Genomic DNA, 55959 nt, shown 5'->3' with positions numbered 1-55959 from the left:
CCTCGCGGGCATGCAGGACCAGGACCGGCATGCGCAAGGCGGGCAGGCGCGGTTTCAGGTCCCGGATGAGATAAAGAAGCTGGGCAAGGCTGCGGCCGGGCATATAGAGCAGGCCCGCCTCTTCGCTGCGGCCGGACTCCATGGCGGCCTGCACCCTGGCCCGCAGCCTGTCGTCCTTGATGCCGTAGGGAAAATTCTCGCGGAAGCGGAAGAAGCGCCCGAGCCCGAGCAGGATGGCCCCATGCAAAAGCACACTGCCGCGCGGCACGCTCCAGCCGTCATAGAACATAGTCGGCGAATAGAGCAGGCAGCCGGCCACCCGGTCGGACCGGTGGGATGCCACCAGTAGGGCTAGCAGCGCGCCCATCGACAAGCCGCCGACGAACACGGCGTCGTGGTCCTGGCGGATCCGGTCGAAGGCTTCGAGCGCGCTGGCGAGCCAGTCCTTCCAGCCGGTCGCGGTGAGGTCGGCCTCGCTGCCGCAATGGCCCGCAAGCTGCACGCCATAGACCGAATAGCCGGCCCTCACGAGACCCTTGGCGACCAGCTTCAACTCGGCCGGCGTGCCGGTGAGCCCATGGATCAACAGGATGGCAGTCGGGCCGCCGGCATAGTGAAAGGCATGGGGCTGGGCGGGAGCCGGCGAGCTTTCGGCCTCGGACTTGCCGATAGGGGTATGGACGTTCATGTCGAGGTCCCCACAATGGCGACGCCTACGGCGATGAGAGCGGTTCCAAGCCAGCGCCGGCGCGATACCGGTTCCTTGAGAATGAAGCGGCTGGCGAGCGCGATGCCGCAATAGGAGAGGCTCGCCAGCGGGAAGGCCACGCTCAGCGGCATACGCGACAGCACGAACAGCCAGGCGCCGATCTCGATGGCGTAGGTCGCCACGCCCAGCCAGATCAACGGCGTCGTCGTGACCTTGAGCCAGACCGGCCGCGAGGAATCCCCGCCCGTGACGCCATCGAGGCCCGCCTTGAAGCAGAGCTGGCCGACGACGTCGCACAGGATCGTGCCGAAGAGGACCAGAAGGGCGAAACCGTTCATAGGGCAGCCTCGAAGGCGGCGATCAGCCGCTCGTTGGTATGGGCATTGACGGAGAGATCGGGTTCGGCGTCGGAACGCGGCTGGTCGAGCCGGGCCTCGATGAGCTTGAAGGGATTGCGGTGGCGGATCGGCGCGTATTCGCCGCAGATATCGGCACCGACCACGCTGAAATTGGCTGCCAGGCGCCTGATGGCTTCGATCAGGCGTTGCAGCGGCAGTCCACCCTGGTCCCAATTGGTCACGGCTTCCGTCGGCGGCAGTACGTCCTTGTCGATGGTGATCCAGATCCGCTCGGTCGGCACACGCTCCATCAGGGCGCAAAGGAAGTCGCCCCAGTCCTGGTCCACCAGATTGTGCCAGCGGATCAGCCCGTCGGCGGCGACATGCCCGGCGCCGCTGCGGACGGCCTTGCGTGTTTCCGAGGGACCATGCCACCAGGGGAAGAGTTCCAGCCGTCCGTTCGATAGAGCCTCCAGATTGGCGCCCTTGCGATCTGGACGCACGAGATCGTCGCTGCAGGGGCCGATGGTGACGACGCGCTGGACATGCGGCAGGGCGAGCGCCTCGTTGACCCAGGATCCGCAATGGCGGCGGGGCATGGTCCAGCACCAGTCGGGGTGATTGTCGAAATGGAGCACGGTCAATGGCCCCGGAGCGGAGGCGATGAAACTGGCGGTAAGGTGATGGAAATCGCCGGAACCGACCAGCGTCAGCGCCGGTCTCGACGAGGCCGGCAGGCTGGCCCAGAAGCTCTCGAAGGCGGCATAGGCCTGGCGGCGTGCCCATAGACGCAAGGCCGGCCCAAGCGAGCGCAGGTCATGCAGGACAGCCTGGCCGGACTGCAGGCGCCGGGCGACCGGCCCCTGGCCGGGCAGGCTGCCGTCGAGATCCAGGACCCGGATCGGCATCATGGCAGCACCCTGCCGGGGATGCCGGCTTCCAGCAGGGCGGCTTGCTTTTCCTGTCCGAGAAAGGCGCCGCTGGGTGCGTGTGTGGGCAGGTCGGCCAAGCCGGCGGCGCCGAGGTTTGGCAGCCGCTCGGCCAGGAGCCGGGTGACCTCGGCAAAATCCGCATAGGGCAGGTGCACGATGCCGTTGGCCTGGCAGTGCTCCCGCAGGCCTGCCTTGGCAAAGACGAGATCGACGACCCCGGCCGCGCAGTAGTCGGAACGTCCGTCGCCGATCAGGATGGCGGTGTGCGCCTCCGCGGTGCCGGCCGAACGCACGGCTTCGCATTTGCAGGTTCCGGCCGCCGAATGACAGGCCGAGGAGGCATGCGGGCTGAGCATGGCATGACGATCCTCGGCCAGGAACATCAGGCGATTGGCGATAACCGGCAGGTCGCCCAGGCCGACGCGCGACAGGATGCGCCGGATGGCGTAATCGAGGCCGTCGCTGACGATGATCGGCTCGATGTCATGGTCTCGGCAGAAGGCGACGAAATCGACGAAACCAGGATCGATGTCGACGGCGTCGAGCAGATGATCGAGGGCAGGGCGGCTGCAATGCAGCAGCGCCACCTGGCGGGCCATGCAAACGGCGGAGCCGATCAGGCCCGCCTGCCATTGGGCTTCGATGTCGCGCCAGCCAGGTGTCGCAAAGGCTTCCAGCAGCACGTCGGTCACGTCGCTTGTCGCAATCGTTCCATCAAAGTCGCAATATATCCGATACGCCATTTCACGATCCGCCGGCAGAAGGTTTTGCCCCCTTCATCGCAAGATGCATGCCAGTCGGCTTTCTTGGGATCGCAGGCGTCCTCGTCCGCTTTTCTCTCGCTTCTCAAAGCAGTTGTTACGGCTTGTGGCGGCGAATGAGCGCAGGCGAGGGCACGGATCACCGGCCTTCCTCCAAATTGCGAGCTACAAGTTTTGTAGCTCGCGTCAGGAAATGTCGCGGCGCTGGCCGCCCTCCCATTCGCTGCTATGGCGCGCAACACGTCGAAAGTCGTGGCGGAATGCGGGCATTCGAGGCTTTGGCGATCTTGGCACGTTCCTTGCGGTTGGTGTGGCAGCCGCTCTGTGGGTCGCCGCAACCAGGCGACCGAACCAGGAACGTTCAAGATGCGCATTCTGCACTATTCAAAATGGGACTGGGTACCCGTCGTACTCGGGACCGCTCATTTCCTCGCCGTGATCGGGTTGTTCGTCGCCTTCCCGCATTTGTCCTGGTGGAGCTTCATCTGCCTGGCGCTGATCTATTCGCTATCGATATCCTGGAATATCAATAGTATATCCCACAACTTCATTCATAATCCGTTCTTCGCCAGTCAGACCCTGAACGTCGTCTTCAGCTTCATACTGTCGATCACGCTCGGCTTTTCGCAGGCCATGTACAACTTCGTCCATATGCGCCATCACAGCGGCAATATGGACAGGCCCGATGAAGCCGGAAAAACCATCGATTACCTGTCGATCTACAAGCATGGCCATGACGGCAAGCCCGAAAATGTCTGGGCCTATACTTTCCTCAGCTATTTTCGCGATGACCCGGCCGAGATCCTCCGGGCCATGGCGCTCAGGCGCCCGGGGGAAGCCCGACAGGCCAAGTTGGAACTTGTTGTGATGATCGGCTTTTATGTGGTGCTGGCGCTGCTCGACTGGCGCTTCATCGTCTGCATGCTGCCCTTCAACTATCTGGGCCAGTGCCTGTCATCCCTCAACGGCTATTACGAGCATTTCGGCGGCGACCCGGAAAAGCCGCTGGCCTGGGGCGTGAGCACCTATGAAAAGGTCTACAACTGGACCTGGATGAACAATGGCTATCACGCCGAGCATCATTACAGGCCCAAGGTCCATTGGACCAAGATGCCCGAGCTCCACCGCACCATTGCCTCGGAGCAGGAGCAGGCTGGCACGCGGGTGATCCGCCCGCCCCATCCCCTTGGCTTCCTCGACGCCGATCTGGCCCAGCACTGACGCACGCCCGTCGGCTCCCACGTGACGCGCCCGCCAAAACCCTCCTCAATCGAGACAATCCCGTGAATTACATCAGCCCCTCCCTCACGCGTACCACCACCAGCGCCTCCCTGTTCGAGACGGCGCGCCATGTCATTCCCGGTGGCGTGAACTCGACCGCCCGGGCCCAATGGTCAGGCTGGCTGCCTTATCCCCTGTTCGTCGAGAAGGGGGAGGGATCGCGGCTCGTCGATGTCGACGGCAATCACTACATCGACTATCTCCTCGGGCTCGGCCCGATGATCCTCGGGCATCGCCCGCCCCAGGTGACCCGGGCGGTCGTCGACTTCATCGAGCAGCGCGGCACCGTCTTCGCCTTGCCGACGGCCGACGAGGCGGTCCTGGCCGAAAAGATCGTGGCCGCGGTCCCCGGCGTCGAGCAGGTTCGCCTGTGCAATACCGGCACCGAGGCCGTGCTCTATGCCACCCGCCTGGCGCGGGCCTTCACCAAAAAGCGCAAGATCATCCGCTTCGAGGGCATGTATCATGGCTTTTCGGATGGGGTGTATTGGAGCAAGCATCCCCCCATCGACAAGGCCGGGCCCGATCATAGCCCCAAAGCGGTGGCCCAGGGTCCCGGCATGCCGCGCGGCGTGGAAGAGAACCTGATCATCCTGCCGTGGAACGATGCGCAGGTGCTGGCCGACGTTCTGGCCAAACACGGCGAGGAGATCGCCGGCATCATCACCGAGCCGGTGATGTGCAATACCGGCTGCATCCTGCCCAGGCCCGGCTACCTGGAAGCGATGCGCGATCTCGCCACCCGGCATGACGTCGTGCTGATCTTCGACGAGGTCATCACCGGTTTCCGGCTCGGCCTCGGCGGCGCCCAGGCGCGGTTCGGCATCCGGCCTGATTTGTCGGTGTTCGCCAAGGGGCTCGGCGGCGGCTTCCCGGTGGCGGCACTCGGGGGCAGGAAGGAGATCATGAGCCTGGTCGCCGACGGCACCGTGTCGATGGCCGGCACCTACACGGCCAATGGCATTGCGGTCGCTGCCGCCAATGCGGCTCTGGACGAGCTCGGCCAAAGCGGGGTCTATGAGCGACTGGATGCCGTCTCGGATGAACTGAGGACGGGGCTCGACCTCGTCCTGAAGCAAGCAGGGTTGCCTGCCTACACGGTCGGTCTCGGCCCCTTGATGCAGGTGTGGTTCGCCGACAAGCCGATCCACAATTATCGCGACGCCGAACGTTACGCCGACCAGGGCCTGTTCCGGCGCTGGTTCGAGGGCATGCTGGAGCGCGGCGTGCTCTTCCATCCCGGCGCTTACGAGAACCTGTTCGTATCGACGGCCCATAGCCGCGAGGACGTCGCGGTCACGCTGGCGGCCGCCAGGGATGTCGCCAGCGGCCTCGCGCGGACGATGTGATCGGTCGGGCCATCCGGTGGCTTGCACCTGGCGGCCGGCCGCTTCCGGCCTGCTGCCACGTGCGATGGATTAGCCTTGCATCGCGCCCTCGAACACGAGGGAGCGATGGGCGGATACGCCGGCCATTACGCCGGCAGCCGAAGCCATCGTGGCATTCGCCATCATGCTGGTGACGTCGCCGGCGGCAAAGACACCCTCGACGCTGGTACGCTTCTGGTCATCGACGCTGACGAGAGGCCCGAGGGGACCGTCCTCGATCCGGCAGCCGAGCTGTTCTGCCAGCGGTGACGTCAAGCAGGTTCGCGGCGCAGTGAAGATGGCCCCGACCGGCACCGTCAGGCCATTGGTGCATCGGACGGCCTCGATGGCCGTGCCGGTGCCGATGATCTCGACGGCCGGGCTCTGCTCGACCTTGATGTTGCGAGCGCGGAACAGCGGTAGGAGGTCCTCATCGGGCTCGAACCGCCCTTGGGTGAAATAGACCGTCGGGCCCCAATCCGACACCAGCACGGCCTGATGCGCCGACATCGGATGGTTGGCGATGACGCCGAGGCGGCGATCCGCGACTTCATAGCCATGGCAATAGGGGCAGCTGAAGATGGAAAGGCCCCAGCGCTCGCGCATGCCGGCGATCTCGGGCAATTCGTCCCCGACGCCGGTCGCCAGGATCAGCCGCCGCCCAAGGGCGATGCCCTTTTGCCCGAGGTCGACCTCGAAGACCGCTCCTTTCCGGCGTGCCTGTCGGGCTTGGCCGGCAAGGAAACCGAAAGTCGGATAGGCGGAGAGCTGAGCAAGAGCGGTGCCGATGATCTCGCGCGGCGGGCGTCCATCCTGGCCGAGAAAGCCATGGGCGCTCTCCACGAAGCGGTTTCGCGGCAGGCCGGCATCGATGAGCAGCACCCGGCGTCGAGCGCGGGCGAGCTGCATCGCCGCGGAAACGCCGGCAAAACTGCCGCCGATAATGATGACGTCGTGAGGGGAATGGTCGGCACGGTCGAGAGGCGACACAGTCATTGAAGTACCTTGAGTCCGGTGTTGAGAAACCTTTGCTGGCACGCCTGCCATATACGTATCATTGAAAGTTACATGATAGTTCGGCCGGCGAAGAACGCAACTTTTATTGTTACGAGATTCAATTCCGGTTATCACGGATAGCGGCAACCCATCATCGCCACGGTCCAGCGGCCGGTCGGAGATGCTGAAAGGAAAGGGGACCGAATGGCTCGCGATAGCCGGCTGTCACGCATGCTCCATGTGCTGCTTCATATCGATCAGGCCGAACGCGGGCTGACCTCGGACGAGATCGGCCGGATGCTCGACACCAATCCCGTGGTGATCCGCCGCACCATGGCAGGGCTGCGGGAGCAGGGCTATGTGACCTCGGAGAAGGGCCATGGCGGCGGCTGGAAACTGGCGCGGCCTCTCGGTGAATTCACCTTGCTCGATGTCTATGCCGCCATCGGCGAACCGCCCATATTCGCCCTGGGTCTCGCCGAGGACCACGCGCAATGCCTGGTCGAACAGGCGGTGAATGCCCGCCTCGACGATGCGCTCGGCCAGGCGCGCCAATTGTTGCTCGATCAGTTTGCCAAGGTAACGCTGGCGGATCTCTCCGCCGATTTCCACGTACGCCTGGCCGCTCATGGCGAGCGTCGGTGCAACGCGCATCGGGAGGAACGCTAGAAAGGCCTATTGCGCGAGAGGAGGGGTCAGCCCGCCTTCTCTGCATCCATCCGTCCCGGTGGGCTTCGGACGAATGTGTCCTGTGCGCCCAGCACGCGTCCGTCCTGGGCGCGAAGTTCGAGCCTGCGCACGGGGAGGGCGGTCTTCTTGTCCACCAGCAGTACATGCGCTTCGTCAGGCTCGAAGAAGAAATCCTCCCCCCATTGCCGCAGGGCGACCAGAACCAGGAACAGGCCGCGGCCCTTCTCGGTCAGAACATATTCGTGATGGGGGCCGCCATCGCTGGCAGGCACCAGATCCATGATGCCATGGCTCACCAGATTGCGCAGCCGCGCCGACAGAATGTTCTTGGCCAAGCCTAGATTCTTCTGAAACTCGCCGAACCGGCGCAGGCCATCGATGGCGTCACGCACGATCAGCAGCGACCACCAATCGCCGATCGCATCCAGCGGCCGGGCGACGCCGCACAGGGATTCCTGGTGGCTTATCCTCTTGGCCATGACATTCGTCCACCATTCTCGTCCGCGCTCTCGTTTCGGAATATAGAGGTTGCAAATTAAAACCGCAAGGTTTATCGAATCCATGGTTTCAATCTAAAACCATGGATATGGACATTCTCATGATCGAGGCAGAGGCCACCTTCGATAGGACCTTTCCGTTCGCCCCGCACTTCACTGACGTGGCTGGCTTTCGAATGCATTATGTCGATGAAGGACCCGGCGATGGCGAGCCCATCTTGTGCCTGCATGGCGAGCCGACCTGGGGCTATCTTTTCCGCAATCTGATTCCTGTGCTGAGCCGGACGCATCGCGTGGTCGTTCCCGATCACATGGGTTTCGGCAAGAGCGAGACGCCGCAAGGGCGCAGCTATTGGCTGCAGGATCACATCGACAATCTCGAGCGCTTCGTCCTTGCCCTCGATCTCGGCAACATCACCCTCGTCATGCATGATTTCGGCGGCCCCGTCGGCATGGGACTTGCTGCGAGGCAACCGCAACGGATCCGGCGGATCATCTCGGCCAATGGGCCGACGCCCTTCGGGCAGGCCGATCTGGTCGAACGCCTCACGGCCAATGCGCAGGTGTCGCCCTGGTTCCAGTGGATTGCTCGAGCCCATGCCGGGGGTGTGCTGACAGGGGTGCTTGGCCAGCTCGGCTTCAACATTTTGAGCACGTTGAAGCTGAACGGCTTCGAGAACAATGCCATTGTCACCGACGCTTGGCTCTCAGCCTATGGTGCTCCTTTTTCGGAGCCGGCCGAATGCCTGGGTGCAATCGGCTGGGCCGAGGGCTTTGCCCTGGGTATCCACCGCTTCGAGCAGCCCAGCCCGGCTGCCATCGAGATCATTCGCGACAAGCCTGCTTTGGCGATCTGGGGGGAGGCGGACCGCACGCTCCAGGCCGGGCATTTCCTGCCCTTGTTCTCCGAGCTTTTCCCTCGGGCGCCCATCGAGCGGCTGAAGGGAGTGGGACACTACTGCTTCGAAGATGCGCCGGACACCCTTGCCGATCTGATCGGCAATTTCATTTGCCGGTCGTGAGATCGCGTAGCAGTCGCGCGGTGACCACCCTGCAGTCCTATGGCTTAGCCGAGTGCGTAGGGTCTCCGCCGCGCGGGTGAGTGTCCACGCATGCGGGATGATCGGCTTGCCATATCAAGGTCATGCCTCCAGGCTAGAACGTCAGGATAGTTCCTTGATCCTTAGAATAAAAAATCCATGTAATGTATTGAGATATATGAATTAATGTGTGCTTCCTGCTGGATTGCGTTGGTGGTGAGACGGCCGACCCTCAATCCGGCAAGACAGCATCCGATCGTTTTTTCAACGATCCGATACCCGCCATGAGGAATTCGTCATGCCTGTCGGCCAGTATAAACTCCTCCTGCCATTCCTACCCCTTGCCATGCTTGCTCTGGCGGCTTGCGCCTCCAATGCCGCACGGCCGGGACAGCCTCCAGCCTGCGTGGCGGAGGCGGCGCAACGCCTGGTGGGTCAGCCCAAGCCAACCGATGATGTGGCCAGGAAACTGACCGGTGCCCAGATCGTGCGCCAGATCAAGCCAGGCCAGGCCGTCACCTTCGATTTTCGTCCGGACCGGGTCACCATCACCACCAACCCGGCGACCGGGCGGGTGGTCAGCGCCGGTTGCGGTTGATTGAAGGTCGCCCTTCCATCCTCTCGGAAGGGCACCGAGGCGATGGGCCGGTTACATCCAGCTCCGGCCGTCGCCGCTGGAGCAGCCATAAGGCGGCAAGCGGTCGCCGAAACGCTTTTGCAGCTGATAGCACCCCCATTTGCGCAGGGCCATCGGCATGCGGCTGTTGAGCTCGATGCCGACTTCGTCGAGCGGGTCCTTGGCGGCCGTCACATAGTCGTACCAGCGATAGCCGGCCGTGCCGACGATGGCGATGACGGCCACCACCACGATCATGATGAGTTTTCGCAAGATCAGCATATTGAATACCTATGGCCTAATGACATCGAAGGAGGGCTGGCTCAGTTTCCCGTGCCGAGCATGGAAGAACGGAATTTCTGTTGGAGGGCCATCACGGCCTGCCCCTTGGCGTTGAAATCGTTGAGCAGAGGCTGCAGGGACGCCAGGGTCTTCTGATCCTTGGCAGTGATCATCATGCCGGTGACTTCGAGCTTGTCCTTGTGGCTTGCGATGAAATCGGAGAGCTGCAACGCGGCGGCAATCATGTCCTGGACCGGCGGCAGCATCTGCTTGACGCTGCTGGCCACGTTCGTCACGTCCCGCTCATAAGCCTTGTCGAAAACGGCCTTGAGATCTTCGGGCTGCTTGAGCTGCGCCTTGGCGTCATTGGCCTTGGCAAGGGCCTGGTCGATGGCACCACCAAGCTCGCCGATGAGATTTTGTACGGCGACCAGATCCTCGCGTCGCGACGCCAGATCGCTCATCGAACGGATGGAGCCCTTCGCCATGATGGCGCTGAAGCGCTGCTGCAGATTGCCTGGCTCACCGGTCGGGCCTGCCGCAAAGTCGGTGATGATGGCATAGTCCTTGACGTAGGGGCCGAAGGCGTCCTTCTGATTGCCGCTCAATTGCGGCACATGAGCGCCCGGCTTGTCGAGGATGCGGGTCTGCAGGAATTCGATGAATTCCTTGCGCTGGCTGGGTTCCTGGTCACCGCAGGCCGAAAGGGCAAGGCAGAGCAGAATCCCCAGAAAGGCCAAGGGGCGGGCAAACGAGTTCATACTGTCGATTCCAGGCAATTCGAATTGAGTGATTTGAAGAGAAATTCCAGAAAGAACATTGAAATTATAGCAATTTCACCCTCTGGAGGCGGCGCGGACACGGTCGAGGGGGAGGAGGCAGGGCAAGCGTACCTAGCATGCCATGTCATTCATTCAAGCTTTGTGCGCTACCGGTTCCGCTTTCAGGTTTCAGCACCGGGCGACGCCTGAGCCCTGACGTCTGCTGAGTTGTTCATCGAACAAGAGCATATTGAGGCCTCCATGCACGACGACATCGCCGCGACATCGCTTTCCTCGACGGTTTCCGCTCCTGCGGCATGTTTCCTCAGCGAAATCTGGCGCGCGGTCGGCGGGGATCCGGCACATCTCCGCCATCTGGCGATAAACGGTACCGGCGCTCTGCCCTCGATATTCCACGTCACCGATCTCGCCAGCGCTGCCGTGGCGGCCGCTGGCCTCGCCGTCGCCGAGTTGGTATCGCTGCAACTGGGCAGATTCCCTGCCGTGCAGGTCGATCGACGGCTGGCCTCATTCTGGTTCCTTACCTCGTTACGGCCCCAGGGCTGGTCGATGCCGCCGCAATGGGATGCCTTAGCCGGCGATTATCAGGCGGCGGATGGCTGGATCCGGCTGCATACGAACGCCCCGCATCACCGTGATGCGGCCCTCGCCGTCCTGAAGACGCCAGCGGATCGCGAGGCGGTGGCTGCCGTGGTGAAGCAATGGCCGGCCGTGGCCCTGGAGACAGCCATCGTCGCCGGGAATGGCTGCGCCGCCGCCATGTACACGCTCGAACAATGGGTCGATCACCCACAGGGAAGGGCCGTCAATGCGGAGCCGCTGCTGCATCGTAGCAGCAGCATCGGCGGCAACCGACTGCGTGCGACATTGTCGGCTGGCCGGCCCTTGCAGGGTATCCGCGTGCTGGACTTGACGCGCATTCTTGCCGGGCCCGTCGCGACACGCTTCCTCGCCGGCTTTGGGGCCGAGGTCCTGCGCATCGATCCGCCTGGATGGGAAGAGCCGGTCACCGTACCGGAGGTGGTGCTCGGCAAACGCTGTGCCCGGCTCGACCTGAAAAACCCGGATGATCTGCATGCGCTGGAACGGTTGCTCACGCGAGCGGACATACTCGTTCACGGCTATCGGCCCGATGCCCTTGCCCGCCTCGGGCTTGGTTCTGCGCGCCGGCGCCAGCTCAATCCCGGGCTAATCGACGTCTGCCTGGACGCCTATGGCTGGAGCGGGCCGTGGCAGGGTCGCCGGGGCTATGACAGCCTGATCCAGATGAGCACGGGGATTGCCGACGCAGGCAGGCGGGCAGCAGGGCGCGATCGTCCGACACCACTGCCGGGACAGGCGCTCGACCATGCCACGGGCTATATCCTGGCGGCAGCGGCCATCCGCGGCCTGGTGGAGCGACTGCAGACGGGGCAGGGATGCGAGGTGCGGGGATCGCTGGCTCGGACCGCACGCCTCGTGGTTTCAAATGGAAACCAGTCAGTCGCTATGGAAGCGCCGGCATCCGAGCAACCCTCCGACTGGTCCGACATTGTCGAGCAGACAGGCTGGGGGCCGGCCCGGCGCATCCGCCCGCCGGTCGTGATCGCGGATAATCCCATGGCTTGGGACTTACCCGCATCGAAGCTGGGATCGTCTGTGGCGGCTTGGCTCGCCGACAAAGCCTGACGCATCAGCAGCACTGCGTTCGTGCCCGAACCCATGGCGCCGAAGATCCTGTTTCTAAAGCGTTTTGCGATTTGGTGGAATCACCAAGAATCGCAAAGGCGCCTTAGCCAATCCTTTGGATCGGCCTTGGGAACAAGGAGTTAGAGCAAATAGGCGTTCACACTTGATCGCGCTTTGCTCTAAGGCCGGGCCAGCGAGGCGCGCTTGTGCGCCGGATGATTCCAATAGGTCGTCTGGCCCTGATAGGCCGAGACGCCGGCAATGGCCGTGGTCACCATGGCCACCGCGAGTGTCGCGACGATGCAGGCGGCGAAACAGTACTGGCGACGGGCAATCCTCCGGCCAGCCTTCCCGGCCTGGGATTGTCCCTCGATAAGGTCCAGCAACGTTTCTTTCCGCACCAAGATCTCGCCCTCGAACTGTCGACATGACGTAACGACAAGGCAGAACGCGACAGGGCTCGTCAGTGCGATTTCGCACATTGCGATCATCACCCGATCACAACGGCTGGAAAAGCAGCCGGGACCCAGTCTGCGGGCGACGTTTTGGCACGGCACTACCGCGGACCCGCAGAGGCGCGAGTTCCCCTGGTAGCCTATCCTGGCCGCGATATCACGGCCCTTAAAAGCCCATGCCACCGCCGCCCGGCATGGCCGGTGGCGCCTCCTTGCCGGGCAGTTCAGCCACAAGCGCCTCGGTGGTGATCAGCAAGGCAGCGATCGACGCTGCACCCTGCAGGGCCGTCCGCACCACTTTGGCTGGATCGATCACCCCGGCCCGGACGAGATCCTGATATTCGCCCGTATAGGCATTGTAGCCCCAATTATAGCTGTCCTTTTCCAGAAGCTTGCCGATGATGATGCTGGCGTCGGCACCGGCATTCGCCGCGATTTGCCGGGCTGGCACTTCGATTGCACGTCTGACGATGTCGACACCGGTTTTTTGGTCGCTATTGCCCGGTTTCAAGCTGCCCAGGGCGCCGAGCGAGCGCAGCAGGGCCACGCCACCGCCGGGCAGGATGCCTTCCTCCACGGCCGCGCGGGTTGCGTGAAGCGCATCGTCGACCCGGTCCTTGCGCTCCTTGACCTCGACTTCGGTGGCGCCCCCCACCCGGATCACCGCCACGCCGCCCGCCAACTTGGCCAGGCGCTCCTGCAGCTTCTCCCGGTCGTAGTCGGAGCTGGTCTCCTCGATCTGGGCGCGGATCTGGCCGAGGCGGGCCTGGATCTCCGCTTTCTTGCCGGCGCCGTCGACGATGGTGGTACTTTCCTTCTCGATCACCACCTTCTTGGCCTGCCCGAGCATTGGCAGCCCGACATTCTCCAGCTTGATGCCGAGATCCTCGCTGACGACCTCCCCGCCGGTGAGAATGGCAATGTCCTCGAGCATGGCCTTGCGGCGGTCGCCGAAGCCGGGTGCCTTGACGGCGGCGATCTTCAGCCCGCCGCGCAGCTTGTTGACCACCAGGGTGGCGAGGGCCTCGCCTTCCACATCCTCGGCGATGATCAGCAAGGGGCGGCCGCTTTGCACGACGGCTTCGAGCAAGGGGAGCAATGCTTGAAGACTGGAGAGCTTCTTTTCATGGATCAGGATATAGGGGTCTTCGAGGTCGGCTCGCATCTTCTCGGCATTGGTGACGAAATAGGGCGAGATGTAGCCCCGATCGAATTGCATGCCCTCCACCACCTCGAGTTCGGTAGCCAGCGCGGTTGCTTCCTCGACGGTGATCACGCCCTCATTGCCGACCTTCTTCATCGCCTTGGCGAGGAATTCGCCGATCTCCGCGTCCCCGTTGGCCGAAATCGTGCCGACCTGGGCGATCTCGTCGTTCTTGGTGACCTTGCGGGCATGCGTTTTGAGATCGGCGACCACCGCGTCCACCGCCATGTCGATGCCCCGCTTGAGATCCATCGGGTTCATGCCGGCCGCCACCGCCTTGGCGCCTTCGCGGACGATGGCCTGGGCGAGAACCGTGGCGGTGGTAGTACCGTCACCGGCCGCGTCGGACGTCTTGGCGGCGACCTCGCGGACCAGTTGCGCGCCCATATTCTCGAACTTGTCGGCGAGTTCGATTTCCTTGGCGACGGTGACGCCGTCCTTGGTGATGCGGGGGGCACCGAAGCTCTTTTCGATGACGACATTGCGCCCCTTGGGACCGAGCGTCACCTTGACCGCATCTGCAAGCAGGTCGACGCCCTTCAACATCTTCTCGCGCGCTTCGGATGAGAACTTCACGTCCTTGGCAGCCATGACAATCCCTCCCTGGAATGGCTCGACCTTCGGCAAGACTGCGCTTTTTTGCGCTAACTTGTTGCTTTGACGCGGTTTTGCGACTTGGGAAATATCTTCATCGCATCGCGACATGCCCGAGCATGTTGCGATTTCTCCGAATCGATCTTTTCCACATTCCCTGTTTCGACGTGTCTTGTTGATGGAGAAGTCTATCAACTTTTTGGGGGAAACGCTTCAGTCTGGATATTGTTCTCGTTCAGTCGTTCCGTGGCGACCTTGTCTGTTCTGGCTCTCGAATTCCTGGTGGCGGAGGAGCAGGGGAGCGGGATCGTCCTCAACTGCCGGAAGGCAAAGCCGAAGGTGCAATGATCCTGCAAGGAACGCGGTATGACGATCTGTCGACGGGGAGAAGGCGGGATATTTCGCATTTCAACCGATCTGGCGGTTTGCCAAGCACGATCGAGGGTGTAATGCTGCCCGCATTCCACGACTCGCAAGCAACATACATTCCCGAATGAAACCCCCGTCCAAGCCTTTCTTCGTCGAGGTCAGGCGTTCGCGATCGATTCCGGCCCAGGCCTCTCCACCCGCGCGACCGACGTCGTCTTGGGAGGACGCGCCCGAGCCTGCCGGTGCGCGATCCAAGGCCTGGCAACATGCCGAGCAGTTCTTTCAGCCTCGAGCCACCGAGCCCGGGCCGTCAGAGCAGGAGCCCCTCGCTCCTGTTGAGCCTGTGCCCATTCCGGCCCAGGCCGTGGTCGAGCCCAAGGACGAGACTGCCCATGTCGAGGCGCGCGACGGGAAGGGCGATAAGAACACCGTCAAACGCAGTCGCAAAATGGCGAAAGCCCCGGTGCTGCCGCCGGAGGAAGCAAGGGTTATTCCGGTAAGGAAGGCACGCAGGAGCAAGGCATCGCAGGAAGAGCATCCCCCGGTGCATTCCCAGCTGGCTCCTGATGTGGCCCCCGGGAACGATCAGGAACCGCCATCTTCCAATCTGCCGGAAGAAGTCAAGACTGCTCCGCGCAAGAAAGCTCCCGCCTCGGAAACACCGCTGGATGAGGTTTCCTCCGAGGATGCGGCCGAAGCGGGTGCGCGCAGGCCTTTGTCGGCTCGCGCCGCTCGCTCCGCTGCCAAACCCGCGGAACGCTGGACCTGCCGGTTGCGGCATGTCCGCCGGAATCTGGGCTCTGGCCGCATCGGGCAACTGCGTCCGTAGCCCCGAAGGGGCATCGCCTTTTGACCGGGATGGCTGATACGAGTTATCGGCCTGGCAGGTCGCGCCGACCTGTGCCGATGCCGACATGGCTTGGCGGTGTACTAGGTCTTGGCCGTTCGGCAGCGCGGGGTGATGGTGCATACGGAACAAGGCATTCTCAAAGTCTCGATCGCCGTCACCATTTTCGTAGCCGGGTTCGGCGTGGTGTTCGGCCTGCTTTCTGGTTCCTTCTCCATCGTCTTCGACGGCGTCTATATGCTGGTCGACGCCAGCATGAGCGGCCTGGCGCTGATTGTGGCGAGCCTGATCGCCACCAATTCGTCCCCGGCCACAGCCGTGGGAAAGCTGCATGAGCGCTTCACCATGGGCTTCTGGCATCTGGAGCCGATGGTTCTCGGCCTCAACGGCGCCATGCTCATCGGGGCGGCCATTTATGCGATGATCAATGCCATCGGCAGTCTGATGGTCGGCGGCAGGGATCTCCAATTCGGATATGCCATCCTCTATGCCGCCGTGGCCTTGGCTGCCTGCATCGCCATGGCGGTGATCGAAACCCGGATGAACCGGACCATCCGCTCCGATTTCGTGGCGCTCGATGCCAAGGCCTGGATCATGTCAGCCGCGATCACGGGGGCGCTGCTTCTGGCTTTCTGCATCGGCTATGCGATCGAGGGCACGCGCTTCGACTGGCTCACCCCCTATGTCGATCCCGCCGTCCTGCTTCTGCTCTGCCTGGTCATCATTCCTCTGCCGGTTTCGACCGTCAGGCAGGCCCTGTCCGAGATCCTCCTGGTAACGCCGACGTCCCTCAAGGACCATGTCGACGCCGTCGCCAAGATCTTCGTCACCAAATACGGCTTTCTGACTCACAAAGCCTATGTCGCGAAGGTCGGCCGAGGTCGGCAGATCGAGCTCTATTTCATCGTGCCGTCCGGCCGGCCAGCCACACGCTTGGAGGAATGGGACCGCATCCGTGACGAGATCGGCGAAGCGATCGGCGGCGAAAGCCGGGATCGCTGGTTGACCATCGCCTTTACCACGGATGTCGAATGGGCCGTGTAGAACGGGCAGAGGATACCAGCGCCGCCTCTGCGAGAGCTGATCATATCTATAATTATGGTTTTATATCAATGAATTACATTGATATAATAATATTTTAGGTTGGATTTTCTCAAGCCAGGATCTTTGCCTTGAGCCAAAGGAAAAGCGGCAGGCGAGCCCATTGCCTGAGGCGGTCTGCATTCTCCATATCGGGAATGGGCTCGCGCAGGGCCGTAATCGCCAGGCCCGCCCGCGAGAGGGCAGAGACATAATTCTCAAGCGGTTGCGACCAGCCGGCAAAGTGCATGCGAAGTCCGTCATGCTCTTCTTCGCCTTCGAAGCGAACCCGGCCGTAATAGCTGCCTTCCAGGATGAAGGGCGCATCCGGCTCAGGGCCTGCGAAGCGGCCACGGTCCCGGAAGGGATGCACCAGCGATATCAGGAACTCGCCGCTCGGCTTGAGGACACGTCGGGCTTCGGCAACGGCCGCCGGTACATCCTCGACATCCATCAAGACATTGTAGGCCACCACCAGATCGAAGCTGGCCGCGGCAAACGGTAGTTTTGCAGCTCCTGCAACGGCGTAGGCGTCGGCTGATTCCGCCTGCCGCGCGGCATCGACCATCGGCGCCACGGCGTCCGTTGCCGTCACGTGGTAGCCCAGCTTGCGCAGTTCGCGACTGACCCGGCCTTCGCCGCAGCCTATCTCCAGAGCCTTGCCTTGCCCGGCACCGATGAAGGCAAGCAATGACTGGCGATAGGCCCAGAAAGCGTCATGGCCCGGCGATCGCGCCCAGGCGATCCACTGTTCGGCAATACGCGTCCAATGGGCCTCGTCCGCTGAACGGTCCATTTCGTCTCACTCCGATCAGATTGTGCTGATTCGAAGGAGCGAGCCTAAAGCAAAGTGCATTCGGGCGGGAAGGGCTGCACCTAACCCGCTGTTTCGGCACTTCTTTGTGCTCGATGACGGTGCATCGACACCTCCGGACAACCGCGCAGGCCTGGCGAATGATCCGTGCGGTTCTCTGCCCTTCTCGCAGACCAAGCGTCAAAGCAGCGCGGTTTCCGCATCATGCGACGAAATTGCTTGCGGGCACGACAGCGCTTGGCGCAAGGACAATCGGGAAACGGCCGGCCGTCATGGACTCCACGATGCAGCGGTCAAGTCTTGGCCACGAATCAGATCTTGGCCGCGAAATTGCTTGGGGGCAGCGGTCCATGGTTCAGGTCATCAGGCAATCGGGCGACGTATTGGTGCTCGGTGCCGGTATCGTCGGCGTCTCGGTTGCTCTGCATCTTCAGAAATTGGGGCGATCCGTCGTTCTCGTCGACCGCCGTCCTCCAGGCGAGGAAACCAGCTACGGCAACGCGGGCCTGATCGAACGGGCCAGCGTCATTCCCTATGGCTTTCCACGTGAGCTCTCGACGATTCTCCACTATGGGCTGAATCTATCTGCGGATGTGCGCTACCATTGGCGCTTCCTGCCCAAGGCCCTGCCGTGGCTCGCGCGCTTCTGGTGGGAGTCCTCGCCCAAGCGGCTGCGCCGGGCTGCCCTCGATATGCTGCCCCTGATCGAGCATTCGGTGGAGGAGCACGCCAGGCTGATGGCCGATGCCGGTATTTCCGAGCAATTGCGACCAACCGGCTGGATGGAGGCCTATCGCAGCACCGCGGCCTTCGAGAAGGCCTGTTCGGCGGCTAGGCAGCTCGACGAATTCGGCTTGCGCTACGACCTCCTTGCCGCTTCCGCACTGCGTGAGAGGGAACCGAGCCTGGCGGGTGTATTCGCGGGTGCGGTGCATTGGCGCGATCCCGCCACGATTGCCGATCCTGGCCGGCTGGTGAAGGAGTATGCTGCGCTTTTCGCCCGCAATGGCGGCAGCTTCGTCGAGGCCGACGCGACAGCCCTGCGGCAGGAAGAGGGCGGCTGGAGTCTGGAGACGCCGGAGCACCACTATCACTGCCGCGAAGCCGTCGTGGCCCTTGGGCCATGGTCGGACCGGCTCTACACGAAATTCGGCTATCGCGTGCCGCTTGCGGTCAAGCGCGGCTATCACGTGCATTTCAATCCGGCACCCGGCGCCGTCCTCAATCGGCCGATCGTCGACATCGAGCGTGGCTATCTGCTGGCGCCGATGACCCGGGGCATCCGGCTGACGACGGGAATCGAGTTCGCCGCACGCGATCACGCGCCGACGCCGGTACAGCTCGACCGGACCGAGCCGCATGCCCGCGAGGTATTTCCACTCGCGCAACGTGTCGAGGCTGCGCCCTGGATGGGATCGCGCCCCTGCCTGCCGGACATGCGTCCCGTGATCGGCCCGGCTCCACGCCACAAGGGCCTGTGGTTCGCCTTTGGCCACAACCATCATGGCCTGACGCTCGGTCCCGCCACGGGGCGACTGCTGTCGGAAATGATGGCGGGATTGCCCACTTTTGCCGATCCGACGCCCTTTGCAATGAACCGGTTCGGCTGAAAGACATAGGGAGTGCAGGCCGGCACCAGCGCCGTTCAGCCATGGGCCCGCTTTGCTCGAGGCGGCAAGGTGCTGCGGATCCTGGCAAAGAGGGCGGCTGGCAGAACCGGCTTGTGCAGCAGGGGGATGCCGCTGGCCTCCGCTTCGCGTAGCCGCTCGGGCGCGGTGTCGCCCGTGATGAGGATGGCGGGCAGGTCGGGGATCCGTTCCCGGAGGATGGCAATCGCTTCCGCGCCGGTTCGCTGCTCGCGCAGGCGGTAATCGCAGATCACCAGATCCGGTGCCATGCGGTCGAGGCAAAGCCGCGCCTGCTCGATGCCTTCCACGGCCTCGCACCGCGCGCCCCAGGTTTTCAGCAGGCGCAACATGCCCTCACGAACGGCTTCGTCGTCGTCGATCACGAGGATCCGGCACGGTGTGCCCAGCGTCGTGTGGTCGTTCGCGAACGCGGACGGCTCGGGATCGGCCTGCATGCCGGACTGCCCGGCTGCAAGAGGCAGAATAAGAGCGAATTTGCTGCCGCGGCCAACCACCGAGCGCAATCGCAATTCATGATTGGCGGCCCGGGCGAGACGCTCGGTGATAGCCAATCCCAGGCCGAGCCCCTTGCGGCGATCGCGCTCGGGATTGCCGAGCTGATGAAATTCTCGAAAAATTTCCTGCTGGTTGTCGGCCGCGATGCCGATGCCGCTGTCCCAGACCTCGACATGGACCTGGTCGGAGCGGCGCCGGCAGCCGATCAACACACCACCGCGTTCGGTGTAGCGAATGGCGTTGGAGATCAGGTTGCGCAGGATCAGCTCCACCAGTGCGGGGTCTGATTCCACCATCACATCGGTATCGCGCTGACGGTAGACGATGCCTTTTTCATCCGCCGACGGGGCAAGTTCGGTACCGATCCTGTTGAGCAGGGGCTGGAGTTCGAAACAGCGCTTGCTCACCGTGACCACGCCGGCTTCGAGCCGCGAGAAATCGAGCAGCGTGTTGAGCATGTCGCCCGAAGCACTCGAGGCGGCGCGGGCATTGTCCAGGATCTCGCGTTGCTGCGCCGTCAACTGGCCACGGGCGAGCACTTCCAGGAACAGGCCCTGGGCATGGATGGGTTGGCGCAGATCGTGGCTGGCGGCAGCCAGGAATTTCGATTTGGCCTGGTTTGCGGTTTCGGCCTCGAGGCGGGCGGCCTGGGCGATTGCCGTCTCCTGGCGCAGGCGCTCTACCAATTCGTTGTTCTCGAACCGCAGCTCCGCCAATTTCTGGAAGGTCTGCGACGCGCTGCGCGCCGAAGCGATGATGGCGATGCAGAACAATATGCTGCCAATCGCCATGCCCCAATACATGGGATCGCCGAGCGTGACCAATTTGAGGGAGAGCATGGCGATGAACACGACCGAATAGCCGACAAAGGCCGGCAGCACGGGCGCCATGAAGGAGAGGGAGCCAGCCTGGATGCCGGCCATGAAACACAGAAGCAGGGCGATGGCGAGGGGCGAAGCCTGATCAAAGGCGATCCAGGGCAATATGCCCCGCAGGACGCCGATCGCCGTGGCAAGCAGGACGGCATAACGCTGGTAGCGACCGGCCTCGGCAACAGGATCCGGACTGTCACGGAAGCGGTTGGCGAGCAGGCGCAGAAAAGGCACGGGAAGAAAAGCGCAGACTGCCCAGATCGCCAAGGGAAGCACGGGGGCATTCAGGGCGAAGATGACGGCCATCGCCGCATTGCCGATGCCGCCGATGATGAAGGCAAACGGAGCCGTGCCAAGCATGAAGCGAAGCTGCTCCGCAGCGATGCGGGCGGGAACCGGCTTGAACAGGAGCGCTGCCATTCAGCGTATCAGGCCGCGTTCGCGGGCCGTGGCCACCGCCTCCGCCCGGCTCGCCACGTCGAAAGCCGCCAGCAGGGCCTGGACGTGCACGCGTACCGTGTTTTCCGACAGGTTGAGGTGGCGCCCGATCACTTTGTTGGAATAGCCCCGGCCCAATTGGTCGAGAACCTCGTATTGGCGCGGCGTGAGCTGGGCCTGGCTTCTGGCGAGCGGATGAGCGATCTCGCTGGGGGCCGTCTCTCCTCGCAGGGCACTTTCGACGGTCGCGACGATACGATCGGTCGGCTCGGCCTTAGACAGGAAGGCCGCCGCGCCCTTGGCGAGGGCCTCCGCCCGAGTGCCGACATCGTCATGCGAGGTGAGGATGATCACAGGTGCGCCTGGCCAGCGTCGCCTGAACACGGCCAATCCTTCCATGCCGCTCAGGCCGGGCATCTCGATATCGAGCAATACCGCATGAGGCCGTATCTGGTCCTCGGCAATGGCCTGGGCGATCGAGGCGGCCTCGCGGATCATGGCGTGCGGCAGCCCTTGCTCGAGCACCAGGCGCAAGCCGGCGCGCAGGAGCGAGTGATCATCGATCAGGAGTAAGTGCAGCGGCGATGGGGCGTGCATGACACCCTACTTTAGGCTAGTTGCCGACCTTAGACCATTAGTCCATGCAGACTAGTCCAAGACAGACTATGGAAAATGAGCTAAGAGTTTTCTAAAGTCGCTTTGACCAACGGGTTGGAGTTGAGTGGAGCAACTTGGCGGGATTGGTCTCACGACGAGCTTGCCGGCCGATTGCGGCTAAGGCGCTTGCCGCAAGAGAATCGGATGGTTGAGGTTTTCACCTCGTCGATCTATCGCCGATCCGGGCCAAGCAGGCTGCATTCCCAATGGTAGCCAGCGTGACAGGGGGGCGCACTATGTACTTCGGCAATTCGCTGCCGAAGTTCTCATGGTCCATTTTCTTGCTGAAAGACTCCTCCCGTGGAACCGATCCCCACTTCCCATGCTCCCGAACACGACCGGCAGGGCGCGCCGTGGACGATTGCCGTCATCGATGACAAGCAACTCACCCGCAGCTGTCTGATACACAGCCTCGTCTCTGCTGCCCCTGCCTTTTCTGCCCTGGGATATGCCAGTCTGGCGGATTGGCACCAGAGTGAGGAAGGCTACGGCCCGTGCATTGTCCTGTTTTGCGTCACGGGTCAGAAGGCAACCGAGGCGGTCGTGGGGCTCGATCTCGATTTTGTGGCCCAACATTGCGGTGACGTTCGGGTGATCGTGGTTTCCGACATCGAGGATCCCCGGCTGGTCGTGGCGGCTCTCGGCAAGGGGGCACGGGGCTATATCGGCATGAGCTCCAGCCTCGATGTTGCCCTGGCGGCTATACGCCTGGTGGCGGCAGGTGGCATCTTCGTCCCGGCAAGCGGCCTGCTGCCGTCGAAGTCACGGGCTGGTTTCAGCGGAGAGGAAAGCCAGGACGAAGGCGTGTCTCGGCAGGCGGCCTTCACACCCAAGCAACTGGCGGTGATCCAGCGATTGCGCCAGGGCGAGTCCAACAAGATCATCGCCTACAAGCTCAATATGGAGGAATGCACCGTCAAGGTGCATATCCGCAACATCATGCAGAAGATCCGGGCGCGCAATCGCACGGAAATCGCCTATATGACCAACGATCTTTTTGACGGCGACGCCCACTGATCCAATCGGAAGGGGCAACCGAGTTCGGTTCCGGTCGCCGGGATCGGGGCGTTGCAGGCTTCAGAAGGCAACCGCCTCGACGATGCGGACACCGGATCGTCGGGCTCGCGCCACCAGATCTGCGCAATCCTTGCCGCCCGGAAAAGCAATCACCACGAAGGGCTCGTAGAAATTGAGCATGTGCTCGTTGCGCAGCGGTCCCGCGGATGTGCCATATCTGAGCCAGGACGCGCGCTCGACAATCGACCTGACCCGATGGGCGACGGCCCACTTGGTTGCCAGCAGGTCAGCGCCACGCTTGCCGGCATGAACGATACGAAATTCTCCCTCATCCGCCAGCAGGCGGTCCAGGATGGCGAAGACGCGTTGCTCATCGATGGTCTCGTCATCACCACAGACGAGCACGGTTCTGGGCTTGCCTGGCGGCAGGCGCGGGATCTTCTCGCCGGAAGGCTGCAGCAGCGAGAGATGTCTGTTGTGCATGTCGATCGTCATGAGTGCCACCGCCCGGACCTGTGACCGCTTTGAAGCGCAGTTTCTCTATTCTTCTTCGCGTTGATGCATTTTCTTGAGCAGAATTTCCCCGATCTCCCGGGGGGATGTCGCGGGTCCTGCCGTGATCCTTGATACCGAACCTGCATGTTGGCCGAAGACCGGCCTGTATCTGGTTCGGGTCAAACCTCTTGGCTCTTCCTTGCCCGCCATTAGATCAGCCACCGGCGTGACAGGGGTGTGATCCGATTGTCCGGAGCCCACTACCGCATGATAAGGCAAGGCGAGCGAAGGCGAGTCTCGTCGTGAAAGTGCCCCATCAGCGCCCAACTCTCATGCCACTCTGGCGGTGTCATCGAGATCTGATCTCTGTCATTCACCCCCCCCTCCATTGGTATCCGCCGCCCTTGCTGAGTATCGCCGACGCCCTCATTCACTCTCTGACATCCATCATACTCGCCCTGGCGGCCATCCGCGTGACGGGCATCATGGCCCTGGCAGTGGCCGGCTTGCTGGTGGTGGGCGTAGTAGCCACCACAATCCGGCGAAGAAGGCGCGGTTGAGGCACCGGCCGTCAGCATCCATGATTGAGCGTTACCGAATCCGCTCTTCGCCCGCCGGCTCGCGCTGATAGGTCGCCAGGACCTGCCGCAGCTTGCGCCCCAGCAACAGGAGAGCCGCCAGGCCGGCGCAAAGGCCTAAGCCGAAAGTGACGATCTGCAGCGCCGACAGCTGTCCATCGAGGCTCGCGCGCAGTCCCGCACCGGCAGCGACCTGCAGGGCGATGCCGGGCAGAATGCCAAGCCCGGTCGCGATCAGGAACGGGCCGAAGGCGGTCGAAGTCGAGCCGAACACGAAGCTCACCAGGCTCGATGGCGCAATCGGCGCGAAACGGCATAAAAGCACGATACGCCAGCCACTTATCCGAACAGCTTCACGAAGCGGCTCGAGCAGGCGCCAGCGCCGGGTGAGCCGGTGCCCGTAGCGGCGACCAACGGCGAGGCCGAGCCAGTAAGCCACGGATGCGCCGAGGATGGATCCGATCAGGGCAAGCGGGATGCCGTATAGACCATAGGCGGAACCGGCCACGATGCAAAGCGCGGGCCGGGGCAGCAGCGAGACCGCACTGACGAAGAAGAGCAGCAGCATCAAGGCTGCTCCCCACTCGCCGGCAAAGCTCAATAGATCCGCCTGCATGCCCAAACCAGTCCCGGTGTCGTTCGCCGTTCATATCGTGTCTCGGGCAGGATGCAACCTCGATGGCTTTTGCTCAAGAGACATTCACGCGGCCTGTGGCCGGATGTGAAAGCGATGCCGGCATCCAGGCAGCATGCCGATCATGCCTCGTGCCAACAAAGAACCCGGCGTGTCGGGCGCCGGGTCAAAAGTTGGTTGCTATGCCGCCGATTTGCGGCATGGGTGCACACTATTGTCAGACGATGTGACACAGCCGTGAAAGTACCGGCGCCAAGGCGTCCTGTAATCCGACAACCTTGCCAGGATTCGCAAATGCACATCGAAACAAAGGGTTAGGACCGGCAAGAGGCTGGTCCCTCTCTGGAACACAGCCGGTCAGAGAATGGTTTCGAGAATATCGGCCGCGTCGCCGATATCGGCCTGGACGGCACGAACCGCACCATCCCGATCTCCCGATCGCAGTGCGTCGACGAGGATACGGTGGTGTTTATTCGAGACGACGAAATTGCCGCGTTCCTGCAGCAGGTTGAAATAGGGGCTGACCTGGAGCCAGAGGGTCTCGATGATGCCGAACAGTGTCTCCGAGCCGCTCGCTTGGTAGATCTCGAAATGCAGCGCCCGGTTGGCGCGCAGATAGATCTTCCGGGCTTCCTTGTTCGGCTTGATGTTGTCCATCTCTTCGACCAGTTCGTCCAGCCGGGCGAGTGTTGCGGGCTGGAGGTTGGGCGCGGCCCAGGATACCGCCAATCCTTCGATTTCCAGGCGAGTGCGCGTCAGGTCGGCCAATCGTTCTCGGGTCAGATGCGGAATGCCGAGGCTTCGCCCGGCGACCACCGTGAGGGCCTTTTCCGCCGTCAGGCGTAGAATGGCCTCGCGCACCGGCATGGCGCTGACGCCGAAGGCATCCGCCAGCCACTGGATGGTAATCGACTGGCCGGGCGCCAGGTCGCCATTGAGGATCAGTTCCTTGGCCTGGCGATAGACGTCCTCCTGCATCGTGGCGCGCTGCACGCGGACGACCGAGAGCGGTTCTCGCGCCTTGGACCTGATTTCGCTCATGACACCTCCGCGTTGCAATCCCGGGACGGGATTCTCGTCTTGTAGGTCGGTTCGCCGTTCCAAGAAAGCGTCACCGGGCTTGCTAAAATTCTGATCTTTGATTTATGATCAAAAGTAGCTCACAGAAGCTGACTTATCAACGAGTCGAAGTGCCCGCCGCAACGAAGCGGGCTGACAGGGAGGGAAGAATGGGACTGGTGAAGCGCGGTGCTGCCCTGCTGGGCGCGGGACTGCTCGGCCTATGCGCCCTTGGCGGGCAGGCCGAAGCCAAGGACAAATACAAGATCTATCTGTCGATGAGCTATATCGGCAATGATTGGCAGGGCGAGGCCGCCAACATGGTCAAGGCCATGGCCGCCAGCAAAGAGATGGCCGACAAGGTCGATCTCCAGGTCCAGGTCGCCGGCCCCAATGCCCAGCGCCAGATCCAGCAGATCAACGCCATGGTCCAGGCCGGTGCCAAGGCCATCGTTGTTTTCCCGATCTCGCCCACGGCCTTGAATGCGGCCGTGAAGAATGCCTGCGGCAAGGGCGTGGTGGTGATCGCCTATGATGGCGAGATCACCGAACCCTGCGCCTACAACGTCACGATCGACCAGGCCGAGGCAGGGCGGGTCACGGCCGAATGGCTGGCCAAGAAACTGAACGGCAAGGGCAACATCATCGCCATCACCGGCGTGCCCGGCACCTCGGTCGATACGCTGCGCACCAAGGCAGCCAAGGAGGTGTTTGCCAAATATCCCGACATCAAGATCGTCAACGAAGCCGTCGGCATGTGGAGCCAGGCGGTGGCTCGCACCGAATTGTCCAAGATCATGGCCACCCGTAAATGGGACGAGATCGACGGGCTGTGGATGCAGGTGGGCTGCTATACCGCCAATACCATGCAGATCGAGGCCGGCGCGACCCCCGATAAGCTCAAGCCCTGTGCCGGCGAGGGCTCGAATGGCGGCCGCATCCAGATGCTGCCGGTGGGCACCGAGGTCGAAGGCGTCAACGGCACATATACCCCGATGGCTGCGCCCCGAATTTCCTATGCCTCGCCGCCTTACTCGGGTGGCCTGGCCCTGAAGCTTGCCGTCGCCAAGCTCGATGGCAAGGACATTCCCAAGCACACGGTGCTGCCTTTGCCGATCGTGACGAACGAGACGATCAAGCTCTGCCAGGAAGGCAGCTGGGCGGAGATGAAGGCCGGCTGTAACGCCTTCAAGCCCTCTCTGGTTTCCAACCCCGGCTGGTTCGCCTCGATCTATTCGGCCGAAACGCCCGAGCTCGGGCTGTCGGCGGCGCTGGTCGGCCAGCCCGAGAATTGAAGGCAGGGCGGTCCGCGCCCTCGTCCAAATCCGAGACTCTCCTTCTCCTCTTGCGGGAGAGGGAGAGACACCTTGTTGGTCTCGATGTGAGCCTCCCGGTCAGGATGAGGCGCGCAGATACCGCAAATGAGTTCAGGACCGGCTCGCATGTCATCCCCATCCGTTCAGACGGCTTTGCCGAAAACGGCGGTCGCGGCCCGCGATATCAGCCGTTCCTTCGGGCCGACCATCGCCGTCGACGGCGTCTCCTTCGAGGTCAGCGCCGGCGAGACCCATGCCCTGCTGGGCGAGAACGGCGCCGGCAAGTCGACGCTCGTCAAATTGCTGTCCGGCCTGATCCTGCCGAGTTCGGGCCATTTCGAGATCTTCGGCCAGCAGGCCATGCTTGGCAGCCCGCGCGCGGCCCATCGGCTCGGCATCCAGACCGCCTTCCAGGAATTGACCATCGTCAAGGACCTGACGGTGCTCGACAACATGCTGCTGCCTTATCCGCCGACCCTGCTCGGCCAGATCCGCCGCGCCGAGGCCCGCCGCCAGGTGGCTGAACATCTGGACGCGATCGGCCTTGCGGCGATCGACCTCGACACCGACCTGCGCGATCTCGATCTCAACCTGCGCCAGAAGATCGAGATTGCGCGCGCCTTGTTTCGCCGCCCCAGGATCCTCCTTCTCGACGAGCCGACCTCCACGCTCTCCGGCCGGGACATCGACTGGCTGGGCGGCCTGATCGACGGGCTGAAGCGCGATGGCGTCACGGTCGTCTTCATTTCCCACCGCATGGCAGAGGTGAGGGCCTTCTGCGATCGCGTCACGGTCCTGCGTGGCGGCAAGCATATCGCCACCGCCAGCCTTGCCGATGTCGCCGACGAGGACCTGATCGGCATGATCGCCGGCCGGGAGCTCGGCCGCTCCTTCCCGCCCAAGCCGCCGGTGCCCGCGCTGACCGGCGATCCCGTGCTTTCGGTAAACGGCCTCAATACACACAAGAGGCTCGAAAGCGTCGGCTTCGACCTGCGCGCAGGTGAGATCCTCGGCGTCGCCGGCCTCCAGGGCATGGGCCAGCTCGAGCTTTTCTCGGCCCTGTTCGGCATGGAGGAATATCGCGGCGAGATCCGCATCGACGGACAGCCGGTGACGCTGACTTCCCCGCGCGACGCCATCGAGGCGCGCATCGGCATCAGCCTGGTTCCCGAGGACCGCAAGACCGAAGCCCTCTTCCTCAAGCTCGACGGGCAGCGCAACGTCTCCCTGCCGGTGATCGAGCGCTATACCAGGTTCGGCCTGATCGACGAGGCCGGCGAGGAGAGGGATGTCGCCCGGGTCTTCGGCCGGCTCAACGTGCAGATGCGCGCGCTGTGGACCAGCGTGAAGTCCTTCTCCGGCGGCAATCAGCAGAAGATCGCCATCGCCAAATGGCTGTTCGCGCAAAGCCGCGTGCTGCTGCTGTTCGATCCGACCCGCGGCATCGACGTCGGGACCAAGCATGAGATCTACGCCTTGATCCAGCAATATGCCGCCGCGGGCGGCGCCGTCCTGTTCCATTCCACCGAGATCGCCGAGCTCGACCATCTCGCCCATCGCGTCCTCGTGCTCTATCGCGGCAAGGTTGCGGCCGATCTCACCGGCCCCGCGATTTCCGAGGACGCCATTCTGCGCGCCACGCTGGGCAGCGCTGCCACGATCCGGGAGGCATCATGAGCGCGGCCCAAGCCGATATGTCCCTCAAGCCGTCGCCCCCCAGGCGCGCGGTCCTGCGTTGGGCGCGCCATCGAGGCACATTGATCGCCATCGCGGCTTTCCTGGTCTGCCTCGGGCTGATCCGCCTCGTCAGCGGATCCCTCAACTATTACGACATCTCGACCATCGCCACGGGCGGGGCGACGCTGGCAACGGCCGCGATCGGCCAGACCGTCGTGGTCTTGTCGGGCGGGTTCGACCTGTCGGCCGCCGCCGTGATCTCGCTGGTGAACGTCACACTGGCGAGCCACATGCAGGACGATCCATCCAGCATCCTCCTATGGTCCTGCGCCGGCATCGCCATCGGGGCTGCGGCGGGTGCCTTCAACGGCTTCTTCATCGCCTTCCTGCGTCTTCAGCCGATCGTCGTGACGCTTGCGACCATGTTCATCCTGCAGGGCGTGACGCTGCTGGTGATGGACAAGCCGGGTGGCCAGCTTCCCGCCGGGTTCAGTGCCTTCTTCACGGCGGACGTCATCCCCGACTGGCTGCCGGGCCCGGTTCTGATGCTCGTCCTCCTGGTGCTGGGCTGGTTTCTCCTCAAGAACACCATCTTCGGCAAGGCGATCTATGCCATCGGCTCGGACCGGGACGCGGCGCGGGCAGCAGGTCTCGACACCCGCCTGTGCGAGTTCTTCGTCTATGTCCTGGCCGGCGGGCTCTACGGTTTGGCCGGCGTGTTCATCAGCGCGCAGACCGGCTCGGGCGATCCGCTGGTCGGCAATCCCATGCTGCTGCAGATGTTTGCGGCGGTGGTGGTGGGCGGCACCTTGCTGGGCGGCGGGCGCGGCGGGCCGGTCGGCACCATCTTCGGCGCCTATGTGCTGATGATGGTGGTCAACATCCTGCTCGTCCTCAACGTGCCGGCCTTCTATTCCTCCGTGGTCGAGGGCACCATCCTGATCCTGGCGGTGTTGGGCGCTTCGATCACCCGCACCTCGGTGCTCGCCTCGACCTTGCGCCTCGGCGGCCATCGCCTGTCGGCCTGGCGTCAGGGGCGTCTGCCTCGGCAGCTGACCCTGCCGGAAACGCGGCTGCGGCTGCCGGACGAGCCCGCTCGAGCCGCACGATCTCAAGTCGCGCGTCCCAGCTTCTGGATCCGCCGCCAGGAGGATCTGCGCACCGTCCTGCCGGCCTTTGCCTGCTTTGCGATCGTTCTCGTCGTCAGCCAGTTCGTGCTCGGCAGCACCCTGCTGTCATGGGGCTACTACAATTCGCTGATCGTGCTGGCGAGCTTCCTGGCCATTCTCGCGCTCGGGCAGGGCAGCGTGATCCTCACCGGTGGCCTCGACCTCTCGCTGCCATGGACGATCGCCTTCTGCGGCATCGTCAGTGCCGGCCTGATGAAGGGATCTGACAGCGCCATGCTCTATGCCCTGCCTCTGGCTCTGGGGATCGGCACGTTCATCGGCCTCATGAACGGTCTCGGCATCGTGGCCCTCGGTCTGTCGCCGATCGTGATGACCCTGGCGATGAACGGCATCCTGCAAGGCTTTGCGCTCGTCTATTCCGGCGGCACGCCCGACGGCTTTTCGGCCCCCGGCCTGCGCTGGATTATGACCGGCCAGGTGATGGGCATGACACCGATCGTCCCCCTCGTCATCCTGTTCGTGCTCGTTGCCACGATCCTGCTGGGTCGCACGGCCTTCGGCCGGCGTGTCTACGCCATCGGCAACGGCATGCGTGCCGCCGAGCTTTCGGGCGTTCCCGTCGGGGCGACCCTCGTCAAGGTCTATATGCTGTCGGGTTTCTGCGCGGCGCTCGTGGGCTGCCTCCTCGCCGGCTTCTCCGGCCAGGCGAGCCTGGGCATGGGCGATGACTATCTCCTGCCTTCCATCGCCGTCGCCGTGGTGGGTGGCACACTGATCACCGGCGGGCGAGGGCGCTATATCGGCATGATCGGCGGCGTGCTGCTGCTGACGGCCTTGCAGACCCTGCTCGCCGGTACCACGCTTCCCTATGCCACACGCGCAATTCTCTATGGCGTGGTCGTGCTTTGCGCGGTTATCACATTGCGCGAGAAAAACACCTGAACATATTGCCATACAAGGAAATATCATGACTGGAATTGTCCTCAAGCCCGGTCTTCGGGTTCTCGTCACCGCCGGAGCTTCCGGCATCGGCCGCGCCATCGCCGACCTCCTGATCGACAACGGTGCCAGGGTGCATGTGTGCGATGTCGCCGAGCATCATCTTGCCGATTTCCGCAGCGCCCATCCCGGACACGGCGCCAGCCTGTGCGACGTCTCCGACGAGGAGGCGGTGGCCAGGCTGTTCGATGAGGTAAAAGCGGGCCTCGGCGGCCTCGACGCGCTCATCAACAATGCCGGCATTGCCGGGCCGACAGGCGGCGTGGAGGAGATCGCGCCCGCTGACTGGCGCCGCACCATCGACATCTGCCTCACAGGGCAGTTCCTGTGCACGCATCATGGCGTGCCCCTGCTCAAGCAGGCCGGCGAGGGTGCCATCGTCAACCTGTCCTCGGCGGCGGGGCGCTATGGTTATGCCTATCGCACACCCTATTCGGCTGCCAAATGGGGGGTGATCGGCTTCACCCAGAGCCTTGCCAAGGAACTCGGCCCCTCGGGCATTCGCGTCAATGCCATCCTGCCCGGCATCATCCGAGGCCCGCGCATGGAGGGGGTGATCCGCGACCGCGCCGCGCAGGTCGGCGTGCCCTATGAGGCGATGGAGAAGCAGTATCTCGATCGCATCTCGCTGCGCCGCATGACGGGCCCGGAGGATGTTGCGGCCATGGTCCTCTTCCTGTTGTCGCCGGCCGGCATCAACATCTCCGGCCAGTCCCTGGGCGTCGACGGCAACGTCGAATCCCTGTGAGCGCCCCCTCTCAGTCGGGAACATCCCCATGAAGACAGCCATCATCGGATCCGGTTTCATCGGCCGCGCCTGGGCCATCACCTTCGCCAGGGCCGGCCACGAAGTCAGGCTCTGGGACAAGGACGCCGACGCCCTGCCGAAAGCCCTGGCCTTCATCGAGGAGATGCTGCCGGATCTGGCCGCCAACGACCTATTGGGTGGTTCCGAGCCGGCCGAGGTTAAGGCGCGCATCCATATCGAGGCCGATCTTGCAGTGGCGCTCGATGACGTCGATCACGTCCAGGAAAATGCGCCCGAACAGGTCGAACTGAAGCGTACCCTGTTCGCCGATCTCGACAGGCTGGCACCCGCCAAGGCGGTGCTGGCAAGCTCGACCTCGGCGATCCTGCCTTCCGCCTTCATGGAGCATCTGCCCGGCCGCCAGCGCTGCCTCGTGTGCCATCCGATCAATCCGCCCTATCTGGTGCCGGCGGTCGAGGTCTGTCCCTCGCCCTGGACCTCGCAGGAGGCCATGGCCAAGGCTGCCGACTTCATGCGCAGCTGCGGCCAGTCGCCTTTGGTGATGAAGCGCGAGATCGACGGCTTCATCATGAACCGCCTGCAGGGGGCCCTGCTCGAGGAAGCGTTCCGCCTGGTTGCCGACGATATCGCCAGCGTCGAGGACATCGATATCGGCCTGCGCGACGGGCTGGCCTTGCGCTGGTCCTTCATGGGGCCGTTCGAGACGATCGACCTCAACGCGCCCGGGGGCGTGCGTGACTATGCCGAGCGCTACCAGGGCATCTACGCCAACATCTTCCCGTCGGTGCAGTACCGCGTCGATTGGGCCGGCCCCGTGATGGAGCGCATCGAAGCCGAGCGTAGCGCCCTTCTGCCACGCGACAAGCTCGGCGAACGCCAGAAATGGCGCGATCGCCAGTTGATGGCTCTCCGCGCCCACAAGCGCAAAGCCGCCAAGGACATTGGAAAGTGAGTAGACGGTATGGCCCGCAATAAAGTCATCATCACCTGCGCCGTAACGGGCGCCATCCACACACCGTCAATGTCGCCCCATCTGCCGGTGACGCCAGAAGAAATCGCCGATGCGGCTGTCGGCGCCGCCGAAGCCGGCGCGGCGATCGTGCATCTGCACGCCCGCAATCCGGTAACGGGCGAGCCCGACCAGACGCCGGAGGCCTTTGCGCGGTTCCTGCCCCAGATCAAGCAGCGCTCGAACTGCGTCATCAACCTGACCACCGGCGGCGCCCCGACCATGAGTATCGAGGAACGCGTGCGGCCGGCGGCGACCTTCGCGCCTGAAGTCGCCTCGCTCAATCTCGGCTCCATGAATTTCGGCCTGTTCGGCATGCTCGATCGCTTCACCGATCTCAAGCACGAGTGGGAGCGGACCTATCTGGCCAACAAGGACATCATCTTCCGCAACACCTTCGGGCAGATCGAGCACATCCTGACCACCTGCGCCGGCAACGACACCCGCTTCGAATTCGAATGCTACGACACGGCGCATCTCTACAACCTCAAATATTTCTTCGATCGCGGCCTGGTGAAGGCGCCGTTGTTCATTCAGACCGTGTTCGGCCTGCAGGGCGGCATCGGCGGCCATCCCGACGACGTCCTGCACATGAAGCGCACGGCCGACCGCCTGTTCGGCGACCAGTATCGCTGGTCGGTTCTCGGTGCCGGGCGCAACCAGTTCAACATTGCGGCGATGGCGGCCGCGATGGGCGGCAATGTCCGCGTCGGGCTGGAGGATTCGCTCTGGAACGGGCCGGGCGTGCTCGCCCGCTCCAATGCGGAGCAGGTCACCCGGGTCCGCCAGATCATCGAAGGTCTCGGCCTTGCCGTGGCGACCCCGGACGAGGCCCGCGAAATGCTGGGCCTGAAAGGCGGCCACGCCGTGAATTTCTGAGGCAGGCCGCCGGGAGGCTGAAAACCAAAGAACGGTTGAAGGAGAGGGAACAAGCATGCGTATCGAAGTCCTGCTGGATGTGAAGACCACGTTGGGGGAGGGGCCGCTCTGGGATGTCGAGCAGCAGCGCCTCTACTGGATCGACAGTTTCGACGGCCGCGTCTTCCGTGCTACTGCCGACGGCCGGGAACTGCGGGCCTGGGACGTGCCGCAGAAGATCGGCTCGATGGCGCTGCGCAAGGATGGCTCGGGCGCCGTCGTCTCGCTGGCGCGCGGCTTCCACCTCCTCGACTTCAAGACCGGGGACGTCGAACTCATCCACGATCCCGAGCCGGATCTGCCCAACAACCGCATCAATGACGGCAAGGTCGACAAGCGCGGCCGCTTCGTCGCCGGCTCCATGGACACGATGGAGGAGGGGCCGAACGGGGCGCTCTACAGCCTGTCGACGGATTTCAAGGTCACCAGGCTCGATAGCGGCATCATCTGCTCGAACGGGCCGTGCTGGAGCCCGGACGGTACCATTTTCTATTTTACCGACACCTGGTCCGGCGAGATCTCGGCTTATGATTACGATCAGGATACGGGCAGCGTGTCGAACAAACGAACCTTCGCCAAGGTCGACGGCTCCGGCGGTGGCGCGGCCGATGGCTCGACGGTGGACGCCGAGGGCTGCCTGTGGAATGCCCTGGTCTATGACGGCAAGCTGGTACGCTACCGGCCGGACGGTTCCGTCGACCGGGTGATCGAGATGCCGGTCAAGAAGGTCACCAGCGTGATGTTCGGCGGCCCCGATCTCGACGTGCTCTATGTGACCTCGATGGCCAAGCCACCCTTGCCGCGCTTCCCGGGTGACGGCGTGCTGCGAGGCAGCCTGTTCGCCATCCATGATTTGGGCATAAGGGGCATTCCCGAACCGCGCTTCGGCGGGTGAAGGGATCGGAAAACGGCGGGACGGGACGGCCCCAACCAGCAGCTTTCGCCGCAAGCGGGGCCAGCCTGCATCGTTGCCGACGAGTGTCGTTTTCTTGGCTGGCGGCCAGCTTGCTGAAGTTAAGGACGAGGATGATCCCGCGCCGATAAGCTGGCCCAGCCGGCGGACTCATGGGCCGCTGGGCAAGACTTTTCGTTATCCGAGCAGGGTGGAGATCCTTGGTTTAATTCTTTAAAAAATCTTTATACATCAATTTGATATTTTACATTCTTAAATCGATGACTTATCGGCTTGCCTTGAACGGACATCGAAGTCTTCCGACCCCTGCATCTGCAGCAGCCGGAAGACCTCGATGTCTATTGCGGGTGGCTAAAGTGAACGAGCCACCCGCAGACCCGGATGCTACTCTACAATCTGTACGATCCGACGGGTGCCGGGATCGACCAACACGACCTCATCATTGATGACCGTATATTTGTAGCGGACTTCGCCATAGTCGGCAGGTACGTCGTAGTATTCGACGCCCTCCTCAGGCAGGACGACGCCTACATTGAGAGGTTCTTCATAGCGATAGGAGGGGATATGCCGCTCGATCACATATTTGCGGAAGCGGGGGCGCTGTTCGATCCCCAGCAACCCGTTGATGCCGCCTGTCACGGCGCCGACCGTACCGCCGACGATACCGCCGATCGGCCCGGCATTGTCATTGCCGCGTTCCGCCCCTTCCTGGGCTCCGCCCATCACGCCTTGTGCCTGGGCAGCGGCCGGCAGCCATAGCGCCACCAAAGATATGCCAATCAAGTTCATCAACCTGCTTGTCATGACCTTTCTCCGTGGTTATCGAGTGTATCCACTCCAGATATGAGCAATACAACAACCCATGGCTGCAATTGTTCCCATATAATTTTGATGAAAATAGGAATTACGGCACGCGTCGCAAAATTATCTTTGATTTCTTAATGATGACACATTTCCGGTAAATGTGTGTCATTGAAGTATTCTGATGAATTCCAAGTTTTTTGAGATATGTAGATAGGAAATTCTTGTCGCCGCGCAGCCGTTGTGTCTTGCGGCCGCAGACGTGCGCCGATGGTTGTCCGAGTGTCGTGCGCATAACCGGATTCGTCATCGCAGCGGATGATCTGCCGGCGTCGTATGTGCGAAATCGCACATCCGCAGCATGAAATTACCCCTAAGGCTCCATGAAGTTTGGAGATCTGCTGGATAGCGGCAGTCTATTTTAAGGTAATATGGTAATGGGTGCTGCCGTGCTTTCCGATGCCTATAGGAGCGTCGACGTCGACCGTCTGCCAAGACTGCGCAATGAAGCCATGCGGCCGACTCCCGTTTCCGGTCCGATCATCACACCCCGGGTCGCGACGATCCCGATCCTCATCATCAGCGCCGCAACGCTGATCCGCGACTGCCTGGCGCGCTGCCTCGCCGAAGCCGAATTGAACTGCAGCACGAGCGGCTATGGATCTGTCGACGAATGGCGTCCGACGGACCCTGCCGCCCCCGTGACGATATTGCTGTGCGCGACTGGGGACGGCGCGACAGAACGCGCCATTTGCGACGACATTGCCCGGTTGCAGGCCAAGGCTCCCGACAGCCAGATCATCGTACTCTCCGATGTCGAGGACCCTGTTCTGGTCCGTCGCAGCCTCGAACAGGGTGCCCAGGGTTTCGTCGGCATGACCTTCAATCTGGACATGGCGGCCGCCGCCATTCGCCTGGTTCAGGCAGGAGAGAAGTTCGTCCCCGTCAGCAGCCTCCTGGCGGCGCAGGCCGCGCCCATGCCGGCTGCGGACAAGGGGCCACTCGGCCAGGCGCTCACCCAGCGGCAGATTGACGTCATCGACCGTTTACGCCGTGGCGAGTCCAACAAGATCATCGCTTTCAAGCTGGAGATGAGCGAGAGCACGGTGAAGATCCACATCCGCAACATCATGCGCAAGATCAAGGCGCGCAATCGCACGGAAGTGGCGATCCTGACCAAGGATCTGTTCAACTAAGCACAGGGCCTCGGCTCGAGCAAAACGCGTTCGTGCCTGGATGAATGCGCAAGACGGCAAGGCTCCCTATGGGAGCCTTTTTTGTCTGCCGGTGAGGTGTCGGGAACATGCCGCCTGATCGGGCGTTATGGGCAAGGGCGGTGCAGGTATCCACCATCACCGTCAAGGATCACCAGAACGGAGAACAAGATGGCCGACTCGATCTCCTCGGACGATGTGCGCAAGGAACTGGAAAAGCAGATTGCCGATCTCCGCAAGGAAATCAGCGCGCTTGGCAAATCCATCGCGGATCGCGGTGCCGAGACATTGGAACGCACACGCGAAGCGGCTTCCGAAGCCGTGGATCGGGCCAGAGGGCAGACGAGAGCCTCCTTCCAGCAGGCCCGCGAGCAGGCGCATGCCGTGACCGATGCGGCGAGGGAACATCCCGGCACGGCCGCGACGATATTGTCCTCGGCCGGCATTCTGGGATTCGTCGTTGGGCTCTTCGTCGGTGCGACCCTGCTCGGGAACGAGCGACGCTAACCTTCTGTCTATCGAGCAGGCGCCGCCACGACGTCCTGCAGCGGTTTCCGGTCAGGCTCGCTCATTTGTCAACCAGGGCAAAGCGCAGTCTGGCTGGTTCGCTTGCAGGCTCCGGCCAGCCCAGCGTCGAACTTGCGAAGGCGTGAAGGAGGGCCGCCAGCCGGGCACAAGGCTCGGAACTGGCGACGATCGCCCTGCCGGTGTCACGTGTGCCGACGCCAAACTGTACCTGGCACTGAAACTGTTCCGCATGGCCATCGAGCGTCCTGACGCTCAGCCTGCTCCTGGGCAGCAGACAGCGCCGAAGCCTCTCGACAGCATCGATGGAGGTGGTGAGCGCGTCAGGCTCGCCACAATGCGAACCATCGGCGGACGACAGGCGATGGTCGGGCAGGACGACCAGCCAATCGGCGAACATGCGGCCATTGAGATAACGAAGGCTCAAGCAGATATCGCGATCGAGCCATGGATCGCTCCTATCCAGCCGACTCGCCCTATCGGCAAATGAAAAAAGGGCGCGCACGTCGTAAGCTTGCATGGATCGGCACCTCGATGGTTGTCGGAGGCGAAACGGCGGCGGACAACAAAGGTTTCCTGCCTGCGACGAAGTGGAGCAAAGCCCGGGCCGCTTTGTGGTGCCGGCGGGAACCATGAACCCGGTTCGCAGGTTCAGCGCCAGGACAGTTCGATATCGAGGCCGCGGCCTTCGAGCAGGATCTGCGGCTTGCAAAGGAGAACAACATGCGCAGGCTTGGCTTTCTGGCTTCACTCGCGGGATTGGTCGCTATTGCCAAGCTGCTGGATGAAAATCATCGATTGCGCCAGGAAGTCGGGGCGCTGAAAGCGGCCGGCCGGCGCCGGGACATGGCAGCGCAGCCCGAAGATCCGTGGGACGCGGTCGATGAGGCGAGCGACGAGTCCTTTCCCGCCAGCGATCCTCCTGCTTTCACCGCGCGCCGCAGGACCTGAAACATGCGAGCACGGAAGCTCCGGCGCGAGCATCCGGGTGCGGGCCCTTTGGTGCGAGGCGTTTGGACGGTGATGCCCGCCGTGACGACCGCCATGTTGCGCAGATCCAGCAGGCCGCTCACCAGTAGGATCGCGGTCAGCCGGCGGCGTTCAGGCTGCAATGAGTCCCCGGCTGCAGACCGTTCGGAATGGCCGGCGGCGCCGATTACCCGGCATCCGATGCGCCATCCCATAATGAGGCTCATGACGGCACTCATGGTGTTCTCGATAAGATCTGGCATTTCGTGCTAGTCCGGGACCAGCGGATGATGGGAGTGACAAGCTTGGCGGGATTCGAATGGACTCGCTGATGACGGCCGCGGCCCGTGCGCTCGCTGCCGGCGACCCGCTCGGCGCCCTGAACCGGGTTGCCCTGCGTGACGACGCGCCGGCATTGGCCTTGCGGGGCATCGCTATGGCGCAGCTCGGCGACCTCGACCGTGCCCGAACCCTGATCCGAAATGCCGCGCGCGCCTTCGGCGCCAGGCAAGCCGTGGCGCGCGCGAGATGCATCGTCGCCGAGGCCGAAATCGCCTTCGTCTCGCGTGACCTCGGCTGGCCCGCCAAGGCCCTCCATACCGCACGCACGACGCTGGAGCAGCATGGCGATCGCGTGAATGCCGCTCATGCCAGATATCTCGAAGCCCGGCGCCTGCTGCTGATCGGGCGTCTGGATGCCGCCGAGGCGGAACTTGCCAATTTCGACCCCGCGCCGCTGCCGCCGGCCCTGAGGACGGCCCACGACCTGGTGGTTGCCGGCATTGCGATGCGTCGGCTCGAGACCCGGCAGGCCCGTACGGCGCTGGCACGGGCCGAACGGGCCGCAAGCGAGGCCGCAATCCCGGCGCTGGCGGCGGAAGTCGAAAGCGCCAGGCTGATCCTGGATACGCCGGCGGCCCGCCTGATCAGGGCCGGCGGCGAACGCCCGGTCCTGCTCGATGAAGTCGAGGCTTTGCAGATGTCGAAAGCCTTCATGATCGATGCCTGCCGCCATGTCGTGCGCAATGGCGACAAATCGACTTCGCTTGCCCGGCGACCGGTGCTGTTCGCCCTCGTCCGTGCACTCGGCGAGGCCTGGCCCCGCGATGTGACGCGCGACGAGCTGGTGGCGCGTGCATTCGGAGCCAAGTCGGCCGACGAGTCCCATCGCGCCCGCCTGCGGGTCGAAATGGGTCGCCTGCGTGCGACCCTGAGGGGACTGGCCACCGTCAATGCGACCAAGCGCGGTTTTGCGCTGGCGCCGAGCCGCACCGGCGAGGTCCTGGTGTTGGCCCGGCCGGTGGAGGAGAAATATGCGGCGGTGCTGGCATTTCTCTCCGATGGCGAGGCCTGGTCCAGTTCTGCCCTGGCGCTTGCACTCGGAGCCAGCCAGCGTACCGTGCAGCGTGCTCTCGACGAGCTCGCCTTGGCCGCCAAAGTGCAATTCTTCGGCCGTGGAAGAGCACGCCGCTGGGTGACGCCGCCGGTGCCGAGTTTCGCGACAACCTTGTTACTCCCGGCACCGCTGCCATAAAGCTAGGATCGGCCGTATGAAACGGACACCAGCAGAAATCCTTCGCGAATATGGCCCCTTCGCCGGGGTCGAAGCCGTACACGGGGTCAGCTTCGATGGCGAGAACGTCTGGTTCGCCTCCGGCGACAAGCTGAATGCGCTCGATCCCGACAGCGGCAAGACGGTGAAGGCTCTCGACGTCCCCGCGCATGCCGGCACCGCCTTTGACGGCCGGCATCTGTTCCAGATTGCGGAGGATCGCATCCAGAAGATCGATCCGGCCACCGGCACGGTGCTCGCCACCATTCCAGCGCCCGGCGGCGGCAAGGATTCGGGCCTGGCCTGGGCCGAGGGTGCTCTCTGGGTCGGCCAGTATCAGGACCGCAAGATTCACCAGATCGATCCCGAGACTGGCGCCACCTTGCGCACCATCGAATCCAACCGTTTCGTCACCGGCGTGACCTGGGTCGACGGGGAACTCTGGCATGCCACCTGGGAAAATGACGAAAGCGAATTGCGGCATGTCGATCCGGCCACCGGCACGGTCCTCGACAGCCTTGCGATGCCGGCCGGCCTGGTCGTCTCCGGGCTCGAAGCCGATGGGGGCGAGCGTTTCTTCTGCGGTGGCGGCGAAAGCGGAAAAGTCAGGGCCGTCCGCCGGCCTACAAAGGCAAAGCGCGCTCGTGGCTGAACGCCTGTGTGCTCAGACGAGCACGGGCCGCTCGGGCAGGAACAAGTCGGCGAGAACGCCCAGCGCCTGGTCGAGCTGAGCCATCGCGGGAGCGCCGAGGCTTATCCGCACTCCACCGTCCGGTGCTGAGGGATCGGCCATGGCTGCGCGCGCCGGCATCAGGGCGACACCGCGCAGCGCGGCACGGGCGACGAAACGATCCGCCGCTTCGGCCGGCATCGGCAGCCAGGCGTGAAAACCGTCATTGATCCTGAGCGCCGCTTGCTTGGGCAGGCGATCGGCAGCGAAGGCCGAGCGCCGGACGGCATCTGCGCGGATCGAGGAGGCAACGGCTTCCGCCGTTCCGTCCGTCAGCCACATCCCCATGATCTCGGCCTGGAGCGCCGAGGCCATGGTGCTGCTCGCCTGCAGCCTCGCCTCCGCCTCGGCCACGCGATCGGACGGGACGACGAGCGCACCCATGCGAAGCCCCGGGCTCAAGGCCTTGGAGAGGCTGGTGACATGGAAGGTGCGTTCGGGTGCAAGGCAGGCCAGGGGGCGAACGCCGGCTGGCGCGAAAATGCCGTAGACGTCGTCCTCGATGATGATGACGTCGTGGGCACGGCAGAGGCGGACCACGTCCTGGCGGCGTTCGGCGCCCATCGTCGCCGTCGTCGGATTGTGCAGGGTGGGCGTCACATAGAGCACCCGGTGCCGGCCGTGATCGGCGCCGAGCGCCTCGGCCAGGGCACCGGGCGTAAGGCCCTCCCGGTCCATCGCGAGGCCAATGGTCTCGAGGCCGGCCTGCCGCGCCACCAGCAGGGCGCCCGGATAGGTCAATGCCTCGGTCAGCAGATGGGTTCCCGGCGGACAGGCCATGGCCATCGCAATGGCGAGGGCGTGCTGGGCACCATGGGTCAGCACTATACGGTCCGGTCCGGCGTCGACGCCCCATCTGGCCAGCCAGCGTGCCATCAGGCGGCGATGCTCCGGGCGCCCCGCAGGATGGGAATAAGCCCCGAACGTTTCGGCATCGAGGCGCTTTGCCAGTGTCGACAATGTCGCCTGCAGCAACCTGTCGCTCAACATCTGCGGCGGAGCATTGATGCCGAGGTCGATGCTTCCGGTCGCCATGGCCGATATGCCTGCCACGAACATGCCGCGGCCGTGGAGGGATCTGACCAGGCCGCGCTGCTCCAGCTTGACATAGGCCTTGGTGACGGTGCCGACGCCGATGCCGAGGCGCCAGGCAAGATCGCGATGGGCCGGCAGCCGGTCGCCGGCGCCGATCAGGCCGGCGGCGATGTCGTCGGCAAGCGCCGCGGCGAGCCGCTCGAATGGCGGGTCGTCGCCTGGTGTCAGGCGTGGCTCCCAGGGCGACGCAAGCTTCACGATAAACTCGTTAATTGTGTCACATGACACTATTATGCATTTCGAAAATGTGTCACGCCTCTATGGTGCCGTCAATTCCCTGCGGAACCGACGGCCCTTGCCATGACATCCGACCTGCTGACCGCCTTCATCCTCTATGCCTTCGTCACTTCGATCACGCCGGGGCCGAACAACACGATGCTGCTGGCCTCCGGCGCCAATTACGGTCTCTGGGCCACCATGCCTCACCTTCTCGGCATCAATCTGGGCTTCTGCATCCTGGTGCTCGCCGCTGGCTTCGGCATAGGCGGCTTGTTCACGGCCTTCCCGTTCCTTCACACACTGCTGCGCTATGGGGGCGCGGTCTATCTCCTTTATCTCGCCTGGAAGATCGCGAGAGCGGGCGGGCCGGATTCGGAGGGTGGCCGGGATCGACCGATGACTTTCTTCCAGGCAGCGGCCTTCCAATGGGTCAATCCAAAGGCCTGGATCATGGCGATCGGAGCGATTGCGACCTACACGCCGGTCGACGGCTTCTTCGGTTATGTCCTGGTGGTGGCGGCCATTTACGTTCTGGCCAATGGCCCCTGCCTGCTGGTCTGGGCGGCAGCGGGGACCGCTTTGCGCGGTTTCCTGTCGGAACCTGTGCGGCTGCGCGTCTTCAACATGGTGATGGCGTTGGCGCTGGTCGCCTCACTCTATCCGATCCTGGCTGAAGCGGGGCGTTGATCGACGGGAGCATCGACCTCCCTTCAGAGGTCGAAGGTGAGATAATAGGTCACGAAGGAGAACAGCAAGGCAAGCAGCACACTTTCGAGCATCGGCTTGGCTCCGGTGAAAGAGGCCACCAGCATGCCCGTGCTGCCTTAACCTGCGATTTCCGTTTGTTTCGGCGCGGTGGCGATATCGCGGCATTTCGGCGCCTCTCGTCCAGCGGAGCCTGGCCCATCTCGGCCCGTCTCGGTCCGGCAAATCACGAAGGACTGTAAGTCGCGAAGGTGGGTGTTCCAGCCTTCTCGTAGACCTGGATCGTGAGGCCGGCCGGCGTCACCTCGGCCTTCAACGGCCTGAAGCCGAGAGGCTGCCCGCCATCTCTGAAGAGCTTGCGGCCCTGTCCCAGTACGACGGGAGCAACCATGAGCCTTAGCTCGTCCACCAATCCGGCTGCCAATAGCGAGTAGGCGAGCCGCCCGCTGCCATGGATCTGCAACTCGCGACCGGGCTTGGCCTTCAAGGCGGCGATGCCGTCGAAAATGTCGCCAGACAGGATGGTCGATGGAGCCCATGAGGCACGTTCGAGCGATGTCGAGGCCACATATTTCGGAGCGCCATTCAGCTTGCTGGCGATCGGATCGTTCGGATCATCCATTTTCGGCCAATCGCGCGCGAAATTCTCATAGGTTCGGCGCCCGAACAGGAAGCCATCGGCCTCGGCGACCCAGGCGATCACCGAACGCATCAAGGCATCATCGATGAAGGGCACGAACCAGCCGCCGCGGGTGAAACCGTCGGTCGTGTCTTCATCGGGGCTTCCCGGCCCCTGATACACGCCATCGAGGGACAAGAATTCCATCAAGACCAGCTTCATGACATCACCTTTCGCAGCTCGACCCCGGTTTTTCGGGATGTGGGTGAAAACCCATTACCTATCCTCAAGGCTAACTATCAGCCTTCAAAACTTAGCGCAAGGGCTTAGTTTATATCGGCGATGGAACATTCTGTCGGGCGGGCAGGGGAGCGAACGACTCCCACCGAAGGCACGTAGCGGCGCGGGCGCGGCATGCAGTGGCGGGCAGCAGGCCGAGATGAAGGCCATTCTTTCGGATCATAGGTCAATCAAGATAAAACGCCGTGGAAGCTGGTGCTCCACGGCGTCATGGACCGGTGGTCGATCGCGGCTGGGTGAAAGAGCTCGCGGTTCTCGCACCCACCCCAGCGGGACTTTCTATTGGGCGTCGATGCGCTGGCCGATATGGGCGATAGCCTGCTGATAGACGGAGGCGGCATTCCAGGCCTGGATAGCCCCGAAATTCGGCTCGCCCGGCTGGTAGCCCTGGCCGGCACTCCAGCCATGGGCCTTCAGGTAGTTGGCGGTCGAATCGAGGGCACCCGCAGCGGTGTCGAGATTGCCGACGCCATATTGCAGTACGGTCTTGGGCATGAACTGGGTCTGGCCCACTTCGCCATGCATGGAACCGCGGGTCTGCGCCGTGAAGCGGCCGCTGTCGACGAGCTTGAGCGCAGCGTAGAGCTGGTCGGTAAAGAATTCGGGGCGGCGGCAGTCATAAGCCAGCGTTGCCACCGAGGAGAGCATGTTCTGGTTGCCCTTGACGGCACCAAAGCCCGACTCCATGCCCCAGATCGCCAGCAGCGGTCCCGGCGGCACGCCGTAACGGCGCTCGATAGTGGCAAACAACGCACCCTGGGATTTCTTGAGCTGGCGTCCGCGCGCAACGATCGTGTTGCCACCGCGCTTGGCAAGGAACTGGTCCAGGGACAGCCGGAAACTCTTCAAGCCGCGATCGGCGTTGATGGTGGCTGTGGCGTAATGGGTGCTCATCAGCGCGGCGATGCCGGCCTGACCGACGCCCTTGGCGCGTGCCTCGGCGGAAAATTCCTGCTTCCATGCTTCATAGCCGGCTGCAGTCTTGCCGCATTGGGCTGCATAGGCTCCGCCTGAAAGCTGGAACAGGCTCAAGACCGCTCCGGCCAGCGCCGCTACATGTATCCTCGTGCTCATCCAAATCCCTTTTTTGAGAACATCCAGGCTGCCGGCGACTACAGCAGTGACGCCCGGTCAAGTCAATCGATGCAGAACGGTGCCCACATCATGCTTTCGATTTTGGGTTTACGAAGCAGGCCAAAGCTTGTGCCTGTTGTCACCGCATGAGCATTGGGCGAGCGCAGTTGCGCCATCGCATGCTTCTGCGGCGAGCGGCCTTGCCGGATCGCATGCCGTCGACATGGTGGGCTCCCCCCGCCATGGTTGAGCGCGGTGATTTGGCGCAAAACGGTCCGCACGGATACGACCTGCCATTTCCTTACATTGGGATCTATCAATAACCAATTGTTCTAACGATATTTTTTATGTTGAGGGATGGCTGTCAACTTTTCCGGAAAATGCTTTAGATTGCAGCCATGCCGGATTTGTTCAGCCTTCAGAGAATCGAGACCTTCAGACAGGAGGTCAAGAAAAGCCGCTTTCTGGCGACGGCCGCTCCCGTGTCGGGAGAAGAGGCCGCCAAGGCCTTCATCAGGGATCATTCCGACATGGCGGCCAATCACAATTGCTGGGCCTGGCGAGTCGGCCCCCTCTACCGCTTCAACGATGATGGCGAGCCCAGCGGCACCGCCGGCAAGCCGATCCTGCAGGCGATCGATGGCCAGGCCCTGGATGGTGTCGCCGTCGTGGTCACGCGCTGGTTCGGCGGCGTGCTGCTCGGCAGCGGCGGCTTGATCCGGGCCTACGGCGGCACGGCTGCCGCCTGCCTGCGCGCTGCCGAAAAGCTGCCGATCGTCATACGGGTCGAGGCACGCATCTCCTGCGCCTTTACCGACCTGGCGCTGGTACAGGCCCGCTTGTCCGCCCATGAGGCGGTGCAGATCCTGACGCAGGATTATACTGCGACGGGAAGCGAGTTTGTCGCCGCGATCCGCGAACAGGATCTGGTCGATGTTCGGCAGATGGTCGCGGATGTCACGAGCGGTCGCGCAGTCATGTCTATTGCGACGCCAGACGAGCCTCCGGCCTAGCTTGGCTCTGCTTGCCGCTCTCCGGCCTTGCGCTTGCTCTCGGCCTTTTCCTTGCGGGGTTCTGCCGGACTTTCCCGCTCGACGCTGACGGACAGCTTTTGATAGACGCCAAGGCCCACGATCATCGCGGTGCCGCCGAAGAGCAGGAGCGCCGGATAGAGCAATTGCTCCGGGCTTTGCTTGGCTACCTTGAACACCGTTACCAAAGCCTCGAGGAAAACTGCGATCACGATGGCTGACATGAACTTCGTCAAGCTGCGGCGAGCTTCCACAGCATTGCGCATTTCGCGGGCGCGCAGCACCTCCTCTTCGAGGAAATAGCGCGCCACGTCGAAGACCGCGACGCCGACCACCACGAAGCCGATTGAATCGAGTAGCGTATTGTCGAACTGGCCATCGTAATAGGCGGCATGAAAGACCCGAAATCCGGCTATCGCGACAAGACCGCCCGCCAACATCATCAGGCAGATGCTGGCTACGGTGAACACCACCCGGGACAGGACCTCCATGCGACTCCTGCAAAATCTGACCACTCGAGTCCGGCAGCACCCGGAACGCGCTCGAAATCAGCCCCTGCCTCACGAGCCGAGGCGATACGCACGGGCAGGACAAGGGCTCGGCTACCATTTCGTTGGTCAGGGCGGGAAACCGGAAAAACCATCCCTGTTCCCTCTACTGCCAGGTCCGGTTGACGCGTGCGCATCTTGCAATCAAACGCCTGTCGAAGCCGATCGTTCCCAAGCGGTGCAACCGACCACCCGTGCAAGTTCCCGGCTGATCACCCAGCCGGGTCTCGCGATTGTTCGCGTCAATCCGCAACCAGGAACCAGGAGCGGCGGGCGAAGCTAAGACCCACCGTGTAGATGCAGAACGCTGCCACGGCCGTTGCCGGTGCCGACAGCTCCGCATAGGCGCCACCGAACAGATGCAGGCCGATGCCGATGGCCGCGCCGGCAAACCAGGCGGCTAGGCCGAGTGGGTTGAAGGCGGGCACGTGACTGGAGCGATATTCGATCGTATCGCCGGCTAGGCGCCGATAGCGGTCGCTGAGAATGTGGGCCATGGCCACGGCGACCCAGGCCACCACGAAGATGCCCTGATAGGCAAGGGCCTGCAGCAGATAGGCGAAGACATCGGCCAGCATCAGGAGATAGACGATCAGGCCGACGACCACGGCCCAGCCGATGCGCCCGAAGGGCAGCTTGCCGAAGAGCTGGACCAGGGCCTCCATATTGACGGCGGCGAGATAATAATTGGCCGTGTTGATGCGCGTCTGCGTAACCCAGACGAAGAGCAGGCCCCAAACGCCCATCAGCTTGAGCAAAGCGAGCAGGACGGTCACTTCGCTGACGGTGCCGAGATCGGGAACGGTGCCGATCATGAACATGCCGAACAGGCCGCTGACCAGGAACACCATGACATAGAAGGGCATGCCGAAATTGAAGAAGGCGTGATAGCCGGCGTCCTCCTGCCGCCCGAAGCGGGCATAGTCGAAGGTGAACATCATGAGCACCCACACGCCCATGTAATAGACGAAGCACGACCACCAGCCGCCAGCCGGCGCGCCGCCGGCCGGGCCGAGATTGAGCCATTTGTCGCTATAACCATACTCGGCAATGGCCAGACCGACGGCGACCACGAGGCCGAGGATATAGAAGGGCAGCAGCACGCCGTTGAACTTGTCGAGCCAGGTCTGGATGCTGCCGAAGATCAACGGCACCGAATAGAGCACCACGATCAGGGCGGCGATCGCATAGGACACGCCGGGAAAGATGGTGTGGATGCCGACCGCGATGACCGATCCTTCGAACACGGCATAGTAGATAGCGGTTGCGCAGAAGATCAGGGTGGCCAGCCCCGCGCCGACATTGCCGAACAGCACGCGCGAGAACAGGGCGACGGACAGGCCGGTGCGAATGGCAAAGCGGCTGAGCACGGCGTTGATCACGCCATAGGCGATCACCGACATGACCATGCCGATGATGGCGTTGCGGGTGCCGAAGCCCAGCGCCAGGGCCGCGCCGACGACGATATAGAATACGGCGCTGCACACGGCCCACCAGGCCATGGTCAGGGCCATTCTGGGCATGCGGGCATCGGGCGGAACGGCCCGGTTGGAATAGTCGAGCGTGTCGGCTTCGGCGGCCGTGACGGTGCCTGCCATGATGGTTCCCCTCTCACTGATTGTGGAGCGATGTCGTGCTTGGATGGTGATGTTTTTGGATGTTCTTGGGTCGGCGGCCTTTTTGGCCGCTTCGACCGGGAGCTGGAGCAAAGGGTTCTAGCTGGAGGCCAGCACGGCCCGGATACAGGCCAGCAGCGTTGCGCGTTCGGCGCGTGCCGCCAGGGCCGTGGCCATGTCGACCTCGACGAATTGCGTCGGCGTGTTGGGCTGCATCTGGCCGATCAGGTCCATGTCGGCCGAGATCACGGTGCCGAGCATGAAATAGCCGCCGCCGGACACGGCGTCGCGATGCAGGATGATCGGCTCGGTGCCGCTCGGCACCTGGATCGAGCCATAGGGATAGCAGCTGTCGACGATGTTGGAGGGATCCGATCCCGCGCCGAAGGGCGGCTCCCGCTCGACGAAGTGCAGTGGACGCCCGCCCCGGAAGCGATAGCCCATGCGGTCGGCTTCCGGCGCGACCTTCCATTGGTCTTCGAAAAAGGCGCGTCCCGACTGCTCCTGGACGCGGTGCCAATAGAGGCCCGGCAGGACGCGAAGCTGCGCCGGTGTGCCAGGACGGCGGCGCAAGGGCTCGGGCACGCTACGCCCTTCCTTGACCGCGCCCGCTTCGCCGATGGCGAGTTCGTCGCCCTTGGCCAAGGCGCGGCCCTTATAACCGCCGAGAGCACCGATCACGTAGGTAGAACGGCTGCCGAGCGCCAGGGGAACGTCGAAGCCGCCGGCGACGGCGATATAGATGCGTGCGCCCGCCTTGAGGAAGCCGAAGCTGAGCGTCTGGCCGGCCTTGACGCTGAGGGCGGTCCAGGAGGGTTGCTCGACTCCGCCGATCTTGATCGGCATCTCGCCGCCGGTGATGGCGATCGTCGCATCCTTGGTGAATTCGAGTTCGGGGCCGAGGAACACGGCCTCCAGGCAGGCTGCCCCCTCATCATTGCCGACCAGGAGATTGGCGGCACGCAGGGCCAGCCGGTCCATTGCCCCGCCGACGGGAATGCCGAGATGGAAATAACCCGGCCGGCCAAGGTCCTGGATGGTGGTGGACAGGCCTGGATTGAGGACCTTAACGCCCATGGATCATGCCCTCCAGCCTGGCGTTGTAGCCGTCGATATCCTTCTGGAATTCCCGGAGGTCGAAGGTGACCTCATGCATCTGCGGCGCATAGCGGCCGGAAGCGACGTCGGCCGCGATCGCGTCATGCTCGTCGCGCCCGATCGGCTTGAACTTGACGATGTCGCCCGGCCGGAAGAACACCATGAAGTCGCGCAGATAGCCGGTCTTCTGCTCGGGATCGAAGATCGGCATCGGCGTGATGCCGAACATCTGGTAGCCGCCGGCGCCACGCACCGAATAGATGCAGGAAAAACAGCCGCCATGGCCGACCGTCAGCTTCGGCGTGTCGGTGCGGGGCCTCAGATATTTGGGGACCTGGAGCTGTCTTTGCCGCTCGACCATCTGATACATGAAGGGCAGCCCCGCCACGAAGCCGACCATCGAGACGAACCAGGGCGAGCCGCTATGGGCGGTGACGAAATCCTCGACCGAGGCGAGATCGTTGATGCGGGCGGCATATTCGAGATCGGTGACCCCAGGGTCCTGGTGGCGCTCGCGAAACCGCATCAGCGTCTCATGCGTCCAGGGATCCTGATAGAACACCGGGATCTCGATGATGCGGGTGCCGATCACCGGCTCGGCCTTCGCGGCGGCCTCTTCGATGCTCTTCACTTCCGCCAGGATGTCGTCCGGCTTGATGCGATCGGGATCGAAGCGGATCTGGAAGGAGGCATTGGCCGGGCAGATCTCGGTGACGCCGGCAATGCCGGCCTCCCTGATGGCGCGGGTCATGGACAGGCTCTTGAAGAAGGCCTCCAGCGACATGCTCTCGTCGCATTCGACGAACAGGTGCTCATCGCCGCCAAAGGAATATCGGCTTTTCATCGGGCGGCCTCCTTCGCCGGTTCGACTGGCGGCGGCGCAAAACGGTTCTCCAGCCAGCCCTCGAGAAAGCGTGTGTGGAAACGCCCCGCTGCGACGTCGCCGTCGGCGGCCAGGGCCTTGTGCAGGGGAATGGTGGTGGGAATGCCCTCGATCTTCAGGCCGGCCAGTGCCTGCCGAAGCATGGCCAGGCAGGCCGTGCGGTCCTCGCCATGCACGACGAGCTTGCCCAGCAGGGAGTCGTAGAAGGGCGGCACCGCATAGCCCGCAAAGAGCATGGTGTCGAAACGGATGTCCTCCGCCTCTGGCACCGACAATTCCGAGACCACGCCAGGCCAGGGCATGAAGTTCTTGAACGGATCCTCGGCGTTGATGCGGCATTCGATGGCGTGGCCGGCGACGGCGATGTCCTCCTGGCGGACGGAGAGCGGCTCGCCGCCGGCAATGCGCAGCATCTCTTGGACCAGGTCGAGACCGGTGACCATCTCCGTCACCGGATGTTCGACTTGTATGCGCGTGTTTACTTCGATGAAATAGAAGTCCTGGCTGGCTTCGTCATAGAGATATTCCACCGTGCCGGCGCCGCTATAGCCGACCGAGCGGGCGAGGGCGACTGCACTCCGGCACAGGCGTTCGCGCACCTCGGGCGACAGGCCGACGGCGGGTGCTTCCTCCCATACTTTCTGGCGCCGGCGCTGCAGCGAGCATTCGCGCTCATGGCAATGCACGAAGTTCCGGCCGTCGCCGAGGATCTGCACCTCGACATGGCGCGCCTTTTCGATGGCCTTCTCGATATAGAGACCGCCATCGCCGAAGGCAGCGGCCGCCTCGGCGGAAGCCTGGGGGAACTGCCGGCGGAACTCGTCCAGATCGGCGGCGACGCGAATGCCGCGCCCGCCACCGCCGGCCGCGGCCTTGATCATCACCGGAAAGCCGATGCGCGCGACGATGGCCTCGGCGGCTTCCAGATCGGCGACGCGCCCGCCACTGCCCGGCACGGTGGGCACGCCCGCCTTCTCGGCTTCGGCCCGCGCCGCGACCTTGTCGCCGAGCAGGCGGATCGCGGAGCCGGCGGGGCCGACGAATTTCATGCCCGCCGCCACCACGGCATCGGCGAAATCGGCGTTCTCGGCCAGGAAGCCATAGCCCGGATGCACGGCATCGACTTTGGCCGCCCTGGCGGCAGCAAGCACGGCCTCGATGTCGAGATAGGATTTCTTGGCGGCCGGGGGGCCTATCTCGATGGCTTCGTCGGCAAGCCGTACGGCGAGGGAGTCCTTGTCCGCGGCGCTGTAGACTTGCACGGTGCGCAGTCCCAGCGCCTTGGCCGCGCGATTGATGCGTACGGCGATTTCGCCGCGATTGGCGATAAGGACGGAACGGATGTTCATGCCTCCACCTCGGCGAGAACCTGCCCGGCCATCACGGCATCGCCATCGTCGACCAGGAAGCGGATATTGCTGCCGCCGATGCCCGCATTGACCTCGTGGAAGGATTTCATCACCTCGATCAGGCCGATGACATCGGAGGCCGCGACGGACTCCCCGTCCTCCTTGAAGAACGGGCTGTCAGGGGAGGGGCGTCTGTAGAAGACACCGGGCAAGGGTGACATGATCTGCGAAATTGCCATTCTTCATCCCCTCGTGATGGCTCTGGGCAGGTGGGCGAGTTCGCTCGCCGGCATGATCTTGATGCCATCGGCGATCAGGGCCGCGCGCATGGCGCGGGCGATGGCAAGGCTGCCGGGCGTATCGGAGTGAAAGCAGATGGAATCGAAGGCGATGTCGATGTCGTCGCCCTCGACGGTCCGTACCCGCTGTTCCCGGCAGGCTCGCACCACCTTGTCGGCGATCGCCGCCGGATCGAGCTTGCCGGTGCGGCGGGTGAACACGATGGAGCCCGAACGGCCATAGTCGCGGTCGGCATAGAATTCGCGGATCACCGGCTGGCCGGCCTCGACGGCGACGCGATGGGTCAGCGAGACATCCATGCAATAGATGAAAGCGTTGGGAGCGGTGGCCTGCATTGCATGGACGAAGGAGCGCGACAGTTCCTCATTGACAGCCAGCTCCATGTAGAGCGCGCCATGCGGCTTCACATGTTGCAGGCTGGCGCCGTGGCGGCGGGCGAATTCCCGCAACGCTCCGGTCTGGTAGACGATGTCGTTGACGATCTCTTCGGGCGCTCCCTCGATGCGGCGGCGGCCGAAGCCCTGGAGATCGCGATAGCCGGGATGGGCGCCGATGCCAACGCCGTGCTGGGCCGCCAGCCGCACGGTGGCGTCCATCAGCGAGGGGTCCCCGGCATGAAAGCCGGTGGCGATGTTGGCGGAACTGATGAGTTCCATCAAGGCGGTGTCGTCCGCCTCCGCCAGGCGCCATTGGCCGAAGCCTTCGCCCATGTCGCAATTGATGTCGACCGCAGCCAGCGCCAAGCCAGCCTCCCTCTGTGAAATTCATCCTGGGCCGGCATCACGGCCGGTCTTGCTCTGACGTTACGGCGAGACGGTTCGATTGAAAAATTCTATATTCAGATGCCTATTATCTGATTTTCAGAAATAGGCGATTTCCTGACTTCCTCCTAATTCCTCGCATGTGGGGCAGATTTTCCAAAGATTGGGGGCGAAGCATGAAATTCGATGAAGCCTGAATCGGCCGTCTATCGATTTTTCAAATACTGATGTAGATATCGATCTGAAACGCGAAGGGAGTCGCTCATGCCGGTCAGTCTGCGCCAGATCCGCTATTTCGTGGCGACGGCCGAGCATGGCCAGGTGTCCCAGGCTGCGGGCGAGCTCGGCATCTCGCAATCGGCCATCACCACCGCCATCAAGGAGCTGGAACAGATCGTCGGCGTCGAGCTGTTCACCCGCTCCACCCAGGGCATGGACATGACGCCCGCGGGCCGGCAATTCCTGTTCCACGCCTATGAGATCCTGAACAAGGTCGAGGAGGCCACCAGCCTGCTCCTGCCCGCCAATGATTTCGCCGGCCGGCTGACGGTTGCGGCCACCTATACGGTCATCGGCTATTTCCTGCCCAACCATCTCGGCCGCCTGCGCCGCGCCTGGCCCAATCTCGACATCCAGCTCTTCGAGCTCAACCGCGAGGCGATCGAGGACGGGTTGCTGGCCAATCGCTACGACATGGCGGTGCTGTTGACCTCCAACGTGATCAATCCCGATCTGACCACCGAGACGCTGATGAGCTCGCGCCGGCGGCTGTGGGTGCCGGCCCGCCACCGGCTGCTGGCGCAGGGCGCCGTCAGTCTCAAGGAGGTCGCCGAAGAGCCCTATATCATGCTGACCGTGGACGAAGCCGCCCACACGGCGCTGCGTTATTGGAGCCTGTCCTCCTTCCGGCCGAACGTGACGCTGCGCACCTCCTCGGTCGAGGCCGTGCGCTCGCTGGTGGCGGACGGGCAAGGGGTGGCGATCCTGTCGGACATGGTGCTCAGGCCCTGGTCGCTGGAGGGCAAGCGCATCGAGACGATCGTGCCGACCGAGCCGATCCCCTCGATGGATGTCGGCCTGGCCTGGCGGCGGGACGCGGCGTTCACCCCCGCCATGGAAGCCTTCCGCTCCTATTTCCGCCAGGCCTTCTTCCTGCCGCCCAATCGCTAGCGGAGACAGGGCCGCAAACGGGAGGAGCGCAGGAAGAGCGGGCATCGCCGGTCAATCCTTGCAGGTCAGCAGATAGCTGCCGCTTTCGTGTAAGGCTGCAGTCCAGCCGGGCTCGATGACGATGGTGGTGGTGACCTCCTCTATGATGGCCGGCCCGGCAACGGAGACCCCCACGCCCAGCTTCGAGCCGTCATAGACAGGTGTCGACGTTGCCTCGCCTGAGGCCTGGAAGATTGCGGGCCGCTTGCCCTTGAGCGCGAGTTCCAGACTGCCGGTTCCCTCCAGCCTGGGAGGCCTCGGTTTCTCGATCAGCCCGTACAAGGTGGATTCGATGTTTACCACTTCGACAGGATTGTGCCGCTCGCTATAGGTGTAGAGTTCCTCGTGGCGGGCGTGGAAGGCATCCTTGACCTTGTCGATCGTGGTTTCGTCGATCCTGAAATTGTCGATGTCGACGGTGCACTCATGCACCTGGCCGACATAGCGCATTTCCAGGCTGCGCTTGATGGCGATGCGGTCGGCAGCAAAGCCGTCCACCTCCAGGTGGCGGACGCCCTGTGCCTCGATCTCACCGAAGAGCGTGTCGATCTTCTCGCAGGCGCCTGCAGTGTCCAGGCGCAGGGGCGCTGTCGCCATATAATTGTATTTGACGTCCGAGATGATCTGCCCGAAGGCGCACAGGCCCGAGGCAAGCTTGGGCAGGATGATGGTGTCGATGCCCATCTCGCGCGCCAGAGCGGTGATGTGGGCGGCGGTGGCGCCGCCGGCCCCGACCAAAACGAAGTCGCGCGGATCGTAGCCGCGCTCGACCGACACGCGCCGGATGCCGTTGACCATGCCGCTATTTACGATCGTAAACATGCCATAGGCGGCCTGTTCGATACTGATGCCGAGCGGCTCCGCGACCCTGGCGACGGCTTCACGGGCCTTGGCGACGTCGAGCGGCAACTTGCCGCCGAGCAGGCCCTCGGGATTGAGATAGCCGAGCACGAGATTGGCATCGGAGGTCGTTGGATCGGTTCCGCCGCGCCCGTAGCAGGCCGGGCCGGGTTCCGAGCCGGCCGATTGCGGGCCGACCTGCAGCAGGCCCAGGCTGTCGATCCAGCCGATCGAGCCGCCGCCGGCCCCGAGCGTCTCGACCTGGATCATGGGAACACCGACACGGTAGCGCAGGAAGTCGACGTTCTTGTTGAGGTTGGTCTGGCCGTTGCGCGTCAGCGTGATGTCGAAGGAGGTGCCGCCCATGTCGACGGTGATGACATTCTCCTTGCCGAAGGGGGCACCGACATAGAGGCCGGCCTGCGGCGCTGAGGCGGGACCGGAATTGATGGCGTAGACGGAGCGGTCGGTCATCACCTGCCCGACGGCGAGGCCGCCATTGGACTGGAAGTAGCGTACGGGCTGCCTGGCGCCGAGATCGCGGAAATAGCGGTCGACCGCCGTCACGTAGCGCCGCATCACCGGGGCCAGATAGGCATTGGTCACCGCGGTGGAGGTGCGGGTATATTCGCGGATCTGCGGATAGAGTTCGCTGCCGACGGTGAGGATCGCTTCGGGCATCATCTCCCGCACGATCTCGGCGGCGCGGCGCTCATGCCCGGGATTGAGCACGGACCATACGAAGGAGATCGCTACCGTCTCCACCTTCTCTGCAAGGAACAGGCGGCAGGCCTGGCGCACATCCTCTTCCTGCATCGGGGTGCGTACCGAACCGTCCGAGAGGACACGTTCGCGCACGCCACGCCTGAGATAGCGCGGCACCAGCATGGTGGCCGCCGGATATTCCGGATCGTAGCGAAAGCCGTCTTCCTTGTGGCCGTTACGGATCTCGATGGAATCCTCGTGGCCCGCCGTGCAGATCAGCCCGGTCTTGCCGCCCCGGTGGGTGATCAGGGCATTGAGGCCGACGGTGGTGCCGTTGATGCACAGGTCGCAGTCGGACACGATGGCAGAAGGCGTCGTGCCCAGGTTCTCGGCGATCTGCCTGAGGCCGTTCTCGATCGCCCTGGTCGGGTCGGAAGGCGTGGAAAGGGCCTTGAACAGTTTGACGTCGCCGCTGGCGCGATTGGCGATGACGAAATCGGTGAAGGTGCCCCCGGCGTCGATGCCGAGACGAAAAGCATGTTCCATGATCGTGTCTTTCAGGCCGCCCGGAGCCGGCGGGTTTCGGCGAGGTCGACTTCCAGCGTCTCGGCATCCCTGATGGCCACGCCGTAATCGGCGCGGGCGCCCTCGATGGAGACGAGGCCGTTGCGTACGTCCCAGACCACGGTCTCGACGGGACGCTCATAGGGGTTGCCGTAGCCGCCGCCACCGGGGTTGAGATTGGTGATGGTCTGACCGGGCTTGATGGTCTCGATGATGTTCTTGCGCTCGACCGTGACTTCGCCGCCGCGCCGGAGCTCGACGCGGCCAACCTTCTTGTCGACGAGAGTGGATTTGGCGCCGGCGGCGCCCATGGCGGGAATGCGCCGTCCCTCGCCGAAACCGATGCACAGCATGTCGCCAGTCAGGGGCTCGACCTCCCAGGCCGTGCCCGAGCCGCCGCGGAATTTTCCGGCGCCGCCGGAATCGGTCATCAGCGCATAGCGATGGATGATGATGGGATAGGAATATTCGAGAAGCTCGACGTCGCCCGAGGTGAGGGCACCGAAGCAGCATTCCGGGCCGACGGCATGCCAGCCGTCCTGCTGCGGCGTGGCGCCGCCGCCCGAAATGATGGTGGCGAGCACCATGGTCACGAACTCCTCGCCGGTGCGGCCGTCCTTGCCGGCGATGTTGAGCCCGTTGGCGTGGCCCCAGGACGCCGCGACCTTGGAGGGCATCGCCTTCTCGAAGGCGAGGCGCACCGCATCCGTCAGCGTTTCCATAGGCGTGGTGGTGCAGTTCATGTGGGGGGCGGGTTCCTGCGCGTTGCACAGCGTGCCCTTCGGCCCGAAATCGACGCTCACGCAACGATAGAGCCCCTCATTGTAGGGCGGTGGCAAAGCCGCGAACATCATCAGGCCGAGATAGACGCCCGAATGGGAATTGCCCTCGTAGGAATTGATGAAATAGGGAATTTGCGGCGGGCTGGAGATGACGATATGGCAGGCGTCGCCGGTAATGGTGACCTTGGCGCCGATCTCGAAATCGCCGAAACCATGCCCGGCATCCTCCAGGATGGCCTTGCCCTCATAGGTGCCGTCGGGCACGCTCGCTATCAGCGAGCGCATATGCCGGTCGGCCATGTCGAGCAGCGTGTCGATGCAGGCATCGACGGTCGGCTTGCCATATTTGTCGAGCAGGGCGATCAGGCGCCGCTCGCCGACCTGGCAGGCGCCGATCAGGGCGCGGAAATCGCCTTCCTGGTCGCGCCGCGCCCGCATGTTGGAGAAGATCAGGTTGAGTACGTCCTCGCGCGGCTTGCCGCGATCCCAGATCTTCACCGGCGGAATGCGCAGGCATTCGGCA

Annotated in this window: 56 protein-coding genes (1 of these 56 only partly in view); 26 read left to right on the top strand and 30 right to left on the bottom strand. The window is 63.4% G+C overall.

Annotated features, from left to right (window positions below; all coding sequences use genetic code 11):
- The 4 genes in view from QM672_RS25550 to QM672_RS25535 are tightly spaced (each overlapping or abutting the next) and all read right to left on the bottom strand, a layout consistent with a single transcriptional unit that may run on beyond the window.
- Positions 1-688 carry the 5' portion of an alpha/beta hydrolase gene (locus QM672_RS25550; protein ID WP_311945001.1) on the bottom strand. It extends 215 nt beyond the left edge of the window, so the window shows 688 of its 903 coding nt (coding positions 1-688); its start codon is at positions 686-688; the stop codon falls past the left edge of the window.
- On the bottom strand, positions 685-1047 hold the full coding sequence (locus tag QM672_RS25545; RefSeq protein WP_311945002.1) for an EamA family transporter: 363 nt from the start codon (positions 1045-1047) through the stop codon (positions 685-687). The genes QM672_RS25550 and QM672_RS25545 overlap by 4 nt, the downstream gene beginning before the upstream one ends.
- The gene (locus tag QM672_RS25540; protein WP_311945004.1) at positions 1044-1958 is read right to left on the bottom strand and encodes an arginase family protein; all 915 of its coding nucleotides are present in this window, start codon (positions 1956-1958) and stop codon (positions 1044-1046) included. Before QM672_RS25540 ends, QM672_RS25545 begins: the two co-directional genes overlap by 4 nt.
- Positions 1955-2722, bottom strand: coding sequence for an MtnX-like HAD-IB family phosphatase (locus QM672_RS25535; protein WP_415085961.1), 768 nt, complete (start codon positions 2720-2722; stop codon positions 1955-1957). Before QM672_RS25535 ends, QM672_RS25540 begins: the two co-directional genes overlap by 4 nt.
- 384 nt (positions 2723-3106) lie before the next feature.
- Here QM672_RS25535 and QM672_RS25530 point away from each other — a divergent pair, with 384 nt between their 5' ends.
- The gene (locus QM672_RS25530; protein ID WP_415085959.1) at positions 3107-3961 is read left to right on the top strand and encodes a fatty acid desaturase family protein; all 855 of its coding nucleotides are present in this window, start codon (positions 3107-3109) and stop codon (positions 3959-3961) included.
- A 62-nt stretch (positions 3962-4023) separates the two neighbouring features.
- Positions 4024-5370 carry an aspartate aminotransferase family protein gene (locus QM672_RS25525; protein ID WP_415085957.1) on the top strand — a complete coding sequence of 449 codons (1347 nt, stop codon included), beginning with the start codon at positions 4024-4026 and terminating at the stop codon, positions 5368-5370.
- Between the two features lie 69 nt (positions 5371-5439).
- On the opposite strand, the gene QM672_RS25520 is transcribed toward QM672_RS25525, so the two are convergent.
- Positions 5440-6384 (bottom strand): NAD(P)/FAD-dependent oxidoreductase, encoded by a 945-nt coding sequence (locus QM672_RS25520; protein ID WP_415085955.1) that lies wholly within the window; start codon positions 6382-6384, stop codon positions 5440-5442.
- Between the two features lie 204 nt (positions 6385-6588).
- Between QM672_RS25520 and QM672_RS25515 the strand changes: the two genes are divergently transcribed.
- Positions 6589-7053 carry an Rrf2 family transcriptional regulator gene (locus tag QM672_RS25515; RefSeq protein ID WP_415085954.1) on the top strand — a complete coding sequence of 155 codons (465 nt, stop codon included), beginning with the start codon at positions 6589-6591 and terminating at the stop codon, positions 7051-7053.
- 26 nt (positions 7054-7079) lie between these two features.
- On the opposite strand, the gene QM672_RS25510 is transcribed toward QM672_RS25515, so the two are convergent.
- Positions 7080-7553 (bottom strand): winged helix-turn-helix transcriptional regulator, encoded by a 474-nt coding sequence (locus tag QM672_RS25510; protein ID WP_367624343.1) that lies wholly within the window; start codon positions 7551-7553, stop codon positions 7080-7082.
- Between the two features lie 119 nt (positions 7554-7672).
- Here QM672_RS25510 and QM672_RS25505 point away from each other — a divergent pair, with 119 nt between their 5' ends.
- Entirely contained in the window at positions 7673-8593 is a 921-nt protein-coding gene (locus tag QM672_RS25505; protein WP_367624344.1) for an alpha/beta fold hydrolase, read from the top strand.
- Between the two features lie 316 nt (positions 8594-8909).
- Positions 8910-9209 carry an I78 family peptidase inhibitor gene (locus QM672_RS25500; RefSeq protein ID WP_415085952.1) on the top strand — a complete coding sequence of 100 codons (300 nt, stop codon included), beginning with the start codon at positions 8910-8912 and terminating at the stop codon, positions 9207-9209.
- A gap of 51 nt (positions 9210-9260) precedes the next feature.
- Here QM672_RS25500 and QM672_RS25495 read toward each other — a convergent pair whose 3' ends face one another.
- Entirely contained in the window at positions 9261-9509 is a 249-nt protein-coding gene (locus tag QM672_RS25495) for a hypothetical protein (protein ID WP_245196957.1), read from the bottom strand.
- A gap of 41 nt (positions 9510-9550) precedes the next feature.
- Positions 9551-10270 carry a DUF3053 family protein gene (locus QM672_RS25490; protein WP_311945111.1) on the bottom strand — a complete coding sequence of 240 codons (720 nt, stop codon included), beginning with the start codon at positions 10268-10270 and terminating at the stop codon, positions 9551-9553.
- A 261-nt stretch (positions 10271-10531) separates the two neighbouring features.
- On the opposite strand from QM672_RS25490, the gene QM672_RS25485 reads away from it, so the two are divergent.
- Positions 10532-11959 carry a CoA transferase gene (locus QM672_RS25485; RefSeq protein ID WP_415085949.1) on the top strand — a complete coding sequence of 476 codons (1428 nt, stop codon included), beginning with the start codon at positions 10532-10534 and terminating at the stop codon, positions 11957-11959.
- Positions 11960-12138: 179 nt separating this feature from the next.
- Here QM672_RS25485 and QM672_RS25480 read toward each other — a convergent pair whose 3' ends face one another.
- Together QM672_RS25480 and groL are read right to left on the bottom strand one after the other, a co-directional pair.
- A complete protein-coding gene (locus tag QM672_RS25480) occupies positions 12139-12345 on the bottom strand; it encodes a hypothetical protein (RefSeq protein WP_367624347.1) in 207 nt (68 codons plus the stop codon).
- Positions 12346-12580: 235 nt separating this feature from the next.
- A complete protein-coding gene (groL, locus tag QM672_RS25475; RefSeq protein ID WP_311945107.1) occupies positions 12581-14209 on the bottom strand; it encodes a chaperonin GroEL in 1629 nt (542 codons plus the stop codon).
- 736 nt (positions 14210-14945) lie between these two features.
- Here groL and QM672_RS25470 point away from each other — a divergent pair.
- Both QM672_RS25470 and QM672_RS25465 read left to right on the top strand, forming a co-directional pair.
- Positions 14946-15410 carry a hypothetical protein gene (locus QM672_RS25470; protein WP_415085946.1) on the top strand — a complete coding sequence of 155 codons (465 nt, stop codon included), beginning with the start codon at positions 14946-14948 and terminating at the stop codon, positions 15408-15410.
- 132 nt (positions 15411-15542) lie between these two features.
- Positions 15543-16472 carry a cation diffusion facilitator family transporter gene (locus QM672_RS25465; protein ID WP_376717800.1) on the top strand — a complete coding sequence of 310 codons (930 nt, stop codon included), beginning with the start codon at positions 15543-15545 and terminating at the stop codon, positions 16470-16472.
- 109 nt (positions 16473-16581) lie between these two features.
- Here the strand turns inward: QM672_RS25465 and QM672_RS25460 are convergent, their stop codons facing one another.
- Positions 16582-17304, bottom strand: coding sequence for a class I SAM-dependent methyltransferase (locus QM672_RS25460; RefSeq protein ID WP_311945103.1), 723 nt, complete (start codon positions 17302-17304; stop codon positions 16582-16584).
- Positions 17305-17672: 368 nt separating this feature from the next.
- On the opposite strand from QM672_RS25460, the gene QM672_RS25455 reads away from it, so the two are divergent.
- The gene (locus QM672_RS25455) at positions 17673-18932 is read left to right on the top strand and encodes an NAD(P)/FAD-dependent oxidoreductase (RefSeq protein WP_367624350.1); all 1260 of its coding nucleotides are present in this window, start codon (positions 17673-17675) and stop codon (positions 18930-18932) included.
- A 35-nt stretch (positions 18933-18967) separates the two neighbouring features.
- Here QM672_RS25455 and QM672_RS25450 read toward each other — a convergent pair whose 3' ends face one another.
- Positions 18968-20758 carry a hybrid sensor histidine kinase/response regulator gene (locus tag QM672_RS25450; protein ID WP_311945100.1) on the bottom strand — a complete coding sequence of 597 codons (1791 nt, stop codon included), beginning with the start codon at positions 20756-20758 and terminating at the stop codon, positions 18968-18970.
- Positions 20759-21373 carry a response regulator transcription factor gene (locus tag QM672_RS25445; RefSeq protein WP_311945098.1) on the bottom strand — a complete coding sequence of 205 codons (615 nt, stop codon included), beginning with the start codon at positions 21371-21373 and terminating at the stop codon, positions 20759-20761.
- 360 nt (positions 21374-21733) lie between these two features.
- Here QM672_RS25445 and QM672_RS25440 point away from each other — a divergent pair, with 360 nt between their 5' ends.
- A complete protein-coding gene (locus QM672_RS25440) occupies positions 21734-22450 on the top strand; it encodes a response regulator transcription factor (RefSeq protein ID WP_311945096.1) in 717 nt (238 codons plus the stop codon).
- Positions 22451-22510: 60 nt separating this feature from the next.
- Here the strand turns inward: QM672_RS25440 and QM672_RS25435 are convergent, their stop codons facing one another.
- Entirely contained in the window at positions 22511-22945 is a 435-nt protein-coding gene (locus QM672_RS25435; protein ID WP_311945095.1) for an SLOG family protein, read from the bottom strand.
- A 404-nt stretch (positions 22946-23349) separates the two neighbouring features.
- Between QM672_RS25435 and QM672_RS25430 the strand changes: the two genes are divergently transcribed.
- A complete protein-coding gene (locus tag QM672_RS25430) occupies positions 23350-23505 on the top strand; it encodes a hypothetical protein (RefSeq protein ID WP_367624351.1) in 156 nt (51 codons plus the stop codon).
- Between the two features lie 31 nt (positions 23506-23536).
- Here the strand turns inward: QM672_RS25430 and QM672_RS25425 are convergent, their stop codons facing one another.
- Together QM672_RS25425 and QM672_RS25420 are read right to left on the bottom strand one after the other, a co-directional pair.
- A complete protein-coding gene (locus QM672_RS25425) occupies positions 23537-24139 on the bottom strand; it encodes a TVP38/TMEM64 family protein (protein ID WP_367624352.1) in 603 nt (200 codons plus the stop codon).
- A gap of 375 nt (positions 24140-24514) precedes the next feature.
- Complete coding sequence (locus QM672_RS25420) at positions 24515-25198, bottom strand: GntR family transcriptional regulator (protein WP_311945093.1); 684 nt, start codon at positions 25196-25198, stop codon at positions 24515-24517.
- 188 nt (positions 25199-25386) lie between these two features.
- Between QM672_RS25420 and QM672_RS25415 the strand changes: the two genes are divergently transcribed.
- The 7 genes from QM672_RS25415 to QM672_RS25385 all read left to right on the top strand — a co-directional run bounded on the left by QM672_RS25415 (position 25387) and on the right by QM672_RS25385 (position 33929).
- Complete coding sequence (locus tag QM672_RS25415; protein WP_415085942.1) at positions 25387-26511, top strand: sugar ABC transporter substrate-binding protein; 1125 nt, start codon at positions 25387-25389, stop codon at positions 26509-26511.
- Between the two features lie 147 nt (positions 26512-26658).
- Positions 26659-28209: a sugar ABC transporter ATP-binding protein gene (locus QM672_RS25410; RefSeq protein WP_311945091.1), complete on the top strand. Its 1551-nt coding sequence runs from the start codon at positions 26659-26661 to the stop codon at positions 28207-28209.
- A complete protein-coding gene (locus QM672_RS25405; RefSeq protein WP_415085940.1) occupies positions 28206-30281 on the top strand; it encodes an ABC transporter permease in 2076 nt (691 codons plus the stop codon). Before QM672_RS25410 ends, QM672_RS25405 begins: the two co-directional genes overlap by 4 nt.
- A 25-nt stretch (positions 30282-30306) precedes the next feature.
- Positions 30307-31086, top strand: coding sequence for an SDR family oxidoreductase (locus QM672_RS25400; RefSeq protein WP_367624355.1), 780 nt, complete (start codon positions 30307-30309; stop codon positions 31084-31086).
- A 28-nt stretch (positions 31087-31114) separates the two neighbouring features.
- Positions 31115-32059 (top strand): 3-hydroxyacyl-CoA dehydrogenase, encoded by a 945-nt coding sequence (locus tag QM672_RS25395; RefSeq protein WP_311945235.1) that lies wholly within the window; start codon positions 31115-31117, stop codon positions 32057-32059.
- Positions 32060-32068: 9 nt separating this feature from the next.
- On the top strand, positions 32069-32995 hold the full coding sequence (locus QM672_RS25390; RefSeq protein WP_311945237.1) for a 3-keto-5-aminohexanoate cleavage protein: 927 nt from the start codon (positions 32069-32071) through the stop codon (positions 32993-32995).
- 55 nt (positions 32996-33050) lie between these two features.
- Positions 33051-33929, top strand: coding sequence for an SMP-30/gluconolactonase/LRE family protein (locus QM672_RS25385; protein WP_311945238.1), 879 nt, complete (start codon positions 33051-33053; stop codon positions 33927-33929).
- A 402-nt stretch (positions 33930-34331) separates the two neighbouring features.
- Here the strand turns inward: QM672_RS25385 and QM672_RS25380 are convergent, their stop codons facing one another.
- Positions 34332-34751 (bottom strand): DUF1236 domain-containing protein, encoded by a 420-nt coding sequence (locus tag QM672_RS25380; RefSeq protein WP_311945240.1) that lies wholly within the window; start codon positions 34749-34751, stop codon positions 34332-34334.
- A 434-nt stretch (positions 34752-35185) separates the two neighbouring features.
- On the opposite strand from QM672_RS25380, the gene QM672_RS25375 reads away from it, so the two are divergent.
- Both QM672_RS25375 and QM672_RS25370 read left to right on the top strand, forming a co-directional pair.
- Complete coding sequence (locus QM672_RS25375) at positions 35186-35944, top strand: response regulator transcription factor (protein WP_367624359.1); 759 nt, start codon at positions 35186-35188, stop codon at positions 35942-35944.
- 189 nt (positions 35945-36133) lie between these two features.
- The gene (locus QM672_RS25370; protein WP_311941369.1) at positions 36134-36469 is read left to right on the top strand and encodes a DUF883 family protein; all 336 of its coding nucleotides are present in this window, start codon (positions 36134-36136) and stop codon (positions 36467-36469) included.
- A gap of 61 nt (positions 36470-36530) precedes the next feature.
- Here QM672_RS25370 and QM672_RS25365 read toward each other — a convergent pair whose 3' ends face one another.
- Positions 36531-36914 (bottom strand): hypothetical protein, encoded by a 384-nt coding sequence (locus QM672_RS25365; RefSeq protein WP_367624360.1) that lies wholly within the window; start codon positions 36912-36914, stop codon positions 36531-36533.
- A 296-nt stretch (positions 36915-37210) separates the two neighbouring features.
- Between QM672_RS25365 and QM672_RS25360 the strand changes: the two genes are divergently transcribed.
- The 3 genes from QM672_RS25360 to QM672_RS25350 all read left to right on the top strand — a co-directional run bounded on the left by QM672_RS25360 (position 37211) and on the right by QM672_RS25350 (position 39660).
- Positions 37211-37438 (top strand): hypothetical protein, encoded by a 228-nt coding sequence (locus tag QM672_RS25360; protein ID WP_311941363.1) that lies wholly within the window; start codon positions 37211-37213, stop codon positions 37436-37438.
- 337 nt (positions 37439-37775) lie between these two features.
- Complete coding sequence (locus tag QM672_RS25355; RefSeq protein ID WP_367624361.1) at positions 37776-38990, top strand: helix-turn-helix domain-containing protein; 1215 nt, start codon at positions 37776-37778, stop codon at positions 38988-38990.
- 16 nt (positions 38991-39006) lie between these two features.
- On the top strand, positions 39007-39660 hold the full coding sequence (locus QM672_RS25350) for a DUF5074 domain-containing protein (RefSeq protein WP_415085933.1): 654 nt from the start codon (positions 39007-39009) through the stop codon (positions 39658-39660).
- 12 nt (positions 39661-39672) lie between these two features.
- Here QM672_RS25350 and QM672_RS25345 read toward each other — a convergent pair whose 3' ends face one another.
- Positions 39673-41031, bottom strand: a complete 1359-nt coding sequence (locus QM672_RS25345) for a PLP-dependent aminotransferase family protein (RefSeq protein ID WP_415085931.1) — start codon at positions 41029-41031, stop codon at positions 39673-39675.
- Between the two features lie 102 nt (positions 41032-41133).
- Here QM672_RS25345 and QM672_RS25340 point away from each other — a divergent pair, with 102 nt between their 5' ends.
- On the top strand, positions 41134-41739 hold the full coding sequence (locus QM672_RS25340; RefSeq protein ID WP_415085929.1) for a LysE family translocator: 606 nt from the start codon (positions 41134-41136) through the stop codon (positions 41737-41739).
- Positions 41740-41983: 244 nt separating this feature from the next.
- On the opposite strand, the gene QM672_RS25335 is transcribed toward QM672_RS25340, so the two are convergent.
- Positions 41984-42583 carry a dihydrofolate reductase family protein gene (locus tag QM672_RS25335; protein ID WP_415085927.1) on the bottom strand — a complete coding sequence of 200 codons (600 nt, stop codon included), beginning with the start codon at positions 42581-42583 and terminating at the stop codon, positions 41984-41986.
- A gap of 372 nt (positions 42584-42955) precedes the next feature.
- Positions 42956-43750: a lytic transglycosylase domain-containing protein gene (locus QM672_RS25330; protein WP_311941345.1), complete on the bottom strand. Its 795-nt coding sequence runs from the start codon at positions 43748-43750 to the stop codon at positions 42956-42958.
- A gap of 407 nt (positions 43751-44157) precedes the next feature.
- Between QM672_RS25330 and QM672_RS25325 the strand changes: the two genes are divergently transcribed.
- On the top strand, positions 44158-44763 hold the full coding sequence (locus tag QM672_RS25325) for an IMPACT family protein (RefSeq protein ID WP_311941378.1): 606 nt from the start codon (positions 44158-44160) through the stop codon (positions 44761-44763).
- Here QM672_RS25325 and QM672_RS25320 read toward each other — a convergent pair.
- From QM672_RS25320 to QM672_RS25290, 7 genes are all read right to left on the bottom strand, one after another.
- Positions 44760-45272: a GNAT family acetyltransferase gene (locus QM672_RS25320; RefSeq protein ID WP_311941343.1), complete on the bottom strand. Its 513-nt coding sequence runs from the start codon at positions 45270-45272 to the stop codon at positions 44760-44762. The genes QM672_RS25325 and QM672_RS25320 overlap by 4 nt on opposite strands.
- A gap of 299 nt (positions 45273-45571) precedes the next feature.
- Positions 45572-46927 (bottom strand): allantoin permease, encoded by a 1356-nt coding sequence (locus QM672_RS25315; RefSeq protein ID WP_311941340.1) that lies wholly within the window; start codon positions 46925-46927, stop codon positions 45572-45574.
- Between the two features lie 117 nt (positions 46928-47044).
- Positions 47045-48022, bottom strand: a complete 978-nt coding sequence (locus QM672_RS25310; protein ID WP_367624367.1) for a biotin-dependent carboxyltransferase family protein — start codon at positions 48020-48022, stop codon at positions 47045-47047.
- Positions 48012-48887, bottom strand: a complete 876-nt coding sequence (locus tag QM672_RS25305; RefSeq protein ID WP_415085924.1) for a 5-oxoprolinase subunit B family protein — start codon at positions 48885-48887, stop codon at positions 48012-48014. Before QM672_RS25305 ends, QM672_RS25310 begins: the two co-directional genes overlap by 11 nt.
- On the bottom strand, positions 48884-50275 hold the full coding sequence (locus tag QM672_RS25300) for an acetyl-CoA carboxylase biotin carboxylase subunit (protein WP_415085922.1): 1392 nt from the start codon (positions 50273-50275) through the stop codon (positions 48884-48886). The genes QM672_RS25305 and QM672_RS25300 overlap by 4 nt, the downstream gene beginning before the upstream one ends.
- Positions 50272-50514: an acetyl-CoA carboxylase gene (locus tag QM672_RS25295; RefSeq protein WP_311941329.1), complete on the bottom strand. Its 243-nt coding sequence runs from the start codon at positions 50512-50514 to the stop codon at positions 50272-50274. Before QM672_RS25295 ends, QM672_RS25300 begins: the two co-directional genes overlap by 4 nt.
- 3 nt (positions 50515-50517) lie before the next feature.
- A complete protein-coding gene (locus QM672_RS25290) occupies positions 50518-51318 on the bottom strand; it encodes a 5-oxoprolinase subunit PxpA (protein ID WP_415085920.1) in 801 nt (266 codons plus the stop codon).
- A 282-nt stretch (positions 51319-51600) separates the two neighbouring features.
- Here QM672_RS25290 and QM672_RS25285 point away from each other — a divergent pair, with 282 nt between their 5' ends.
- Complete coding sequence (locus QM672_RS25285; RefSeq protein ID WP_415085918.1) at positions 51601-52506, top strand: LysR family transcriptional regulator; 906 nt, start codon at positions 51601-51603, stop codon at positions 52504-52506.
- A 51-nt stretch (positions 52507-52557) separates the two neighbouring features.
- Here the strand turns inward: QM672_RS25285 and QM672_RS25280 are convergent, their stop codons facing one another.
- A complete protein-coding gene (locus QM672_RS25280) occupies positions 52558-54636 on the bottom strand; it encodes a hydantoinase/oxoprolinase family protein (protein WP_415085916.1) in 2079 nt (692 codons plus the stop codon).
- 11 nt (positions 54637-54647) lie between these two features.
- Positions 54648-55959, bottom strand: a 1312-nt coding sequence (locus QM672_RS25275; protein WP_415085914.1) for a hydantoinase B/oxoprolinase family protein, incomplete at its 5' end; no start/stop codon positions are given.

It is taken from the genome of Labrys sp. (in: a-proteobacteria) (genome assembly GCF_047605565.1).
Taxonomy (GTDB): Bacteria; Pseudomonadota; Alphaproteobacteria; order Rhizobiales; family Labraceae; genus Labrys; species Labrys neptuniae.
Note: the sequence above shows the minus strand (reverse complement) of the source record. Positions and strands in the feature narration are given on the sequence as shown.

Bases quoted from the DNA above. Each gene is read 5' to 3' on its own strand.
- QM672_RS25545 (WP_311945002.1), bottom strand. From the start codon at position 1,047: ATGAACGGTTTCGCCCTTCTGGTCCTCTTCGGCACGATCCTGTGCGAC.
- QM672_RS25540 (WP_311945004.1), bottom strand. From the start codon at position 1,958: ATGATGCCGATCCGGGTCCTGGATCTCGACGGCAGCCTGCCCGGCCAG.
- QM672_RS25535 (WP_415085961.1), bottom strand. From the start codon at position 2,722: ATGGCGTATCGGATATATTGCGACTTTGATGGAACGATTGCGACAAGC.
- QM672_RS25530 (WP_415085959.1), top strand. From the start codon at position 3,107: ATGCGCATTCTGCACTATTCAAAATGGGACTGGGTACCCGTCGTACTC.
- QM672_RS25520 (WP_415085955.1), bottom strand. From the start codon at position 6,384: ATGACTGTGTCGCCTCTCGACCGTGCCGACCATTCCCCTCACGACGTC.
- QM672_RS25515 (WP_415085954.1), top strand. From the start codon at position 6,589: ATGGCTCGCGATAGCCGGCTGTCACGCATGCTCCATGTGCTGCTTCAT.
- QM672_RS25510 (WP_367624343.1), bottom strand. From the start codon at position 7,553: ATGGCCAAGAGGATAAGCCACCAGGAATCCCTGTGCGGCGTCGCCCGG.
- QM672_RS25505 (WP_367624344.1), top strand. From the start codon at position 7,673: ATGATCGAGGCAGAGGCCACCTTCGATAGGACCTTTCCGTTCGCCCCG.
- QM672_RS25500 (WP_415085952.1), top strand. From the start codon at position 8,910: ATGCCTGTCGGCCAGTATAAACTCCTCCTGCCATTCCTACCCCTTGCC.
- QM672_RS25495 (WP_245196957.1), bottom strand. From the start codon at position 9,509: ATGCTGATCTTGCGAAAACTCATCATGATCGTGGTGGTGGCCGTCATC.
- QM672_RS25490 (WP_311945111.1), bottom strand. From the start codon at position 10,270: ATGAACTCGTTTGCCCGCCCCTTGGCCTTTCTGGGGATTCTGCTCTGC.
- QM672_RS25485 (WP_415085949.1), top strand. From the start codon at position 10,532: ATGCACGACGACATCGCCGCGACATCGCTTTCCTCGACGGTTTCCGCT.
- groL (WP_311945107.1), bottom strand. From the start codon at position 14,209: ATGGCTGCCAAGGACGTGAAGTTCTCATCCGAAGCGCGCGAGAAGATG.
- QM672_RS25465 (WP_376717800.1), top strand. From the start codon at position 15,543: ATGGTGCATACGGAACAAGGCATTCTCAAAGTCTCGATCGCCGTCACC.
- QM672_RS25460 (WP_311945103.1), bottom strand. From the start codon at position 17,304: ATGGACCGTTCAGCGGACGAGGCCCATTGGACGCGTATTGCCGAACAG.
- QM672_RS25455 (WP_367624350.1), top strand. From the start codon at position 17,673: ATGGTTCAGGTCATCAGGCAATCGGGCGACGTATTGGTGCTCGGTGCC.
- QM672_RS25450 (WP_311945100.1), bottom strand. From the start codon at position 20,758: ATGGCAGCGCTCCTGTTCAAGCCGGTTCCCGCCCGCATCGCTGCGGAG.
- QM672_RS25445 (WP_311945098.1), bottom strand. From the start codon at position 21,373: ATGCACGCCCCATCGCCGCTGCACTTACTCCTGATCGATGATCACTCG.
- QM672_RS25435 (WP_311945095.1), bottom strand. From the start codon at position 22,945: ATGACGATCGACATGCACAACAGACATCTCTCGCTGCTGCAGCCTTCC.
- QM672_RS25425 (WP_367624352.1), bottom strand. From the start codon at position 24,139: ATGCAGGCGGATCTATTGAGCTTTGCCGGCGAGTGGGGAGCAGCCTTG.
- QM672_RS25420 (WP_311945093.1), bottom strand. From the start codon at position 25,198: ATGAGCGAAATCAGGTCCAAGGCGCGAGAACCGCTCTCGGTCGTCCGC.
- QM672_RS25415 (WP_415085942.1), top strand. From the start codon at position 25,387: ATGGGACTGGTGAAGCGCGGTGCTGCCCTGCTGGGCGCGGGACTGCTC.
- QM672_RS25410 (WP_311945091.1), top strand. From the start codon at position 26,659: ATGTCATCCCCATCCGTTCAGACGGCTTTGCCGAAAACGGCGGTCGCG.
- QM672_RS25405 (WP_415085940.1), top strand. From the start codon at position 28,206: ATGAGCGCGGCCCAAGCCGATATGTCCCTCAAGCCGTCGCCCCCCAGG.
- QM672_RS25400 (WP_367624355.1), top strand. From the start codon at position 30,307: ATGACTGGAATTGTCCTCAAGCCCGGTCTTCGGGTTCTCGTCACCGCC.
- QM672_RS25395 (WP_311945235.1), top strand. From the start codon at position 31,115: ATGAAGACAGCCATCATCGGATCCGGTTTCATCGGCCGCGCCTGGGCC.
- QM672_RS25390 (WP_311945237.1), top strand. From the start codon at position 32,069: ATGGCCCGCAATAAAGTCATCATCACCTGCGCCGTAACGGGCGCCATC.
- QM672_RS25385 (WP_311945238.1), top strand. From the start codon at position 33,051: ATGCGTATCGAAGTCCTGCTGGATGTGAAGACCACGTTGGGGGAGGGG.
- QM672_RS25380 (WP_311945240.1), bottom strand. From the start codon at position 34,751: ATGACAAGCAGGTTGATGAACTTGATTGGCATATCTTTGGTGGCGCTA.
- QM672_RS25375 (WP_367624359.1), top strand. From the start codon at position 35,186: ATGGGTGCTGCCGTGCTTTCCGATGCCTATAGGAGCGTCGACGTCGAC.
- QM672_RS25370 (WP_311941369.1), top strand. From the start codon at position 36,134: ATGGCCGACTCGATCTCCTCGGACGATGTGCGCAAGGAACTGGAAAAG.
- QM672_RS25360 (WP_311941363.1), top strand. From the start codon at position 37,211: ATGCGCAGGCTTGGCTTTCTGGCTTCACTCGCGGGATTGGTCGCTATT.
- QM672_RS25355 (WP_367624361.1), top strand. From the start codon at position 37,776: ATGGACTCGCTGATGACGGCCGCGGCCCGTGCGCTCGCTGCCGGCGAC.
- QM672_RS25350 (WP_415085933.1), top strand. From the start codon at position 39,007: ATGAAACGGACACCAGCAGAAATCCTTCGCGAATATGGCCCCTTCGCC.
- QM672_RS25340 (WP_415085929.1), top strand. From the start codon at position 41,134: ATGACATCCGACCTGCTGACCGCCTTCATCCTCTATGCCTTCGTCACT.
- QM672_RS25335 (WP_415085927.1), bottom strand. From the start codon at position 42,583: ATGGAATTCTTGTCCCTCGATGGCGTGTATCAGGGGCCGGGAAGCCCC.
- QM672_RS25330 (WP_311941345.1), bottom strand. From the start codon at position 43,750: ATGAGCACGAGGATACATGTAGCGGCGCTGGCCGGAGCGGTCTTGAGC.
- QM672_RS25320 (WP_311941343.1), bottom strand. From the start codon at position 45,272: ATGGAGGTCCTGTCCCGGGTGGTGTTCACCGTAGCCAGCATCTGCCTG.
- QM672_RS25315 (WP_311941340.1), bottom strand. From the start codon at position 46,927: ATGGCAGGCACCGTCACGGCCGCCGAAGCCGACACGCTCGACTATTCC.
- QM672_RS25310 (WP_367624367.1), bottom strand. From the start codon at position 48,022: ATGGGCGTTAAGGTCCTCAATCCAGGCCTGTCCACCACCATCCAGGAC.
- QM672_RS25305 (WP_415085924.1), bottom strand. From the start codon at position 48,887: ATGAAAAGCCGATATTCCTTTGGCGGCGATGAGCACCTGTTCGTCGAA.
- QM672_RS25300 (WP_415085922.1), bottom strand. From the start codon at position 50,275: ATGAACATCCGTTCCGTCCTTATCGCCAATCGCGGCGAAATCGCCGTA.
- QM672_RS25295 (WP_311941329.1), bottom strand. From the start codon at position 50,514: ATGGCAATTTCGCAGATCATGTCACCCTTGCCCGGTGTCTTCTACAGA.
- QM672_RS25285 (WP_415085918.1), top strand. From the start codon at position 51,601: ATGCCGGTCAGTCTGCGCCAGATCCGCTATTTCGTGGCGACGGCCGAG.
- QM672_RS25280 (WP_415085916.1), bottom strand. From the start codon at position 54,636: ATGGAACATGCTTTTCGTCTCGGCATCGACGCCGGGGGCACCTTCACC.